This is a genomic window from Epilithonimonas bovis DSM 19482 (assembly GCF_900108115.1).
GTDB classification, from domain to species: Bacteria; Bacteroidota; Bacteroidia; order Flavobacteriales; family Weeksellaceae; genus Epilithonimonas; species Epilithonimonas bovis.
The window spans coordinates 57,672-115,342 of sequence record NZ_FTPU01000006.1 but is presented as its reverse complement, the minus strand read 5'-3'; the positions used below and the strand labels follow the sequence as shown (position 1 = coordinate 115,342).

42 protein-coding genes (2 of these 42 cut by a window edge) are annotated in these 57,671 nt (G+C 35.1%); 17 read left to right on the top strand and 25 right to left on the bottom strand.

The genetic code is table 11. The annotated features are described in order from the left end of the window. Positions 1 to 59, top strand: partial view of a ribosome small subunit-dependent GTPase A gene (rsgA, locus tag B0B05_RS04175; protein WP_076782229.1) — the 3' end only. The gene continues 868 nt to the left of window position 1, outside the view; only the last 59 of its 927 coding nucleotides appear in the window; its start codon lies beyond the left edge, outside the window; the stop codon is at positions 57 to 59. A 52-nt stretch (positions 60 to 111) separates the two neighbouring features. Here the strand turns inward: rsgA and B0B05_RS04170 are convergent, their stop codons facing one another. Next, entirely contained in the window at positions 112 to 1,527 is a 1,416-nt protein-coding gene (locus B0B05_RS04170; protein ID WP_076782228.1) for an OmpP1/FadL family transporter, read from the bottom strand. Between the two features lie 24 nt (positions 1,528 to 1,551). Continuing rightward, on the bottom strand, positions 1,552 to 2,592 hold the full coding sequence (locus tag B0B05_RS04165) for a hypothetical protein (protein WP_076782227.1): 1,041 nt from the start codon (positions 2,590 to 2,592) through the stop codon (positions 1,552 to 1,554). 148 nt (positions 2,593 to 2,740) lie between these two features. Here B0B05_RS04165 and proS point away from each other — a divergent pair, with 148 nt between their 5' ends. The 3 genes from proS to B0B05_RS04150 all read left to right on the top strand — a co-directional run bounded on the left by proS (position 2,741) and on the right by B0B05_RS04150 (position 7,136). Further along, positions 2,741 to 4,216 carry a proline--tRNA ligase gene (gene proS, locus B0B05_RS04160; protein WP_076782226.1) on the top strand — a complete coding sequence of 492 codons (1,476 nt, stop codon included), beginning with the start codon at positions 2,741 to 2,743 and terminating at the stop codon, positions 4,214 to 4,216. Positions 4,217 to 4,368: 152 nt separating this feature from the next. Further along, on the top strand, positions 4,369 to 5,676 hold the full coding sequence (locus B0B05_RS04155) for an OmpA family protein (RefSeq protein ID WP_076782225.1): 1,308 nt from the start codon (positions 4,369 to 4,371) through the stop codon (positions 5,674 to 5,676). Between the two features lie 119 nt (positions 5,677 to 5,795). Further along, positions 5,796 to 7,136 (top strand): Nramp family divalent metal transporter, encoded by a 1,341-nt coding sequence (locus B0B05_RS04150; protein ID WP_394332782.1) that lies wholly within the window; start codon positions 5,796 to 5,798, stop codon positions 7,134 to 7,136. Between the two features lie 135 nt (positions 7,137 to 7,271). Here B0B05_RS04150 and B0B05_RS04145 read toward each other — a convergent pair whose 3' ends face one another. Beyond that, a complete protein-coding gene (locus tag B0B05_RS04145; protein ID WP_076782223.1) occupies positions 7,272 to 9,746 on the bottom strand; it encodes an AsmA family protein in 2,475 nt (824 codons plus the stop codon). 20 nt (positions 9,747 to 9,766) lie between these two features. Then, positions 9,767 to 10,201, bottom strand: a complete 435-nt coding sequence (locus B0B05_RS04140) for a type I restriction enzyme HsdR N-terminal domain-containing protein (RefSeq protein WP_076782222.1) — start codon at positions 10,199 to 10,201, stop codon at positions 9,767 to 9,769. Positions 10,202 to 10,209: 8 nt separating this feature from the next. Here B0B05_RS04140 and holA point away from each other — a divergent pair, with 8 nt between their 5' ends. Continuing rightward, positions 10,210 to 11,247 (top strand): DNA polymerase III subunit delta, encoded by a 1,038-nt coding sequence (holA, locus tag B0B05_RS04135; RefSeq protein ID WP_076782221.1) that lies wholly within the window; start codon positions 10,210 to 10,212, stop codon positions 11,245 to 11,247. Positions 11,248 to 11,378: 131 nt separating this feature from the next. Beyond that, positions 11,379 to 12,347 carry a thioredoxin-disulfide reductase gene (gene trxB / locus B0B05_RS04130; RefSeq protein WP_076782220.1) on the top strand — a complete coding sequence of 323 codons (969 nt, stop codon included), beginning with the start codon at positions 11,379 to 11,381 and terminating at the stop codon, positions 12,345 to 12,347. A 110-nt stretch (positions 12,348 to 12,457) separates the two neighbouring features. Here the strand turns inward: trxB and B0B05_RS04125 are convergent, their stop codons facing one another. From B0B05_RS04125 to B0B05_RS04110, 4 genes are all read right to left on the bottom strand, one after another. Next, on the bottom strand, positions 12,458 to 13,306 hold the full coding sequence (locus B0B05_RS04125) for a YoaK family protein (protein WP_076782219.1): 849 nt from the start codon (positions 13,304 to 13,306) through the stop codon (positions 12,458 to 12,460). 38 nt (positions 13,307 to 13,344) lie between these two features. Further along, entirely contained in the window at positions 13,345 to 13,836 is a 492-nt protein-coding gene (locus B0B05_RS04120; RefSeq protein ID WP_076782218.1) for a hypothetical protein, read from the bottom strand. A 272-nt stretch (positions 13,837 to 14,108) separates the two neighbouring features. After that, complete coding sequence (locus B0B05_RS04115; RefSeq protein ID WP_076782217.1) at positions 14,109 to 15,500, bottom strand: HAMP domain-containing sensor histidine kinase; 1,392 nt, start codon at positions 15,498 to 15,500, stop codon at positions 14,109 to 14,111. A 5-nt stretch (positions 15,501 to 15,505) separates the two neighbouring features. After that, on the bottom strand, positions 15,506 to 16,207 hold the full coding sequence (locus B0B05_RS04110) for a response regulator transcription factor (RefSeq protein ID WP_076782216.1): 702 nt from the start codon (positions 16,205 to 16,207) through the stop codon (positions 15,506 to 15,508). A 184-nt stretch (positions 16,208 to 16,391) separates the two neighbouring features. On the opposite strand from B0B05_RS04110, the gene B0B05_RS04105 reads away from it, so the two are divergent. From B0B05_RS04105 to B0B05_RS04085, 5 genes are all read left to right on the top strand, one after another. Then, a complete protein-coding gene (locus B0B05_RS04105) occupies positions 16,392 to 16,610 on the top strand; it encodes a hypothetical protein (RefSeq protein ID WP_076782215.1) in 219 nt (72 codons plus the stop codon). Positions 16,611 to 16,619: 9 nt separating this feature from the next. Next, the gene (locus tag B0B05_RS04100) at positions 16,620 to 16,799 is read left to right on the top strand and encodes a hypothetical protein (RefSeq protein WP_076782214.1); all 180 of its coding nucleotides are present in this window, start codon (positions 16,620 to 16,622) and stop codon (positions 16,797 to 16,799) included. Positions 16,800 to 16,871: 72 nt separating this feature from the next. Next, positions 16,872 to 21,899, top strand: a complete 5,028-nt coding sequence (locus tag B0B05_RS04095; protein ID WP_076782213.1) for a translocation/assembly module TamB domain-containing protein — start codon at positions 16,872 to 16,874, stop codon at positions 21,897 to 21,899. Then, complete coding sequence (gene tamL, locus B0B05_RS04090) at positions 21,900 to 24,224, top strand: translocation and assembly module lipoprotein TamL (protein WP_084173875.1); 2,325 nt, start codon at positions 21,900 to 21,902, stop codon at positions 24,222 to 24,224. It abuts the gene before it with no gap. A gap of 264 nt (positions 24,225 to 24,488) precedes the next feature. Next, positions 24,489 to 26,432: a heavy metal translocating P-type ATPase gene (locus tag B0B05_RS04085; RefSeq protein WP_076782212.1), complete on the top strand. Its 1,944-nt coding sequence runs from the start codon at positions 24,489 to 24,491 to the stop codon at positions 26,430 to 26,432. Between the two features lie 65 nt (positions 26,433 to 26,497). Here the strand turns inward: B0B05_RS04085 and B0B05_RS04080 are convergent, their stop codons facing one another. Then, on the bottom strand, positions 26,498 to 27,769 hold the full coding sequence (locus B0B05_RS04080; RefSeq protein WP_076782211.1) for an aminotransferase class I/II-fold pyridoxal phosphate-dependent enzyme: 1,272 nt from the start codon (positions 27,767 to 27,769) through the stop codon (positions 26,498 to 26,500). A 77-nt stretch (positions 27,770 to 27,846) separates the two neighbouring features. Next, a complete protein-coding gene (locus B0B05_RS04075) occupies positions 27,847 to 28,884 on the bottom strand; it encodes a PLP-dependent cysteine synthase family protein (RefSeq protein ID WP_076782210.1) in 1,038 nt (345 codons plus the stop codon). A 218-nt stretch (positions 28,885 to 29,102) separates the two neighbouring features. Between B0B05_RS04075 and B0B05_RS04070 the strand changes: the two genes are divergently transcribed. From B0B05_RS04070 to B0B05_RS04045, 6 genes are all read left to right on the top strand, one after another. Next, positions 29,103 to 32,588, top strand: coding sequence for a glycosyltransferase family 117 protein (locus B0B05_RS04070; protein ID WP_076782209.1), 3,486 nt, complete (start codon positions 29,103 to 29,105; stop codon positions 32,586 to 32,588). Positions 32,589 to 32,869: 281 nt separating this feature from the next. Further along, a complete protein-coding gene (locus B0B05_RS04065; protein ID WP_076782208.1) occupies positions 32,870 to 33,400 on the top strand; it encodes a DUF1697 domain-containing protein in 531 nt (176 codons plus the stop codon). Positions 33,401 to 34,144: 744 nt separating this feature from the next. Then, on the top strand, positions 34,145 to 34,498 hold the full coding sequence (locus B0B05_RS04060; RefSeq protein WP_076782207.1) for a helix-turn-helix domain-containing protein: 354 nt from the start codon (positions 34,145 to 34,147) through the stop codon (positions 34,496 to 34,498). Continuing rightward, positions 34,461 to 36,524 (top strand): toprim domain-containing protein, encoded by a 2,064-nt coding sequence (locus B0B05_RS04055; protein WP_076782206.1) that lies wholly within the window; start codon positions 34,461 to 34,463, stop codon positions 36,522 to 36,524. Before B0B05_RS04060 ends, B0B05_RS04055 begins: the two co-directional genes overlap by 38 nt. A gap of 57 nt (positions 36,525 to 36,581) precedes the next feature. Further along, positions 36,582 to 36,836, top strand: a complete 255-nt coding sequence (locus tag B0B05_RS04050; RefSeq protein ID WP_076782205.1) for a DUF3853 family protein — start codon at positions 36,582 to 36,584, stop codon at positions 36,834 to 36,836. Next, a complete protein-coding gene (locus B0B05_RS04045) occupies positions 36,833 to 37,537 on the top strand; it encodes a hypothetical protein (RefSeq protein ID WP_076782204.1) in 705 nt (234 codons plus the stop codon). Before B0B05_RS04050 ends, B0B05_RS04045 begins: the two co-directional genes overlap by 4 nt. 9 nt (positions 37,538 to 37,546) lie before the next feature. On the opposite strand, the gene B0B05_RS04040 is transcribed toward B0B05_RS04045, so the two are convergent. The 15 genes from B0B05_RS04040 to B0B05_RS03975 form a co-directional block, all read right to left on the bottom strand. Next, positions 37,547 to 38,869 carry a TolC family protein gene (locus B0B05_RS04040; protein ID WP_076782236.1) on the bottom strand — a complete coding sequence of 441 codons (1,323 nt, stop codon included), beginning with the start codon at positions 38,867 to 38,869 and terminating at the stop codon, positions 37,547 to 37,549. Between the two features lie 28 nt (positions 38,870 to 38,897). After that, complete coding sequence (locus B0B05_RS04035; RefSeq protein ID WP_076782203.1) at positions 38,898 to 40,202, bottom strand: HlyD family secretion protein; 1,305 nt, start codon at positions 40,200 to 40,202, stop codon at positions 38,898 to 38,900. After that, positions 40,192 to 42,384: a peptidase domain-containing ABC transporter gene (locus B0B05_RS04030; RefSeq protein WP_076782202.1), complete on the bottom strand. Its 2,193-nt coding sequence runs from the start codon at positions 42,382 to 42,384 to the stop codon at positions 40,192 to 40,194. Before B0B05_RS04030 ends, B0B05_RS04035 begins: the two co-directional genes overlap by 11 nt. A gap of 8 nt (positions 42,385 to 42,392) precedes the next feature. Next, a complete protein-coding gene (locus B0B05_RS04025; protein WP_076782201.1) occupies positions 42,393 to 43,754 on the bottom strand; it encodes a DUF6734 family protein in 1,362 nt (453 codons plus the stop codon). 84 nt (positions 43,755 to 43,838) lie between these two features. Further along, on the bottom strand, positions 43,839 to 45,407 hold the full coding sequence (locus tag B0B05_RS04020) for a vitamin K epoxide reductase family protein (RefSeq protein WP_076782200.1): 1,569 nt from the start codon (positions 45,405 to 45,407) through the stop codon (positions 43,839 to 43,841). A 26-nt stretch (positions 45,408 to 45,433) separates the two neighbouring features. Next, positions 45,434 to 46,549, bottom strand: coding sequence for a TlpA family protein disulfide reductase (locus B0B05_RS04015; RefSeq protein WP_076782199.1), 1,116 nt, complete (start codon positions 46,547 to 46,549; stop codon positions 45,434 to 45,436). Between the two features lie 85 nt (positions 46,550 to 46,634). Beyond that, positions 46,635 to 46,799 (bottom strand): hypothetical protein, encoded by a 165-nt coding sequence (locus B0B05_RS16535; protein ID WP_159435826.1) that lies wholly within the window; start codon positions 46,797 to 46,799, stop codon positions 46,635 to 46,637. 467 nt (positions 46,800 to 47,266) lie between these two features. Next, entirely contained in the window at positions 47,267 to 48,850 is a 1,584-nt protein-coding gene (locus B0B05_RS04010; RefSeq protein ID WP_076782198.1) for a GLPGLI family protein, read from the bottom strand. A 40-nt stretch (positions 48,851 to 48,890) separates the two neighbouring features. Beyond that, complete coding sequence (locus B0B05_RS04005) at positions 48,891 to 50,006, bottom strand: lanthionine synthetase LanC family protein (protein WP_159435824.1); 1,116 nt, start codon at positions 50,004 to 50,006, stop codon at positions 48,891 to 48,893. Between the two features lie 88 nt (positions 50,007 to 50,094). Beyond that, positions 50,095 to 50,277 (bottom strand): TIGR04149 family rSAM-modified RiPP, encoded by a 183-nt coding sequence (locus B0B05_RS04000; protein WP_076782196.1) that lies wholly within the window; start codon positions 50,275 to 50,277, stop codon positions 50,095 to 50,097. Between the two features lie 26 nt (positions 50,278 to 50,303). Continuing rightward, the gene (locus B0B05_RS03995) at positions 50,304 to 53,342 is read right to left on the bottom strand and encodes a lantibiotic dehydratase (protein WP_076782195.1); all 3,039 of its coding nucleotides are present in this window, start codon (positions 53,340 to 53,342) and stop codon (positions 50,304 to 50,306) included. A gap of 192 nt (positions 53,343 to 53,534) precedes the next feature. Then, complete coding sequence (lanM, locus tag B0B05_RS03990; RefSeq protein ID WP_076782194.1) at positions 53,535 to 56,309, bottom strand: type 2 lanthipeptide synthetase LanM; 2,775 nt, start codon at positions 56,307 to 56,309, stop codon at positions 53,535 to 53,537. 188 nt (positions 56,310 to 56,497) lie between these two features. Beyond that, positions 56,498 to 56,689: a hypothetical protein gene (locus B0B05_RS03985; protein ID WP_076782193.1), complete on the bottom strand. Its 192-nt coding sequence runs from the start codon at positions 56,687 to 56,689 to the stop codon at positions 56,498 to 56,500. A 49-nt stretch (positions 56,690 to 56,738) separates the two neighbouring features. Next, on the bottom strand, positions 56,739 to 57,248 hold the full coding sequence (locus B0B05_RS03980) for a hypothetical protein (protein WP_076782192.1): 510 nt from the start codon (positions 57,246 to 57,248) through the stop codon (positions 56,739 to 56,741). Positions 57,249 to 57,579: 331 nt separating this feature from the next. Then, positions 57,580 to 57,671, bottom strand: partial view of a hypothetical protein gene (locus B0B05_RS03975; RefSeq protein WP_143745935.1) — the 3' end only. The gene runs 622 nt beyond the window's last position; 92 of the gene's 714 nt are visible here — the last part of the coding sequence; its start codon lies off the right edge, out of view — the gene reads right to left on this strand; its stop codon occupies positions 57,580 to 57,582.

The following is a 57,671-nucleotide window of genomic DNA, read 5'->3' as shown; positions in this document are numbered from 1 at the left end:
GCCGTTATATGACCTATCTCAAACTGATGGAAGAGGCAGAAGAGATTAACCAAAAATAAAAATTCCCACAATTTTCTGTGGGAATTTTTATTTTATACAAATCTTAAGAGTTTAGAACTTCCAGCCAAGCGTTACAAAAAAGTTATTTCTGTTGTTTTTAACTTTAGAGACCGCAAAAGCATCGCTATTCACATCAAATCCTCCGTTGAAGTAACCTGAATTATATTCAGGATTACCCTGTAAAAAAGGACTCGAATACTCAGAAGAGATATTCTGATAAGATGCGTCTATATAAAATGCCTTGAAATCATAACCTAAACCAGCACCTATAATATTTCTTTTTCCTACAAAAAGATTAGAAAAAGACTGGTTAGAAGCTGACCCGTTATCGTTATAGGCTAAAAAGGACATGTTGTCAAAATTATTCCCCTGATATGCGTAACCGCCACGCAGTCTAAGGCCTGCAACCCTATACTCTGCACCTACGCGGACTTCGGATGCATTTTTATAAGAGTCGCTGAAGAAGTCATTCAGTTCTGTTTCAGCATCTCCGTAAACATGGTATTTAGGTTTTGTAATCCCTTGTATATAATCCACATTCAAAGAAAAGTTTTTGCTTGGGACAAAAGCAGCACTCAAGGTTGCTTTCATTGGCGTGGAAAGTTTACGGTCCTCAGAGAAAACATCATACTGGTTATAATTAAAGTAGTATTGATTATAAGCCCGGTCCATAGACCACCATGTAGGCGTTTCTACAGCGGCCCCCAAACGGAACTGATTGCCAACTTTGGCTATCACACCGATATTAGCTGAGAAACCATTGGAGTGTTCCGCAAAATCTGTATACTGCTTGTTGTAAGACAGGACCGAACTTCTGTTATCTGCCAGGAAATTGGCAGAGTCATATTGCTCCAGATAAGAATTGTGGAAATTAAGCCCAAGTCCGAAATAAAGGCGGTTGTCGTAATTGGCACCTACCGTAAAATTGGTCTTGGACAGATCGCCAGTTCTTCCGTACTGATGCCCATAAAAGGTATAATTGATATTGGTTCCCGGATAGGAAAAGTCATCAAGAATCCTGATATTCTGATTGCCTGCTGACAAAGAATAATTGTCGATAGCCTGCGTAGAATAATTGAATCCAATATTCACAAATTTCCATTTGGAATTGGTGTTATTAAGATTAATTGTTAAAACACCACCTGTATTATTAAGATCCGTTTTGTTGTTTTTTGCAACAGTGGACATGCCGGCTAACGTGGTTGTGTTTTTATTGTTATTCACACCTAGTGTAAAACTAACGTCGCTGGTAATAAATACACCGATACCCGCAGGGTTAACACTGGCTGATGAAATATCACCACCTAGCGCGCCCATGGATCCGGCCATCGCATTGAATTTTGAAGTTCCGTTTATTGGATTCGCAGAATAGACATCTGCGGTATTCGTAATTACTGAAACATCCTGCGCCTTAAGATATAAAAATGAAGCTGGAATGTTAATCAGTAAAAATAATTTTTTTAGCATTATAAATTAAAGTTTTTATTAGAACTATCTTCTGCCACCACCAGAACGGAAACCACCGCCACCGCCTGTGGAACCGCCACCAGAACGGAAACCGCCATCGGAATTAAACCCACCGGAATTTCCTGACCTCATAGGTGCAGAATTGAATCCGTCATTACGGAAACCACCATTTTGATTAGTTCTTACGCCGCTGTTATTTGGGAAACTCTGTGGTGTATTTCTGTAGCCGCCGTTATTCTGATAATTTCTTACATTATTATTTGGGAAGTTTCTGGTCCCATTGTTAGGGAAATTTCTTACACCATTATTATTCTGATAATTTCGGTAATTGTTATTGCTGTTAGCGCCAGCACGAGGCATATCTCTAAAGCCCGGTGTACTGTTTATACCTCTGAAATTATTGGTTGACCTGTAAGAGTTGTTTTGAGGCGCAAATCTTCCGTTGATACCTGACCTGTTATATGAAGGCCTGTAATAATTACCCCATCCGTATCCGCCGTAAGGGTAGTATCCTCCATAATAACCTCCCCATCCATAGCCTCCATAAAATCCTGAGTAGAAAGGGTCGTAAAAGCCACCCCATCCCCAAGGCGAATAGAATGAGTTACCCCATCCCCAGCCAAAACCTAAGCCCCATCCCCAGGAATTGTAAGGGCTATTCCAACCGTAACCACCGTAAAAAGGTGAGCCCCAACCGTAGCCTCCCCAACCCCAGTTGTTAAAACTGCTGTAATTGGTCTCGGTTCCGGTATAACTGCCCCAGTCGGAATCGTTGGTAAGTGTCTGTGTATAACGGTTTTGCTGATCCTCTAGGTTTTTTTGATTATTATCATAGATGCTGGATGTATCCTGATAATTGTAATAGTCATCTACCTGATTGCCATAATTGCCGGAGTAGGTCCCTGCTGGCAAAGAGTCTTTGTTAGGATCGTAATAAACCCCGTCAGTTTCCGAATAGCCACCTGTGTAAACAGTGCAGGAAGATAAAAGAAAACTGCTGGAAATCAAAATTAAACCTTTGGATTTAATCAGATTTAGAAAGCTGTTATTGTTTATATTTTTCATTTTATGAGAAGTATTAAGTTTGCTATATTTGCATATCTTAAAGAAACCAAATTTTATACCATGTAAATTTTATAAAACACGTGTAAAATTAGGCTTTTTATTTAGATTAAAATTATTAAAAAAGTTAAATTATTATAGCAAAAAATTTATGGCAAAATTAACATCAAGAGCAGAAGATTACAGCAAATGGTATAACGAGTTGGTAGTGAAAGCAGATTTGGCTGAGAACTCCGGCGTAAGAGGGTGTATGGTAATCAAACCTTATGGTTATGCAATTTGGGAAAAGATGCGTGACGAGATGGACAGGCAGTTTAAAGAAACAGGACATCACAATGCATACTTTCCACTTTTTGTTCCCAAAAGCCTTTTTGAAGCAGAAGAAAAGAATGCAGAAGGTTTTGCCAAAGAATGCGCCGTAGTAACACATTACCGCTTAAAAAATGATCCGAATAATCCAGGGAAATTAATTGTAGATCCCGATGCAAAGTTAGAAGAAGAACTCATAGTGAGGCCAACTTCGGAAGCTATTATCTGGAATACTTATAAAAGCTGGATCCAGTCTTACCGTGATTTGCCAATACTAATTAACCAATGGGCTAATGTTGTAAGATGGGAGATGAGAACAAGATTGTTTCTACGAACGGCAGAGTTTCTTTGGCAGGAAGGCCACACCGCCCATGCCACAAAAGACGAAGCGGTTGACGAAGCAGAAAAAATGTTGGAAGTGTATGCTAAGTTTGCAGAAGATTTTATGGCGATGCCAGTTATCCGAGGCTTAAAATCACCATCGGAGAGATTTGCAGGTGCAGACGAAACCTATTGTATCGAGGCTATGATGCAGGACGGGAAAGCTTTGCAAGCCGGTACTTCACACTTCCTTGGGCAAAATTTTGGAAAAGCTTTTGATGTGAAATTCACCACAAAAGAAGGAAAGATAGAACATGCCTGGGGAACGTCCTGGGGAACATCTACAAGGCTGATGGGTGCATTAATTATGACACATTCTGATGATCTTGGTTTGGTTTTACCTCCAACGTTGGCACCGATTCAGGTGGTGATAGTCCCAATTTTTAAAGGGGAAGAGCAGTTGGCTCAGATCAGCGAAGTCGCTCTGGATATTAAGGCCAAGCTTAAAGCCAAAGGAATCTCTGTTAAATTTGATGATGATACTCAAAACAAACCCGGCTGGAAATTTGCCGAGTATGAATTAAAAGGTGTACCGGTGAGAATTGCAATGGGCCAAAGAGATCTTGAAAACAAAACAGTAGAACTCGCAAGACGAGATAATCTAACTAAAGAAACAGTAGCTTTGGACGGTTTGGATGATTATATCGAAACATTGCTGCGAACCATACAGAAGGATATCTATAATAAAGCGTTAAGTTACCGCGAAGAAAATATCACCAAAGTGGATTCTTATGAAGAATTTAAGCAGGTGCTGGAAGAAAAAGGTGGATTTATCCTGGCGCACTGGGACGGTTCAGAAGAAGAAGAAGAACAGATCAAACAGGAGACAAAAGCGACTATCAGGTGCATTCCGCTTGATAATGAGCTGGAAGAGGGTGTTTCACTTATTAGTGGCAAACCATCCAGACAGAGAGTTGTTTTTGCAAAAGCATATTAACGTAAACCGCGATTGATTCGCGGTTTTTTTAATAAGAAATTTTTTTTCTAGATGCTTTTAACGTTAAAAATTTCTTAAAATTATGGATTTTATAAAATACTGGATTGATATTTGTTAATATTACAAAACAAATCACATAAAAATAAACTATTATGTCAATCAATTTAATCGAACTTATTAAGGGTCAACTTGGTGCTTCTACAGTGTCTCAGGCCGCAACTCAACTTGGAGAAAGTGAATCCGGTGTTTCAAAAGCCATATCTGTGCTCTTACCAGCCGTGATAGGCGGATTTGCAAACAGTAATGCAAAATCTGAGTTGTTCAGCACGTTAAAAGAAGCTGCAACATCAGGTGTTACTTCTAACCTGCTTAATAGCGGTGGTGGGGATCAGTCATTGATTTCAAGAATTTTGTCGCTTGTCTTTGGAGATGGAGATAAGTTATCTGCTTTGGCAAGTTCTGTTTCTAGTTTTGCAGGCATCAAAACCGAATCTACCAATTCTTTGCTTAATCTGGTTACCGGCGCCGCCTCAGGAGGTTTAGGTAAGTATATCACTGATCATAATCTTGATTTGTCTTCATTCGAAAATCTGTTGTCAAGTCAAAAAAATTACCTTTCTGCATTATTGCCGGCAGGTTTTAGTTTTGCATCACTTGGTTTGGGTAATTGGTTTGGAAGCTCCGAGCCGGAGATCGCTAATGTTATTCCAGAAGCTCACCAAACTCCGTTGGCGGATATCAATCCAAAAGTTCCTGTGACCGAAACACCAAAAGTGGATGTTACAAGAAGTGGCACTACGCACGAGATTGCACCTGACAGCACATCCGGGGGAAGCATCTGGAAATGGTTATTACCACTCATTCTTTTACTATTATTAGCCTATTTCTTCTGGAAACAATGTGATAAAAAACCGGAAACAGCTGGCGTAGCAACTGTGGATTCTACCACAACTGTTGTTGACTCCACCAATCCGGCTGGCGATACAGTGGCTGTTGCAAGAGAAACAACTGTAGTGACTTTGCCAAGCGGCAAAACATTGCAGGCTTACAAAGGAGGAATCGAAGATCAGATTGTAACCTTCTTAAAATCCGATGAGTATAAAAATGCTACAGAAGAGCAGTTAAAAGACAAATGGTTCAACTTTGATAATCTTAATTTCGAGTTTGGAAAAGCTGTATTAACACCAGAATCTCAGGTTCAGTTAGATAATCTCAAAGCGATATTAGCTGAGTTTCCTGATGCAAAAATCAAAGTGGGTGCTTATACCGACAAAAAAGGTGACGCAGCTGCAAATCTAAAATTATCTGGTGAAAGAGCCAACACTGTAAAAACAGCATTGAATTCTGCTCAGGTAAAAGAAGCAGAAGGTTATGGGGCTAAATTTGCAAAAGTACCTGCCGATGCTACTGATAAAGAAAGAGAATCTGACAGAAAAACAGCTATTAGATTTATCAAATAATTTATAGAAAACAATTTCTTAAAAAACTGCCATACTTTGGCAGTTTTTTTTTATGCCGTTTTGATAATCAGCAAACTATTCTTATATTTGTTAGTCTAATCTAACAATTAAATTTAATATTGAAAAATAATATACGTGATAATGCATGGAGAAAAGATAAAACATCTAACTCTCTGCATGAGGTTTTTGCAAGTGTAAAAGTCCCTGAAGGTGGTAGTTTTGGAAAAAAGCTTATGGCTTATATTGGCCCGGGGCTTTTGATTGCTGTAGGCTATATGGATCCCGGTAATTGGGCGACTGATATCGCCGGCGGTGCGCAGTTTGGTTATACTTTGCTCTCGGTAATTCTTATTTCTAATCTTTTTGCGATTGTTTTACAGCATCTTTCTGTGAAATTAGGAATTGTTGCAGAACGTGATTTGGCTCAGGCATGTAAAGACCATTTTCATCCTGCTGTTAATTTTGTTTTATGGATTTTTTGTGAGATCGCCATTGCAGCGTGTGATCTGGCCGAGGTTATAGGCTCTGCCATCGCGCTTAACCTGTTATTTGGGATTCCGTTAAGTTGGGGTGTAGCGATTACTATTGTGGATGTGTTCCTGATACTATTTCTGCAATCCAAGGGGTTTCGTTATATAGAAAGTATCGTTGGTGGATTGATATTCATCATCTTTATTGCTTTTTTCTATGAGATCTTCCTCAGTAAGCCTGATATTTTTCCTTTGCTGGAAGGGCTTATTCCTAAGAAAGAGATTATCCAGAATCCATCCATGCTATACATTGCAATCGGTATTTTGGGTGCTACGGTGATGCCACATAATCTTTACCTACACAGCAGCATTGTACAAACCAGAGATTATCCCAGGACAGTAGCAGGCAAGAAGGAAGCGCTTAAATTTGCCAGCCTCGATAGCAGTATTTCATTAATGCTGGCTTTTGTTATCAATGCCGCTATTTTGATTATTGCCGCGGCTACGTTCCACACTTCGGGTAACAAAGATGTAGCTGATATTACAGATGCTTATAAGCTGCTTACGCCGCTTTTGGGTACAACAATGGCTAGTATATTCTTTGGTGTAGCACTTTTGGCCTCGGGGCAAAACTCTACTTTAACAGGAACATTGGCAGGCCAGATTGTGATGGAAGGTTTCCTGAATATCAGGCTCAAACCTTGGGTTAGAAGGCTTATTACCAGATTAATTGCTATTATTCCCGCTCTTATTATCTCGATCCTGTACGGGGAAAGAGGGACCGCAGAATTGCTGGTTTTCAGTCAGGTGATTTTGTCTATGCAGTTGAGTTTTGCTGTGGTTCCGCTGGTAATGTTTACCTGTAGTAAAAGTAAAATGGGCGAGTTTGCCAATAAACCATGGCTTACAATTCTGGCATGGGTAATCAGTGGGATTATAATAGTGCTTAATCTCTACCTGCTCAAAGAAACCATTTTTCCTCTTTTATGAGTGGAAATCAGAGCTGATTTGGTCATGAATGTTCCTCAATATTTTGATTTAGCAATATATTTTCAGATTTAGATCTCAGATCTAATCATTCTGATTTAATTAAACTGCCTGATTAAAAGTAATCAGGCAGTTTAATTAAATCAGATATTTCTTGAGGCCTTCCATAATGCCCTGCCATAGCAGGTTAAAAAAACTTCGGGACGGATCCCGCTTTTTTTTGATGTTCACATGTTCGGGTTTACCGGTAGACTCGTTTCTAATGAACCAGTTGGCAACAGTTCCTAACAGCTTACGCTCTTTTCCAGTCTTTTTATTGAGGAAATTAACGTACATATCTTTGTATTTAAAGTAAAATTTACCGGCAATATATTGATTGGTGCCATAGTAATCAAATTTTACATAATCAATTTTGCCATCCACCGTAATATTAAGATATGGCCTAACAAAAAGATTCACATTATCTGCTGAGAGTTTGTTAATATTCCCAACGATAGTAAACTGGTCTTCGGGATTTTTAACATCAAATTTCCATGTCACTTGTGTCGGAGCAGTACCATAGAACAGAAAATCTGTATCAACCGTTACAAGGGTTGGCAAGCCATTGATTTTCCCATTATTGACATTGTGGATTGTTGCATTGAATTTTTCAAAAGTCAGTTTTCCCGGGATGTTAGCATTATCTGCATTTTCTTCATATGATAATGATGAATTTTTCAGCAGCACCTGATTCACAAACAACGGGATCTTAACATTCCTCAATTTTTTGCTGAACAGATATCTGGGAGAATTATCATCTGGCGGAGCCAAGTCATGGTATATATTACAATTAACGCCATCCAGGACAACTTGCTCCAGATTAATGACCGGTTTTTTACCAAATAATACCGAACTTTTATCCGTTATGCGGATCATCTTGGTGCGGATGGTATACAGATCTTCCTCAACAGGGATCACTTTGCTGAATCCGGCTCGGGAATATTTTGGCAAAAATTCCAGCTGATGAACCGTTGTTTCTTTACCGACATTGCTAACAGAAGCCAGTTTTAAGTTATAATATTTGCCCGCATCTATTTTGATGTTTTTTACTTGGATATTATGGCTTTTACTCGTAAACGGGACGTCCTGCTTGATGATTTTGGGATCAGACTTTACCATTGCAAACTGTACATCTATTTTACCTGCCGACATTTTTTCTTTCCCATGAGACAGCTGTTTAAAATGCCCGTTGATGATATTAATCTTCCCAATCTGCGCCAAAAAGTCGGGGAACTGATTGTTCTTAGCTTTTTTCTGACTTTTACTTTTTGAGGAAAATAGGGTGACTTTGGGATTGACGATATCAATGCCTGCAAAATTGAGATTCAGTTTTTGACCAATATATTTAGATTGATTTTTATGGATAAGGATTTTATCGGTGCTAATGTCAACAATGTCTTTGTGACTGCTTTTTACCAAAGGAATCATCCTAAATTGATGCACGGAAATATCAGAATTGGCCGAATTGATCTTATTAATTTTTATAGCATGCTGTGCATCCGTTTTAAAGTAAATGTTTTCTGCCTCAATATCGTGATTGCCAAAATGAAAAGGGATTTTTTCTTTCACTGTATTTTTATCGAATACAATATCACTCAGTGTAAAATTGAACTGATCTACCGATGCTGTCTTTTGCAGGTTAGCCTGTAGCACAAGCACTTTTCCCTGCTGGAAATCCAGATTCTTAACCCCGATTTTAAGATCTAGATCTTTGGGATCTTTTTCCACGGTTTTTTTGCCTGTAGAAGTCACTTTCAAATCGGGTTTCAAAAATTGAATTTTGCTGACAATCAAAGAATCCTGGCTAACCACAAAATCAGTAGCAGAAAGCGACTGTGCAGAAAGATCAAATACATTTTTTGAATCATAATACCTGGCGATCTGCAGCGGCTTTAGATGGAATTGATCAAGAAGTAGCGTTCTATTTTTTGCTTCAATTTTTTTGGCATCAATTCTGTAGAATTCGTTGGCGGTAATAATAACATCCTGCGCATCCACTTTAAAATCTTTGAAGGCCAATGGGATTTTTGATGCGTCATCACTTTGTTTGATGTCTGTGAGTTTGATATTCACATTTTTACCGTTGAAAAGCGGCGTGCCATTATGATTATTAATGGTTACATTGCCATTTTCTACCAATATATTTTTTATGACAAGGTCTAATTTTGTACTGTTTTTGCTGCTGTCCTGTTTTTTGGGGCCAAGCGTTACAGAAACTTCGGGATGGCTGAGAAGGACAGACTCTACATTATATTTTTTATGAAATAAGGCCTTCCAGATGCTAAAATTGTTAATCCTAATTGTTTTAATTCTGGCCCGGATTTGGGCTTTTGTAGAATCTTTTGTGTTTTTATTGATCAGATAGACATTGTCAGCTTCCAGATTACCAGACAGCAGGCTCATCCCGAAGTTATCCAGCGTAAGGTTATAGTCGGTCTTTTGATTAATAAGATCCGGTAACTTTTTGTTCAGATAAAAATCCAGCGCAAAAGGAAAGGCCAATATTATAATTAGCAAAGTTCCTAAAATGGCAAGCAGTATTTTTTTTGTTTTGGTCAAGCCGGTCGTTTTCATCTCAATAATGGTATCAGTTTTTAAAAGTCATTGCTGTGGAAAATATAGCCATTATCTTTGTATTCTGCAAAAATATGATGCAGCCCATTGCTGATAATGATTTTTTCTGCGCCAATCAGGCTGTTGTATCTCGCAATCTGCTCAAAGTGCACTGGCTTTAGCTTAATATCGGGAGCTTTGCACTCTATCAGGATTTTTGGTTGCGTTTTCTCTGTTATCAGAAGATCTATTCGTTTGGTAGTACCATTCAGTTCCAGTTTTTTTTCGAGAATGAGAGATGAAAGGTTTTTCTTTTTTACAAAACGGTAATAATGCAGCCAGTGCTGTCTTACCCACTCTTCGGGGGTGAGAACGAGCCAGTTTTTCCGCACGAGGTCATAGATAAAAAATGTATCTTTGTCCTGTTTGATCTGGAAATCAAATTTAGTTTCAAAATTTAGTTTGGGAACCTGCATGCGTTAAGATGAAAGAAATAGATATTATCCTCAAAAATATTAAAAATAAAGAACTCTTACCGGTTTATTTTTTTCATGGTGAAGAGGCTTTTTATATAGATCTGGCAGTTAAGCATTTGGAGCAAGATGTTTTGGAAGAAGATGAAAAGGCTTTTAACCAGACCGTTGTCTATGGTCGGGATACCAGCTATCCCGAGATTCTTTCTCTGGCCAGGCAATATCCTATGATGGGTGACAGACAGCTCATTATTGTGAAGGAAGCGCAGGATATGAAACTTAACGAAGATGAGTCCAAAGCTCTGGAAGCTTATCTGGAAAATCCTGTCCCCTCAACGATTCTGGTGATTGCGCACAAGCATAAAAAACTGGACAGCAGAAAAAAAGTAAGCAAGATGCTGGCAAAAGCCGGAATGCTTTTTACAAGTGAAAAAATCAAAGACTATCAGTTGCCAGCATGGATCCAGGGCGAGATTACACGCCTTGGCATCAAGTCGGCTCCCAATATCAGCCATCTTTTGGCAGAATATCTTGGGAATGATCTTTCCCGCATTACCAATGAACTCAACAAACTCAAAATTGTTCTCAAAAATGATGCAGTGCTGGATGGTAAAGTCATCGAAGATAATGTTGGCATCAGCAAAGATTTTAATATTTTTGAACTTCAGCGGGCCTTGGGTAGCAAAGATATGAGCAAAGCCTTCAGTATTGCCTATTACATGGGAAAAAATAAAAAGGCAAATCCGGTGCAAATGGCTTTTGGAGTATTATATAATTTTTTCTCCAATATTGTACTATACCATACTTTATCCGGTCAGTCACCACAAAATATTGCCGCAGAGATGCGTGTAGCACCTTATGCCATCAAGGATTATGCAGAAGCAGCAAGATTTTATCCACTAAAACATGCTACCCGAGTGATTTCTATCCTTCGTGAGATGGATCTGAAATCAAAAGGATTGGGCGTCCGGCAGATGGAGGATGAGGAGATTTACAAAGAGCTGGTTTATAAGATTATCAAAGTGGATGAACTAAAAGTAAAAGTATAAAATTTGCTTGATCAGATTAATCATAAGCTGGCGATTGACAAAATTTATAAATCAAATTAGCCCAGTCCAAAAGGTTTTCCGATTTTTGAATCCCAAAACTTGAATTTTAATCATAAAAATTACATATAATAATGGAGAGTAATATCTTAGACTGCGTCATTATAGGATCCGGACCTGCAGGTTTTACAGCAGCTATCTACGCTGCAAGAGCCAACCTGAAACCCGAATTGTTTACAGGGTTGGAACCAGGCGGGCAGTTAACCACCACTACAGATGTAGAGAACTTCCCCGGATATCCCGAAGGGATTACCGGCCCGGAAATGATGTTGCAGTTGCAAAAACAAGCCGAGCGTTTTGATACAAAAGTTCATTATGAGATGATCTCCAAAGTCGAATTTTCTCATAAAAGAGGTGGCGTACACATGCTGAGTACCGGTTCCCGGGATATATTGGCGAAAAGTGTCATTATCTCCACCGGAGCAGCCGCAAAATATCTTGGCCTGCCAGACGAGAAAAAATATGCGGGTGGCGGTGTATCTGCCTGTGCGACCTGTGATGGTTTTTTCTACCGCGGTAAAGATGTAATAGTTGTAGGAGCCGGCGATACGGCAGCGGAAGAAGCCACTTATCTTTCTCAGATTTGTAACAAGGTCACGCTTTTGGTAAGGAAAGACCATTTCCGGGCGTCCAAAGTGATGGTAGACCGCGTGCTGAATACGTCCAATATCGAGGTGAAGTATAATCACGAATTAATTGGTATCGAAGGTGAAAATGCTCTGGTAGAACGTGCTAAAGTTGTTAATAACCTGACTGATGAAGTCTCAACAATTGATGTTCACGGGATTTTTATCGCGATTGGCCACAAACCGAATACGGATCTGTTCAAAGGGCAGATAGACTTAGACGGATTAGGTTATATTGTAACAGAGGGTAAATCTTCCAGAACCAATCTCCCTGGCATTTTTGCTGCGGGCGACGTTCAGGATCACCACTACAGACAGGCGATAACAGCTGCCGGCAGCGGTTGTATGGCAGCAATGGATGCGGAAAAATACCTTGGCGAATTGGCTGGTGAAAACCACACCTGGGTGGAACGCTAATTAGAGCTGAAATTTTTAACAATAAACGAAACGGCCTGAGAATTATCTCAGGCCGTTTCTAATAAAGAACTATTACAAAAAATTGATTTATATGTGTTTAAGAGGAATAATTACTTGTCGCTAAAAGCCAATTCTGTTTTAGTATTAGGTCTACTTATAGTTCTTTTTTCATCTTTATTATGGAGTTTATAATACAAAAATGCGATCAGGGTTGGTTTGTGATAGATTTTGTAATATCTGTATTGTGTATTAAAATGCCTCAGGTTAATCTTATAAAAATCATACCCAATGACGACCAGCAAACAGAGGCTGATGACATAAAATACCCTGAACTCGAGGTGATAATACGTTAATCCGGAGAAAACGGCCCCCATCACATAAGCAATCATAATGCTCATCAGTAATTTTGCTTTACCAATCAGTTCCGGGTTTTTCCTGAATTTTTTCTGAGTAAACATAGAAAAAAGAATCCCCAAATCTGTTGTGGTACCGGTAAGGTGGGTTGTTTTTACAGAGAAGTTGGATATACTGGCAGTCAGTCCATTTTGCAATCCTGTCGCGAAAAGCATCAGTGCCACAAGTGCTTCGGTTTCACCCAACGTTTTCTGATAATAAAACTGTCCGTAGATCCCTACTGCCAAGAGACAGATAATCTCCAGGATAATAGGGAAGGCGTGTGCAAAATACTTACTTTTCCTATTGAAGTTAATGACACTCATATTGGCCACAAAACTCCCGAAGAAGAATAGGAAAATCCATGCGCCAACAACGGCGACCTGTGTCCAGTTTCCCTGGCTGATCTCTGCCGCCAGAATGGCGTAATGTCCTGTGACATTGGATGTAAAGGAGAGGAATATGAGTAGGGATGCTATATTTATAGTTCCTGCCGTAAAGGCAGTCAGCGTCCCCAGTCTTATGTTGTCTCCCAACGTTCTGCTGTTACTATAATTTCTTAACATTTTAATTCTTTTTTGTTTGGTGTAAAATTCTAATTTTATTAAAGGAAAACCTCGGCGAGGCGTCCTCTTTCCGGTGCGAATTCCGGTGTCGTGGTAGTAATCTCCACCACATCCAGATGACGGCACTTTTTGATATAAGGTGTAATATCAAACTGGGCTTTCTTCAGGTTCCGTAACTTAGCGGTAGAGATATACGCTTCGTCAGCGGCAATGGCATCTGCAAATTGGTTAAAGGACCTCTGGAAGCTTCCGGTGAAAACTTCGCATGATACTTTGTTGATGAGGTCTGGATATTTGTTATAAATTATGCTGTATGCATCACAAAACTCCTGAGATCTTATCTTGCCCAGTAATGAGGTTTTGGTGGTAAACAGCAGGTCTCTGATCGAGTCGCCCATATCGTAACCGCATACAAAAACGATATTGTAACGGTTGGTGTCATTCTGTTCACTTTTATTTCTCAATACTTTTTTGAGAATATCCAATGACTCAAGTGAAAAATCGGTGGCTATTAAAATGGTTTTGGTCATGATATTTTGTTTGATTCGGTTTTGTTATTTTTTGATAATACAAAACTATCATGACCAAATTAGAATGCTTTTGGAATAGAATTAAAATGTAATTAGAGAGATTAAAATGAGATTAGAATACCTGGTAAATTATCAGTATTTACGTTTTCAGGTAATTTCTTTAAATATTTTGGGCAGCTTTTCCGCCCTCCGTTCCCGCTATTTTTTGCCCTTGCTTATTCCCAGAAAAAAAATGAGCTTCACTCAGGTCGGGCTGCGGGGCATACGGTAATTTATTCAGTCGGGACATAGATCGGGAAGCGGATCTGCACCGTTGTTCCAACATTTTCTTTGGAATTGACGATCAGTTCGCCATTATGGATTCTCACAATGTTTCTGGCCAGCGGAAGCCCAATGCCATAACCTTCGTAATTCTTGGTATTAGAAGCCCGGTAAAAAGGATCGTAAATCTTGTCCATTTCAGAATCGGGGATACCGATGCCATGGTCTTTTATGATAATATAGACATGATCGTCTGTGGCGCCCAGAGATACTTTTACCTGTTGGAAGTTGGAGTATTTGCAGCCGTTATTAATAATATTAGCCATTGCGAGGTGAAGCAATTGTTCGTTCCCCTGCACTTTCAGTTTTTTAGGATTATCCGGCAGCATGCTGATATCCAGGTAAACATTATTTTTAGAATTGATCCGTTTGGCTGTCTCGATAACATCCCACAGCAACTGATCCATCCTTACTTTATCCATCTTTTGGATTTTCCCGTCAAAACCGGTTTGGGCAATCATGAGAAGTGCCTTGATCTTTTTATCCAGTTTTTCGGCTTCATCCAGAATAATCTGCAGCGTTTCCTGATAATGTGCTTCGGAGCGTTTCTGAGACAAGGCCACATCAGCCTCGCCCATAATAGAAGTAAGTGGTGTTCTCAGCTCATGGGATACGTTTCCAATCAGGTGATTTTGGGTCTCAAAAGAGGTTTCTATCCTGTTGAGCATATCGTTGAAGGTATCAATCAGCTCATTCAGTTCTGTATTGCCCGGTTGCGGTTCCAGCCGCAGGTGGAGGTTTTCTGAACTTATTTCTTTTACTTTTCCTGTAATTTTAAGAATGGGTTTGAAGAGTGTTTTCGACAGATAAAAGGAGAAAATCATCGAAAAAAATATGGCTAATACCATGCAGGTAACCAGCGTCCTCTTGAGATAGCCGAGATAATCTACCACATAATGGTTTTTTGCCGACGCAATAGCAATATAAGTTTTGTCATCGGACTTGAAAGATTGTCCTATGTAATAAAATTCCTGATCATTATAGTTGTCTTCACCTTTTTTGATAATATTTTTAAAAAATGTATCAGGAATGTGTATCTGACTGGTAATCTGGCTGTAGTTGGAATCCCTGGGAACTTCAAAAACATAATCTTTTTCCATCGGTAATTCTTCATCATTGGTACTGTTTAGGATATGATTAGCCGGGATGTCCAGGTGTTCTTTACCCTTCTCGATCTGGACAATGGTGGTCGCACGGATTTTGAGTAATTCATAGAACCGCTGATGCGAAAAGTTAACGATAGAAAAATAAACCAAAGCGCTGAACAGCAAAATAACGACTGTAAAAACCAGCATCAGGAGCAGCATGGTTTTGGTTTGGTTGGTGGAGATTCTTTTCAGCATTTTGATTAAGGTTTTTTCAGCACATAACCCATTCCTATGACGGTATGTATCAGTTTGTCATCATCCTGTGAGTCCAGTTTTTTTCTTAGGTAGTTGACGTAGACATCCACCACATTAGTCCCCAATTCGTAATTCACACCCCACACCGCTTCCAGGATTTCTGCTCTGGAAATCACTTTTTCGGGATTATTGAGAAAGTAGAGGAGAAGCTTATATTCGGTAGAAGTGAGTGAGATATCGTTACCGGACCGGCTTACTTTTTTGGTGTAATCATTCACTTTAAGATCAGAGAATTGATAGATGTTTTCGTCATTAATCTCAACAGTGTCTGAGCCGTTGCTGTGACTGCTTCTTCTGAGGAGTGACTTGATACGCGCTACCAGCTCTATAAATTTAAACGGTTTTACCAGGTAATCATCACCGCCGCTTTCCAGCCCCAAAACAATATTTTCTGAAGAATCCAGCGCGGTAAGAAATAAGATCGGCACTGTTTTATTGTTTTTTCTAATTTCTTTACATACTTCCAGCCCGTTGATGTCCGGGAGCATAATATCCAGGATGATGAGGTCAAAATCGTTATCTTCTGCCATCTTGATCCCCGTTTTGCCGTCAAAAGCAACGGAAATATTGTAGTCCAGTTCCTGCAGTCCTTTTTTTATAAACGATACCACACTGGATTCATCTTCTATCAGAATAATTTTTTTCATAACTAATCCTACAAAAATATAAAATTAAATCGATTGCTGTTTTAGCATCAGAATTGGCTTGAGTTTGCAAATAATTTTCAGATAATGTGTTTGGATTTCGGGAAATTTCAGATTTTTTTTTAAACGATGGATTTTGGTCAATTAATTGTATAGCAAAATATAACAACTATAATAACTTACTGCTATGAATATTTCTTACTACGATTTCAAAAACCTGTCGGATTTTACGCAGTGCCAAATGGTTCTCAATCAAGGCCAATTAATGGAAGAGCGGACTGTAGATAAGCTGAAGTATGTGCTTTATCAGATATCCAGTTTTTCTGTAGAGATTATATATAATACCACAAGCGAAAAGATTGCAGCCGTTAATGTCTATCAAAACCGCGCCATCTACGCACAGTAGACTTCAGTTATGACGTTCATCAAAGTTTATCTCACACGCAAAAATTTTGTACTGGTCAACACAGCGCATATTGTGTATATCAATCCCAGCACTGAGAACAGAGGCTGCACTCTCATATTGGCAACCGGCATTAGGCTTAATTCTGTTGAGGATTATGATGTTTTGTTAGATCAGATTGGCGAGCGCTGATCCTTGACAAAAGCTTGCCCGCCCTATTTTAAAAATTAAATTTGTATTTTTCCACCGATAAAAAACTGTCTTTTGAAATTAGAACTCAACTGGAGAAAGATTCTTAAACGTACTTTGATCACCATTATCAGCATAGTGGTGTTTTTGATATTATTGATTTTCAGTCTGCGCATACCTGCGGTACAAAATTTTGTAAAAGACAAACTGATTGTATATCTGCAGGATAAAATCAAAACAAAAGTCAGTCTGGACAAGGTCTACATTGGTTTCCCCAACAGCCTTGTGATGGAAAATCTTTATTTAAAAGGTCAGGATATAGATACTTTGCTCGCTGTAAAAAAATTGGATGTCGGCCTGGATATGTGGCAGCTCATCCATTCCAAAGCAGATCTTACGTCAATAGATCTGGAAGGTGTCCGTGCCAATGTTGTGAGAAATCCACAGGGCAAGTTCAATTTCGATTATATTATTGATGCCTTTGCAACATCAGACAAAGAAGAAAGCCCGTCCAAACCATTTATTATTTCGCTGGACAAGATAAAACTGAAAGATATTGGTGTCACTTTTAACGATCAGCAGTCGCGTAATGATATCAAAGTCTATGTAAAATCATTTGACACAAGGGTAAAAACCTTTGATTTGCAGAATAATTCTTATGCCGTCAATGATATTAATATGGACGGGTTAAAGCTTAAACTGAAGCAGGATCTGATAGAAGAAGTCTCAAAAAATGTTGAGAAAAAAGTCGATTCTCTTAACCAAAAGAAGCCCATGAAGTTGGGACTAAACCGCATCAGGCTGACCAATTTTGATATTGATTATGGCGATGACAATACCAAAACGTTTGCAAAAGTTCTTTTCAGGGAACTGAGTACAAAAGTCAACAATATCGATCTGGAAAATAATGATTACAATGTTGGGAATGTCCTTTTAACAGGTGCCAAAATCAATGCTAATCTTTTTCTGCCAGCTGCTGATGCCAATACTGAAAAGGCTGAAAAACCAGAACATAAAAAAGACACTGCCAAAGAAAAAGCCATGACGGTTCTTCTTGGCAAATTGATTTTGGATGATGTAAAAGTGGCCTATAACAACACGGCTGTTGCCCCAACCAAGTCAGGAATGGATTTTAACCATCTCAATTTTGCAAAGCTCAATCTTGACCTTCGCAATTTTAAAATGGAGAATAGTACGTTCGCAGGCAGTGTGAAATTAGCAGAAATCCGTGAGGCAAGAGGTCTGGATATTCAGAAATTCAATACCGATTTTGTCTACGCACAAAAAGAGGCTTACCTCAAAAATCTATACCTGCAAACCTCCAAAACGCTATTGAGGGATGAGGTGGTGCTTAATTATAATTCAATAGAACAGTTGACAGCTAATCCCGGTGCTGTAAAAATAGCAGCCAACCTGGAGAATTCTAAAATCGGTTTTGCTGATATTCTCAATCTGGTGCCTAAACTCAAAAATACGGCGCCTTTTAACAAATATCCCAATGCTATTCTGAATGTGGATGCCAATTTAAGCGGTTTTGTTAATGATCTGTTGATTAACAGGCTCAAGGTTTCCGGCCTGGATCAGTTAAGAGTTTCCGCATCCGGACGTGTAAAAAACGCCATGAAGCCGGGTCAGTTGTATTATGACCTCAGAATAGCAGAGTTGGCATCATCAGGAAAAACAGTTTTTAACCTGGTGCCAAAAGGTACGATTCCAAGTAATATTTCGTTGCCTTCGCATTTCAGCATCAAGGGTTTTGCTAAGGGAACAACAAAAGTTGTGAATACCAATCTCAGCCTTTATTCTACCTTAGGCAATGCCGGAATTGTGGCTAAAGTGGATATGCGTAGAAAAAACAGGGAACTCTACGATGTCAAAGCCAATCTGCAAAATCTACAGATTGGGAAAATCATCCAGAATAAACAGGTGGGCGCCATTACGGCACAGATCGGGGCAAAAGGCGAAAGTTTTGATTTCAAACAGGCTAATGCCGATTTGCGGGGTAATGTACAATCGGTTACGTATAATGGCTACCGCTACCAGAACATGAACCTGGTGGGAAAAATCAGGCATGGTGCATATCATATCGAACTCAATTCCAAAGATCCGAACGCTAATCTCCATTTGACAGCTTCCGGTATTTATAATGATAAAAATCCAACAGTTAAAGTGAATGGTGATATTACCAAGCTTGATCTTCACAAATTAGGGTTTTACAGTTCGCCAATGATTATCGCAGGCGGAATTGATGGCGATTTTACCAATCTGGATCCTGATCATCTCAACGGCTATCTTAATCTGCAGCATTTTGCCATTTCGGATACCAAAGAAGTTTATCCTGTGCAGGAAATTAAATTGAATGCTGTTTCTACAGCGGATTCAACTGCTATCAGGCTGAATTCTCAGATTGCTGATGTGGAACTGAAAGGGAAGTACAAACTGACACAGATTTTTGGGGCGTTGCAGCAGACGGTTAATCACTATTATCAATTCCAAAAACCCGGGAAAGCGGCTAAAATTGATCCAGGCCAGTATTTTTTGCTGAATGCCAGCATCAAGAATGATGATCTTATCAGGAAATTTGTCCCGGATCTTAAAAGCTTCGAAACGATTAATATCACAGGGAATTACAATGCCGATTCTCAGTTGATTGAGCTGAATGCAACGATTCCTCAAGTATTATATGGTACTAATTCTTTAGAAAATACCAGCCTGAAAATAACCAATCAGAATCAGGCCTTGCAGTATAATCTGGATATGGCTGCGCTCAAAAGTGAAAGTTTTGCACTCAACAAAGTCAATGTCAACGGTGATGTGGCAAATAATGTTATCAATTATAATATTACCACCAAAGATGATAAAGATGTGACACGCTTTTTGATTGCCGGTACAGCCAAATCGATGAATGATATTACAGAAATTTCATTGAAGCCGGCCGGGTTAAAGCTCAACTATATGGATTGGACCGTGGCAGATAACAACAAAATCCAAATAGGCAGCCGCGGGATTTTTGCAGATAATTTCCGTCTGTCCAATTCGGGAAGCGAGATTCTGTTGCAGTCAGAAAGCAATGCGTCCAACAGTCCGCTCAATGTCTCGCTCAAGGATTTTAAAATAGAAACGATTACCGAGATTATCAAAAAAGATTCATTATTGGCAAAGGGAACGATCAATGGAACGGCGCAACTGAGGAATCTGAGCAAAAACATGACCTTTACCGCAGATCTGGATGTTGATGATTTGTTTGTCTATGGCAGCCCTGTGGGTAAGCTGGATGTTAAAGTAGCCAACACATCAGCCAGTGTTCTTAATGCAGATATTGCACTTTCCGGAAATAACAATGATGTTAAAATCCTGGGGAATTATAATACATCAGCCGGCAGTTTTGACCTTAATATGAATATGAATCAGCTGCAGATGGCCACGTTGCAGGGCTTTTCTATGAATGCCATAACCAATACCGAAGGTTACCTGTCCGGCGATCTCAAGATTACCGGGACTGCCGCTGCTCCTAAGATTTTGGGTGATCTGAAAATGAATAATGTTGGACTGATGATTGCCCAAACCGGAAGCGACTTCAGGAAAATTAATGATAAAATAGCATTTACCAACCGCGGAATTGAGTTTGATAACTTTAAAATTAATGACAAAGACGGCAATTCACTTAATATAGACGGGCAGGTTCTTACGCAGACTTACCGCGATTTTGCCTTTAATCTGGACCTTCGTGCAAAAGATTTCAAGGTAGTGAATTCAGAAAAGTCCAATGATGCGCTGATGTATGGTATTCTGGCAATAGATGCAGCGTTGCAGGTACGCGGCAATCTCGATTTGCCAAAGGTTGACGGCCGTCTCTCGGTGGCTGATAATACAGATTTCACATTTGTCTTACCACAATCCAATCCTTCTTTGCAGGAGCGTGATGGCATTGTAGAATTTGTAGATCAGGATCAGATTGCGCTGAACAAAACCATCAAAGCAGACTCTATAGATACAGAAAGTAAGATCAAAGGCATGGATGTTAGTGTTAATATAGAAGTCAGCAAAAAGGCCAAACTATCATTATTAATTGACAAAGCCAACGGAGATTTTGTAAAACTCCAGGGCGAAGCAGAACTCACCGGCGGCGTAGATCCTTCTGGTAAAACGACTTTGGTTGGGGTTTACGAGGTAGAGTCGGGGAGCTATGAGATGACGGTAAGTCTTCTGAAACGCAAATTCGATATTCAGAAAGGAAGTACCATCACCTGGACCGGCGAACCAACTACGGCATTGATGGATATAACCGCGATCTATAAAACCGAAACAGCGCCTATTGATCTTGTTGAGCAGCAGTTGAGCGGGGAGAGTGCGGCAACCCTTAATCAGTTTAAACAGAGAATCCCTTTTAATACATTACTGAAAATGAAAGGCGAACTGCTTAAACCGGAGATCAGTTTTGATATTACGACAGATGAGAAAAATAACTCGGTGTCATCTACAGTGACGGATATTGTGGATCAAAAATTATCACAAATCAGAAATCAGGAATCGGAGATGAACAAGCAGGTTTTAGCGCTGTTATTGCTGAACCGCTTCATTGGTGAAAACCCTTTTGAATCTAGCGCCGGACTTTCTGCAGAGGATATGGCAAGGCAGAGTGTGAGCAAAATCCTGTCGCAACAGATCAATAACCTGGCTTCCGGGCTCATCAAAGGTGTAGATCTCAATTTTGATTTGGAGTCGTCGGAAGATTACTCAACCGGGCAAAAAAATACACGAACAGACCTGAATGTTGACATTAGTAAAAAACTACTGAATGACCGGCTAAAGGTATCCGTAGGAAGCAATTTTGGATTAGAAGGTGAAGCACGCCAAAATGAAAATATGACCAATATTGCCGGTGATGTCACCGTAGATTACAGCCTCTCCAGAGATGGGCGTTACACACTGCGCGCTTACCGTAAAAATGAATATCAGGTGGCATTGCAGGGCCAGATTGTAGAAACGGGCCTTGGTTTTATCATCACTTTGGATTATGATAAATTCCGTGAGATTTTTGAAAAAGCCAAAAAAGAATCAAGGAGAGAAAGAAGAAATAACAAAGAAGTAGAGTTTAAGTAAATGAATATCAGTAATAGTTATATCAGACAGTTTTTGGTTTTTGCTTCGCTTGGCCTTGCCGTGTCCTGCAGCAATACCAAGTATCTGAAGGAAGGGCAAATGCTCTACACCGGAGCAGAAGTTAATATCAAAGGTGACAGCCTCTCCAAAAGTGATAAGAAAAACCTGAAATCTGAACTGGAGGCTAATCTTACACCCAAGCCTAATTCTACTTTCCTAGGTTTGCGCCCAAAACTTTTTTTCTATAATATTGCCAAAGAGCCCAAAAAAGAGAAAGGCTTTAATTATTGGCTTAAATATAAATTAGGAGAAAAACCGGTGTTGCTTGGCGATGTAGACCGAGAGTTTAACAAGGATATTATCGAAAATTATTCTGAGAACAAAGGCTACTTCAATGCAAAAGCAACTTACGATACGCTTTCGAAAAATAAGAAAGCGAAAGTGATTTATAATGTAAAGCCAGGCGCAAGATACCTGATTAGCCAAGTGAAGTTTCAGAAAGATTCTACTTTGATTAATTCAGAAATTCAGAAACTTACAGAGAAAACACTTCTTAAAGTTGGTGAACCTTTTGATCTGGATGTTATAAAGGCTGAGAGAGAACGCATTGATAATGGTCTTAAGCAGCGCGGGTTTTATTATTTCAGTGGTGATAATATCATTGTGCAGGCAGACAGTACGGTGGCTAAAAACCATAAAGTGGAGCTTAATGTCAAACTGAAGGATAATACACCGGACTTGGCCACAGAGCAGTTCAGTATAGATAAGGTGGTGGTTTTCCCGAGTTATAATATCCGCGATGCACGGATTGGGAAATATAGTGTCCCTATGAACAGTGATTCTTTGGGCAAATATGCGTATAACGATATTTATGTTATCGATCCGGAGCATAAATTTAAACCAAAAATATTTGACCGTGCTCTTTATTTTAAAAAGGGCGATTTGTATAACCGTGCAGACCATAACCTAACGCTCAACCGGCTGATAAGCTTAGGCGTTTTCAAATTTGTTAAGAACGAATTTATTGTTTCAGATTCTCTGCAGCATAAGTTTGATGCGTATTATCTTTTGACGCCAAGACCGATTCAGTCTTTGAGGCTGGAGGCGTTAGGAAGAACCAACTCTGCGAATTATGCGGGTAGCGAGGTTAACCTAAACTGGACACACCGTAATTTTTTCAAAGGTGCAGAACAGTTTAAGGCTTCGGTTTATGGGGCATTTGATGTGCAAATGGGCGGGCCGGAGAATGCCAAAAATCTCTTCCGTGCCGGTACCAATGTACAATTATCTATCCCCAGGATTGTAGCGCCGTTCAGATTTAATTCCTCCAGTGCGTTTGTGCCGCGTACCAATATTACGCTGGGTTATGAGTTCCAAAACAGGACAGAATATTATACACTCAATACGTTTTCCGGATCCTTTGGATATGTCTGGAAAGAGAATGCCAGGAAAGAACATGATCTCAAAGTGATTGATATTACGTATGTAACGCCGGCTAATGTCACGCCACTCTATGATTCTATCTCTGCCAAAAGTGATGCTATGCGTCGTGTGGTTCAAAAACAGTTGATTTTTGGTCCAACGTATTCTTATACCTATACCAATACCATGCTTCAGAAGCCAAGCACTATTTATTATAAAGGGACTCTGGATCTGGCGGGTAATCTTACAGGCCTGCTGACGGGTGCCAATGCTAAAGAAGGGAAGGAGAAAAGCATCTTTGGAGTACCGTTTAGCCAATACGCGAAAATCGAAAACGATTTCCGATTTTATCATAAATTTAATGAGAAGACCTCGTTGGCAACCCGTTTTATTGGAGGTATTGCTTATCCTTATGGCAATTCTGATAATATCCCTTTTTCTAAACAGTTTTTTTCCGGTGGTAGCAACAGTATCAGAGCATTTCGTGCGAGGACATTAGGCCCGGGCAGTTTTGATCCAAGGACAATTCAGGAGGGTTATTATTTTGATCAGTCCGGCGATATCAAACTGGAACTGAATGCGGAATACCGGGCAAATATTTATAAATTCCTGAATGTCGCTCTTTTTGCCGATGCAGGTAATATCTGGCTTGTCAACGAAGATTCACAAAGGCCGGGAGCCAAATTTTCAAAAGATTTTATGAAAGAAATTGCTGTGGGAGCCGGGTTTGGTTTACGTCTTGATTTTTCAATCTTAATCCTGAGACTTGACTTGGCAATGCCGCTGCGTGTGCCTTATTATCCAAAAAATGACCGGTGGATGTTCGATAAAATCAATTTTGGTGACCCGAGCTGGCGAAAAGATAATCTGATTCTCAATATTGCGATTGGCTATCCTTTCTAACTATAATCAATTTATAACCATCCAATAGCGGACTTGTTTGATATATAAACTTCTCAAAAAAACTCAACAAGTAATAAATTTCATACTCTAATTGATTTAGTATTAACTTACTAGCAATTAATCACTAAAGTATATTTTAAACTTCAAAATAATCGATATTGCTTTTTCCAGGATAAAGTATTTCTTTGTTTTAAATAATAACTGCTTACGATTTTTTAGGTTTTACATACTTTATACCTTAAATTTGTCTATAAACATAATATTATGGCAAATTGTAGTAGCGGATGTTGTGGTACAGATGATAATGAGTTGAACTGCCATCAGCACGAACATAGCGATCACGACCATCATCATAGCAATATCAACATAGGATTAATCATCAGCCTGGTTATATTTTTTGCCGGATTGATTCTTGATTTTTGGATTCAGGCAGATTGGTTTACGAATAATTTTTGGCTAAGGCTGGGTTGGTATCTTGTATCCTATATTCTTGTAGCTTCTTCAGTATTCAAAGAAGCTTTTGTAATGGCCAGAAAGTTGGATTTTTTTAATGAATTTTCTTTGATGGCTATCGCCACAATAGGTGCGTTTGCCATTGGTGATTTTCCGGAAGCTGTAGCCGTTATGTTGTTCTATACCATTGGTGAGATGTTTCAGGAATCAGCTGTTAACAAAGCCAGGGATAATATCAAGGCACTCGTGGATGTCCGCCCAAAGGAAGCAACTGTTTTCCGTAATGGGAGTTGGCAGAGTATTTCACCTGCAGAAGTAGCAGTTGGTGAAAAACTTCAGGTTAAAGTGGGTGAAAAAATCCCTCTGGATGCCTTTTTGCTCTCGGAAAAAGCAAGCCTTGACACATCAGCACTTACTGGTGAAAGCAGGCCTTCTGTCTTCCGGCAATCTGAGGTGGTCTTAGCTGGTATGCTAAATCTGGATCAGGTTATTGAGATAGAAGCAACAAGACTTTTCGAAAACAGCTCTGTTGTTAAGATTTTGGAGATGGTGCAGGAAGCCAGTTCCAGAAAAGCCAAAACGGAATTATTCATTAGGAGATTTGCCAAGATTTATACCCCCATCGTATTTCTCTTAGCTGTTTTTATCACATTGGTTCCGGCACTTTTGGTCCCGGATTATAATTTTCGTCATTGGTTATACAGAGGGTTAGTTTTTCTGGTGATATCATGTCCATGTGCATTGGTTATCTCAATCCCATTGGGGTATTTTGGCGGTATTGGCGCGGCATCCAGAAACGGGATTTTATTCAAGGGTTCTAATTTTCTGGATATTATCGCAAAGGTGACAACAGTAGTGATGGATAAAACCGGAACATTGACCAAAGCCGTTTTCAAAGTTCAGAAAGTTGTCACAGAAAACATTTCGGAACCCGAATTTCTGACCATTTTGTCGTCTATAGAAAGCCAGTCTAATCATCCCATTGCTAAAGCCATTGCCCAATATCATCCTACAATCATTATTCCCGAGAGCGTGGAGGAGATTTCCGGAAAAGGCCTTAGAGCCGTTATCAATCAAAAAATAGTTCTGGCAGGTAACCTGCAGTTGCTTAACAGCTACAATATTATTTACCCGGCAGAACTGGAAAATATCAGGGAGACCAGTGTTATGCTGGCGGTGGACAATGTGTATTATGGTTATGTGATAATTGCTGATGAACTGAAGGACGATGCCTTATCAGCCATTCATAAACTGAAAGCGCAACAGATAAAAACCGTGATGCTAAGTGGTGACAAAAGCAGCCTAACAAAATCTGTGGCTCAAAACCTAGGGATTGATCAGGCTTTTGGCGATCTGTTACCCGAGAATAAAGTTGAAAAGCTGGAAAGTATTATGAAAAATCCCAAAGAAACTGTCGCATTTGTAGGTGATGGTATCAATGATGCACCGGTTTTGGCGCTGAGCGATGTTGGGATTGCGATGGGTGGCCTTGGGTCTGACGCTGCTATAGAGACAGCCGATGTCATTATCCAGACAGATCAGCCATCTAAGATAGCTACGGCCATCAGTATTGGTAAAGCGACCAAAAAAATAGTCTATCAGAATATCGCTTTAGCCTTTGGTGTCAAGGTTATTGTATTGATATTGGGCGCCGGCGGACTTGCCAATATGTGGGAAGCTGTTTTTGCTGACGTAGGTGTGGCAATGCTGGCTATTCTCAATGCAGTCCGAATTCAAAATATGAAGTTTGCTTAAATATCAGAGCAAAAAAAAGTTCAAACAGCAATGTTTGAACTTTTTTTAATTCATTTTTAATACAATTAAATTGGCTTGAACTCTAGATTTTGTTCTTTCAGTAACCTGGCTTCAGCTTCTTTATAGTAACCGCTTGATAATTTGGTGAAAATAGAATCAAAGGCGGCCAATGTTTCATTAATTTCTGCATCAGTGTGGGAAGCTGTTGGAATTAATCTTAAAAGAATCATGCCTTTTGGGATTACAGGATAGGCCACTACGGAAGTGAAAATACCGTAATCTTCTCTCAATTCTTTTACAAGCAATGTAGCCTCTACTGGTGAACCTTCAATAAAAACCGGTGTAACGCAAGTGTTGGTATTACCCAGATTGTACCCGATTTTTCTAAGGCCATTTTGCAGCTTGTCTACATTTTCCCAAAGCTTAGCTTTGATTTCAGGTCTTGTTCTTAGAAGTTCGAGTCTTTTTAATCCACCAATGACCATTGGCATTGTAAGGGATTTAGCAAAAATCTGAGATCTCAGGTTGAATTTCAGGTAACGGATAATATCTTTATCTCCTGCTAAGAAAGCTCCAAAACCCGCCATCGATTTGGCGAAGGTAGAAAAGTAGACATCTATCTGATCCTGGCAGCCTTGTTCTTCGCCGGCTCCTGCTCCGGTCTCACCAAGGGTCCCGAATCCGTGGGCATCATCAACCAATAGTCGAAAGCTGTATTTCCCTTTCAGTGCACAGATTTCTTTCAGTTTTCCCTGTTGTCCTCTCATGCCAAAAACCCCTTCGGTAATTACTAAAATCCCGCCGCCAGTTTCTTCTGTAACTTTTTGGGCGCGTTTCAGGTTTTTTTCAAGGCTTTCTATATCATTATGTCTGTATGTAAAACGTTTTCCGGCATGTAACCTTACACCATCCACAATACAGGCATGAGAATCTACATCGTAAACAATAACATCATTTCTGGAAACCAGCGCATCTATCGTAGAAACCATACCCTGATAACCAAAGTTAAGGAGGTAAGCAGCATCTTTTTTTACAAATTCTGCCAGTTCTTTTTCCAGCTGAAGATGTTGCTCGGTCTCTCCGGACATGGCTCTGGCACCCATTGGATAAAACATTCCGTATTCTGCAGCCGCATCGGCATCCGCTTTTTTAACATCGGGGTGGTTACATAGTCCGAGGTAATCATTGGCACTCCAGAAGATAACTTCTTTACCCTGAAACTTCATCCTTGGGCCAATTGGTCCTTCTAATCTTGGAAAAATATAATAGCCTTCACCATAATCTGCAAATTGGCCTAATGGGCCCGGGTTGTGTTTTATTCTTTCAAAAATGTCCATTTTTCTAACTGATATTTTGATTGTAATTAAAAAACCTTTTGTATTTACAAAAGGCTTATAAATATTGTGTTTTAGAATTAGTTGATGTACTCTGTTTTGAAAATTTCATCATAATTGTGAAAACAGTTATTGATAAAACCTTGTTCTTCCATCCATTTGTCGCTATACACCTTGGTGATGTAACGGGAACCGTGATCCGGGTAGATCAGGACGATAAGATCATCTTTTTTGAACTCGTGGGAATTGGCATACTGTATCAGTGCCTGTGTTACGGCACCAGTGGTATAGCCGCCCAGGATAGCTTCTTTCAGGGCAATTTCGCGGGTTCTGTACGCTGACATTTCATCATTCACTCTTACATATTCGTCGATCTCATCAAAAAGCAAAGCACCAGGAATCAGGTTTTTCCCCAATCCCTCAATCTGATAAGGATGAATCTCTGATTTATTGATTTTTCCGGTGTCGTGGTATGTTTTCAGGATAGATCCGTCTGCATCTACGCCAATCACTTTGATATCCGGATTTTGCTCTTTCAGGTATTTTGCTGTTCCGGAAAGTGTTCCACCTGTACCGGTACAGGCAAAAATGTGGGTGATTTTGCCTTCGGTTTGTTTCCAGATTTCCGGTCCGGTCGTCTGGTAGTGTGCATCAATATTGAGTGCATTAAAATACTGATTGATGTAAACAGAATTAGGTGTTTCTTTAGCAATTCTCTTGGCTACTTCATAATAAGATCTGGGATCATCTGCAGGAACCGAAGCGGGGCAGACATATACGGTTGCGCCCAATGCTTTCAGATAAGCAATTTTTTCCGGTTTGGTTTTATCGCTCACTGCAAGGATACACTTGTAACCCTTTACAATACAAACCATTGCGATAGAAAATCCTGTGTTGCCCGAGGTTGTTTCTACAATAACAGAGTCGGGCTTTATCAGTCCTTGTTTTTCTGCATTTTCTATAATATGTAAGGCTATTCTATCTTTTGTAGAATGCCCTGGATTATAGGATTCCAACTTAGCGTATACTGTCGCAGGAATGTCCTTGGTTACTCGATTTAATCTGATTAACGGTGTGTTACCGATTAACTCAAGAATGTTATCGTATACATTCGTCATTTTTATATCATTTTTCTCTCAAAAACTGTCTGCAAAAATAAAAAAAATATTGCAATGTTTTTAGTTTTATATATTGAATATGATTTTAATCAAATAATCTACCTAAGAATTAAGGTGATTTTCTGCCTAATTTTTAAAATCACGGATTATTTAATTTTTGTTAAAAACCTAAAAAACTGGTACAAAAACATTAATTTCGCCGATATTTCGTTTTTTATATGAAGAATTGGACTTTTAAGCAATGGAACACCATCTTGGGATGGGTCGTTTTTGTAATCGCATTTTTCACCTATTTATCAACAATTGAGCCTAATTTCAGTTTTTGGGATTGTGGTGAATATATTTCTTCCGCTGTCAAGCTTGAAGTAACGCATGCGCCTGGTGCTGCACTATTCCAGCTCGTGGGAGCAGTTGTCGCATTATTCGCTTTTGGCGACGGTCAGCATTATTCGCTGGTCATTAATGCGATGTCAGCTTTGTTCAGCGCGTTTACAATCCTGTTTTTGTTTTGGACAATTACCCATCTTGTCAGAAGGTTATTGAATAAAGAATTTGAAAATATAACAGTTGCAGAAGAGATTGCAACATTATTTGCTGGCGCTGTAGGGGCTTTATGTTTTACTTTTTCTGATACCTTCTGGTTCTCTGCGGTAGAAGGGGAAGTTTACGCCATGGCAAGTATGTTTATTGCGCTTATAGTATGGCTGATTACCAAATGGGAAAACGAATATCTTGAGAAAGACAACGAGAGATGGATTATTCTTCTGTTCTTTGTGATTGGTTTATCTGTAGGTGTACATATGATGTGTATGTTGGCGTTGCCTGCGGTTTGCCTGATTTATTATACCAGAAACTACAAATTTAGCTGGAAATCATTTTTATGGGCCAATGCCATAACATTGGTTATTCTGGCGATTGTTTTCAAGATCATTTTCCCGGTTGTCATGACCCTATTTGGCAAATCAGAAATTTTCTTTGTCAACGGACTTGGCCTGCCATTCCATTCAGGGACTATCTTTGCGTTTGTGATCCTGGTTGTATTATGCTATCTTTTCATTAATTATACAAGGAAAACAGGCAAATCATTATATCAGACGATAGCACTTTCTGTCGTGTATATGATGATAGGATTCTCCTGCTGGCTGGTCATCCCAATCCGTGCCAATGCCAATCCGCCAATGAACCTTAATGATCCGGATAATGCCATTGGCATGCTGGATTATTACAACCGTGAGCAATATGGTGACTGGCCAACTTTTTACGGCCAAAATTATACGGCTTATCTGGACCCTAATGGCATCGAAAAGAACGAAGATGGCAGTTATAAAACTGAAAAAACTGGCGATACATACGAGAGAGATCCGCAAACCGGTAGATACCGCGTAGTTGGCGAAAAGTTCAATTATGTTTACAGTAAAGATCAGGTTGGGTTTTTCCCAAGGATGTTCAGTGAGGATAAGTCAGTCATGCCGAATTATATCTCGATGTATGGCGCACCGGATTTTACCTTCAATTATGGTAATGAGCAGGTTTCGGAAAGTCCTGAAGCTAAACAGTTTTTTGATGAACTTCGCCAGAAATATGAGAACGGTACCATCAAAATGGATGATTACCTGAAGGCCAAACAGTTTGGTATTATCAACGTCCAAAAACCGACTTTTGCTCAGAATCTGGATTATTTTATCACCTTCCAGAACTATTTTTACTTTGTAAGATACCTGCTTTGGAACTATTCCGGCAGGCAAAATGATGTAGAAGGGCATATGGAAAATACCAACGGCAACTTCATCACAGGCATCCCATTCATCGACAATAATCTTTGGGGTGACCAGAGTGCTATGCCAGAGAAATTCCAAAACGATAGTACAGTGAAATTCTTTATGTTGCCATTAATTCTTGGTTTGATAGGGTTTTTCTTTCAACTCAACAGAGATTTTGGAAGGTTCTATGCAATATTATCTTTATTTATACTAACCAGTGTCGGGATTGTTTTCTATACCGGAGTAAAACCCTTTGAACCAAGAGAACGGGATTATGCGATGGTAGGATCTTTTTATGCCTTTGCCATCTGGATAGGTCTCGGCGTTGCCGCAGTCTACTGGCTGTTGCAGAAGAAAGTTAAAACCAAGTCTGCACAAGTGGTTGCCGGTGTGGTTCTGCTGGGGATTCCGTTGATGATGGGTTTCCAAAATTATAATGTTCACGACAGAAGCCACCGTTATGCGGCCTATGATTATGCCTATTCCAGCCTCAAGTCGCTGCCGAAGAATGATATCATGTTTGTTTATGGTGATAATGATACTTATCCGGTTTGGGCGATTCAGGAGACCGAAGAGTTCCGTCCGGATGTGAAAGTGGTCAACTTTACATTATTATCCACACCTTGGAATATCGATCAGGTGAAGAGAAGAACCTATAATGCGATGCCGGTTCCGTCGACACTTAATCATGAAGATTACAGAGAAGGTTCTAACGATCAGGTGTATATGATGTCCAAAGATGACTGGTCTAATATTTTTGCCAATCTGAAAGATCAGGGCGCACCGGATACAGAGCTGGCCCAGTTCAGAAAATATCTGACACAGGATTCTATGACGCTGAAAGAGGCTGTTAACTTCCTGAAAATGAAGTCTCCTGAAAAAGATGAGATTGTAAAAATGATTTTTGGGGAAGAGCGGTATGAGAAATTTAATTTCTTACCTGTATCCAAATTTATCCTGCCTGTGAATGTCAATAATGCTGTTAAATCAGGAATAATAACACCAGAAGAAGCTAAGAATGCTGAAAAACAGATAGTTATCAATTATAAAGGATCCAGCATGTTCAAGAATAATATGATGATGATGGACATCCTGGCCAATTTTGACTGGAAGAGGCCAATCAATTTCTCAAGCGGTGGGATCTACGATCCAAGTAATCTGTTCTTCCTGTCCAACTATCTTAAATTTGATGGCTTCAGTTACAGGTTAGTGCCTATCAAAACCGAAGAATCTCCGGATGGCGAATTGGGAATGGTGAATGCCGACCAGCTTTACAACATTGTGAAGAATTACAGATGGGGTAATTTCAAAGACCTTAAAACCCATTTCGATGAAACCTGTACACAGAATATTGTTAGCTACAGATCCTCTGCAAGCCGCGCCGCAGAAGCACTTACATTGAAAGGTGAGAAACAAAAAGCCATCGAATTGCTGGATTTGGCAAACCGTGAAATACCGGTTGTGAAGTACAACGACCCACGGTCGCTCAGCTCTATTGTGTACGCTTACATCGTAGCAGGACAGGAGCAAAAAGGCCTCAAACTGGCAGAAGACCTCAAAAAAGGGATTTTCCAGGAATATGATTATTACACGAGACTTTCACCAAAATTCCAGGCTTATGCAGCAAGACAGATGAAAACCAAACCGATGGAGTACTCTCTGGTTGTGGGCGCTGTTTCTGATGCTTATAATAAAATAGGACAAAAGGAAAAAGGTTATCAGTACCTGGTCAATTCGCTCAATGTGATTGATAAAAGATTCGATACCTTTATCAAAGATCTGCAGGAGATGGGTAAAGAAAAAGCCTATAGGAAAGCAGATGATGTGCAAAAAATAACATCGTTCTACACCTACCTTTTTGATGTGATGAAGGACTACGATACCACTTACGAAGCCGAAAAGATGGATCAGATCACAAAACAGCTGATGAAAGTGACACAATAATTTTAAAAACGGACAGATCAATTTGTCCGTTTTTATTTTGTAGTTTTAATCATTAATTTTTTAATTATTTTATTTTCCGATTGTCATTAGAAGCAATTGATTTTGTCGGGCAGTTCTGGTTAAGGTTAGGAGCTGTTTCCCGCTGTCCACTATATCTTTTGCTTTGCCGCTCGGTCGGCTCCGCTACGCTCCGCCGCCTCGCGCCAAGCAAAAGGATGCCGTTCCCATCGGGGCTAGTTGGTGATTCGTTTTAAAAATACTTTCAAAAACCTTTTTAGATTATGAAAAATTATTGTGCGTTTCTGCGAGGCGTTAATGTCAACGGAACCAATATGAAAATGGCGGAGGTTTGTCAGGTATTTACCGATGCCGGTATGCAAAATGTCACATCTGTATTGGCCAGTGGTAACGTCATTTTCAGTTCGGGTAAAGATGCTACCCAGTTAAAAGAAGTACTGGAAAAAGCAATGTCGCAGCATTTCGGTTATGAAGCATTCCTGTTCATCAGAGAAGAGAAAGATGTCCTTGCGATGTTGCAGAACGACCCTTTTCCGGTAGCAGAACATTGTCACAATTATGTTTTTATCGGAAGTCAAAAAATAGAAGAACTATTGTCGGACGCTTTTCAGAAGGCCATAAAAGCTGACAACGAAAAAGGAAAAACCGTCAACAGTATTTTTTACTGGCAAATACAGAAAGGGCAGACTTTAGGTTCTGAATTTAGCAAAATCCTCGGCAAAAAAAGCCTGAAAGATCAATTGACAAGCAGGAACATCAATACTCTGGAGAAAATCATTAAGAAGTTTAGTTAAAATAAATAGCGTAGTTCATATATATTCATATCCCCAAATATTTTTATTAAAAGGATTTCTGACTATTTCTAATTCTCACAGATTATTCCGGTTACGCAGATGCTAAAATTAAATTATGTAAAATCAGCCTCATCAGCGAGAAAATTATACTTTTCAATATGCAAGTTATAACCTCTAAAAAATAAATTATAAAAATCTGTAGAATAAAAATACTCAAGATTTAATCATAATTTATTAAATAAAACCGGGAAAAATATTCAGGCATTAATTCCTTATATTTGTCCATAATTTATTAAATATCCCCTAATCAATTAATAATCAACACCAAATATTAACATTTTCAATTAAGGGGTACGATTTAGAGCGTTTTCTGTGCTGTTTTGACTTATTGGGTGTCCACCTTTTGTCTGCAAATCACTCATAGTGCAAATTTAACTAAAAATTTTCAAAACTACAATCCTTTATTCATCAGCATTTGGGACTGGTGCAAGGTGCAAGTATTATATATACTTGCACCTATGCACCTGCCCTGATGGGCCTGAATCTAATTCTTTCAAAAAATTCTTTCTTTTTCATTTCAAAATATTCCACTTAATTATCCTTTTTTCGTTTATACCACTCTGATAAGAACAAAAATCAGGGGTTTGTCTGTTATTGTCTTCTTTCTGTCTGTTATTGACCGCCTTTAATCGGGTATTTCCCGATTTCTACCCCTAATTTTGGGCTTTGAACCTAAAAAAAATTATGGAAGTAATCACTATTGAATCACAAGCCTATAAAAACTTGATGTCAAAAGTGGACACAATTTTCGACTATGTTGTTTCTCAACAAAACACAAATGATGATGAAGACAGTTGGGTGGACAGCTATGAGGTATGTACCTTTCTGAAGATAAGTGACCGCACGTTGCAAAGACTACGCAGCGATAACAAAATCAACTATTCTCGTATAAGAGGAAAAAATTACTACAGGATTAGCGAAATCAAAAGAATGTTACAAGAGAATCTAATCCGCCGAAGTGAAGAAAACTTACAAGACCTTATTCTAAACCATCAAAAGAATGTTAGACAAAAACAAAGTGCTGAATTGCACCCGTGACGGACTGGATATTTTCAAACACTATCTTCCGGAAGATTGGCGTGTAGGCAGAAATTTTAAAAATCCTTTTTATGATGATACCAGAGCATCTTGCAACATCTACTTTGACCGCCGAAGCGGAATGTATCGTTTGAAAGACTTCGGGAATCCTGATTATGACGGAGATTGTTTTTCAATTGTAGGAAGAATTAAAAATCTGGACTGCTCGAAAGATTTTACGGAAATACTGAAACTGATTAATGGCGAGATGAATTTGGGATTAGAAAACGGATATTCTTTGCCTCAAAACAGATACTCTTCACGAGCAAAAACAGAAAGTAATAACAGAAGGGAAAACGCCGTAATTAAGAAAGAAAATAGCATAAAGGAACAATCCTACAATCCCAAACCTTACTCCGTATTTGAGCGTGGTTTTACCCTGAAAGAAATCGAATTTTGGAAACAATACGGCATTACTCGTGAAATTCTGAAATTATACAAAGTGCTTTCATTAGACGAGTTCACGAGTGAAAATAAAGAATTAAAATCTTTTACGATTCGATCTTCAACAGAAAAACCGATGTTTGGCTATTTCGGTAAAAAATATGTGAAAATTTACCGTCCGTTTTCCCAAATCCGATTTCTGTACGGTGGAAATCTGCCCGAATCATACTGTTTTGGATTGGAACAATTACCCGCAAAAGGAAATACTTTGTTTATAACGGGTGGAGAAAAAGATGTGTTATCACTGGCTTCAAAAGGGTTTTATGCCATTTGCTTTAATAGTGAAACCAGTTCGATACCCGAAAGTCTGATAAAAAAATTGTCCTACCGTTTCAAACACATTCTGATTTTGTATGATGTGGACAAAACAGGATTGGAAGCATCAATCAAACATCAAAAACAATTATCCGGATTTGGAGTCAATCGTTTGATTCTCCCTCTTTCGGGAGCGAAACAGGAAAAAGATATTTCCGATTTTTTCAGAATGGGAAATACCAAAAATGACTTTAACCAATTATTTCTTGAATTTTTAGACCAATTATACAACGAAACTATGGCTATATTAAAACCTTGCGAAATCGACTATACCCGACCTCCCATAGAATCACAAACGCTGATTTCCATTAATGATGTTCCATTGGGAACACAAGGCAATTTAATGGGACTTACCGGAGGAGAAGGCACCGGAAAAAGTAATTATGTAGGAAGTTTGATTGCCGGAACATTATGTCAGGACGATTTTATAGACACTTTAGGAACTCACATCCACCAAAATACCGAAGGAAAAGCAGTTTTGCTTTACGACACGGAACAATCTGAAACCCAACTCTACAAAAATATTTCGGGCATTCTGAAACGTTCGGGAAGAGAAAATATGCCGGAATATTTCAAAGCTTATTGTTTGGCAGGTATGTCGAGAAAAGAGCGGATGCAGGCGATATTGCAAAGTATGGATAAATTTTATTATCAATTTTCAGGGATTCATTTGGTAGTAATAGACGGAATTGCCGATTTAATACGTTGTGCCAATGATGAAGGAGAAAGTGTTGCATTGATTGATGAACTCTACCGAATGGCTGGAATTTACAAAACCTGTATTGTCGGAGTGTTGCATTTTACACCCAACGGATTAAAACTTCGGGGACATCTCGGTAGTGAACTTCAAAGGAAAGCGGCTGCGATTTTATCCATTGAGAAAGATGATAATCCTCAAATTTCTGTCGTAAAAGCACTGAAAGTAAGAGACGGAAGTCCTTTGGATGTTCCGCTTATCCAGTTTTCTTGGGACAAAGAAAAAGGAATGCACGTTTTTGTCGGAGAGAAAACCAAAGAAGAAAAGGAAAAACGAAAAGAGATAGAACTCGCCAATATTGCCCGTACTGTTTTTTCTCAGCAAAAGCGTTATACTTATGCCGGATTGTGTGAAAAACTCCAAAGTATGATGGCGGTAAAAGACCGAACAGCAAAGAGTTACATTAAATTTATGCGTGAAAAAGGATTGATTGTCAAAGATTCTGAAAACAATTATGAACTCAAAAAATAAAAGTTCAGAAATGTTGAAATTATCTGAAAATCTCTTTTATAAAAAACGAAAAATAATATGAATATCAATCCGAAAAAACCGCTACTTGAACTGACTGTTGAGGAATTTCTGGAATTACAAGAACTTAATGCTTTAGAAAAAAAGTATGAATATGGGCTTATCGGTTTAGCCAAAGTGCTTGGTTGCTCTCGCTCGAAAGCTGCGAAATTAAAGTCCACCGGAATTTTGGATAATGCCATCATTCAGAACGGGCATCATATTATCATTGATAAAGAGAAAGCAATGGAACTTATGGCTTTGCATAAAAAATGAATTATTCGGAATTAATCAGTCGATTTTGGGAACACAACGAAAAACAGCCGTTGGGAGCGGTTGCCGTTTCCCTCTATCTTTTTTTGCTGGAAATATGGGCAAAAAATGATGAACACGATTTCAAACTTTCGGACACCGAAATTTGCGAACGGCTGAAAATCACAAGACCTACTATTATTAGTTCACGTCAAAAACTGTGCAGTATTGGAATGATTCAATATCAATCACAAAACGGACTTCCGGGGCAATACAAAATTCTTCGGGAATATTCGCCTGTGTTGTCTGTTTTTGAAAATCCCAAAAAGACAATTCCGAAAAAAAAGAAAACCGCCGGAAAACCTTTACAGAAAAGTAAAAATCTTCTGAATGAAAATTTGCCAACGGACAATCTTCCGAAAATTTTTCCATCAACTCTCATTCCGATTTCCGGTAATATTCCGTCTTTGAAAGAATTTATGCAGTATGTGAAAACATTGGAAAATTACGTTCCCGAATTGGAGAATCTTATTGAAGCAAAATACAACAGTTGGCTCGGAAACGAATGGAAAAACGGCTACGACAAACCGATAACGAACTGGAAATCTTCGATAAAAAACGCAATTCCCTTTCTACAATCAGAATTGGAGTCCCAAAATACGACTCCTGAAAAGAAAATTGCTTTACAAACTATAAAACGTCCGAGATCTATTTTTGATGGGTAGGAAAAATTTTTAGTTCTCCTTAAAAGACTTACCTGTATAGAAATCCAGCAATTTTACACTAAAGATGTAATTGTATTTAGCCTGTTGAAGCTGGCTTTCTGCCGTTATTGCGTTGTTTCTTGCATTATTCAAATCGTAGATCGAAATCTTTCCTGCCGTATAACTTTTTTCTGCAAGATTTAATGAAAGTTTTGAATTTTTTTCAACTTCCACCGCTGCTGCATAGTTTTGATAATTGGCATTGGAATCGAAAACGGCTTTTTTGACGCTTTGCTTCAATGCTAATTTTTGCCGGGACAAATTATTCTCCGCAAGAGTTTCCTGTATTTTGGATTGCTCTATTTGCAAACGGGTAATCCCTTTATTGAAAATCGGAATAATGGCACTAACGCTGATTTGCTGACCAAAATTCTCATAATATTGTTTGAAAAATGAAGAACTCTTGGTATAAGTATCATTAAAATAATTGAAGTAATAAGTTCCCAAACCAACGTTGCCGGACAAAGTAGGATACAGATTCGATTTTATCACTTCTGTCTGCATTTTCGCAGATTTTATCTGGGTTTCGGCGGATTTTATAATCGGTTGATTTTCAAATGCTGTTTCTATGTAAAACGCTGTTGATTCCGGGATTTGAGGTTGTACCTCCGAAACGGTAACGTCTTCAATATCAAAATTTTCGTCATCTTCCAACTGTAACAAAACCGATAAATCAAACAATGCTCTTTTGACTTCATTTTCAGCATTCAGCATTGCCTGTTGCTTCCGAGAAACTTCTGCCAATGCCTCACTTTCAACTGAAAATGGGGTTAATCCGGCTTTGGTTGTCAATTTGGATTTTTGGTATAATTTATCCGCATTTTCATAACTGCTAAGGTCTATTTTATAAACTTCTTTGTTTAGTAACACTTGAAGATAACCTTGAATAATTTGAAGACTAATATTATTCTCAATGTTTTGCCTGTTGAAGTCTTCGGTTGCCACATCATACTGTGCTTTTTCAATGGATTTTTTCAGCTTTCCGTTTCCATAAAGTTGGATACTTGCGGAAAAGTTGGTGTTGTTTGAAAGATTATCATTTCTCTGTAACGTTCCCAATATTACATTTTGTCCAAAATTCACGCTGTTATTGATGGATCCGGAAATATTAGGAAGTTTGTCTTTTTTAGCGATAAGAACATTATTTCTTTGGCTTTCGAGATTAATTTTTTCCGCCGAAATTTGAAGATTGTGTTCCAACGCATAATCGACACAATGCTGTAATGACCATTTTTCCTGTGAAAACGATAATATCGGAATAAAAAGCATTATGCACGGTAAATATTTTTTCATATCTCTAAAACAATCGTACTCGGATATTTTAAGATTGATACCCCAATAATTTCCTAATCTGAAAAAAGAATCTCTCAATAAGTCGCAAATCCTCCGTTACGATTTCGCCATTACCTTTTAGTTCCTTATCAAACGGAAGTGTTTTATTATAAGATGTTTTCAATCCTTTTGGAAGAATTACATCAACGTAATAATTTCCATTTTCATCAGGTGTAAGTGAAATATTCTGAACTTTTCCCTCAATAATTCCGTATTCCTGAAAGCGATAATTATCTAATTTTATCAAAACTTTTTGCCCTGTTTGCACTTTCCCCGAATTTGCAGAAGGAATTTGCATTCTTCCAATTAGAGATTCTGTATTTTCAGGAAGTATTGACATTACCACATCTCCCTGCTTTACAAATTGATTTTCACCCCAAAACTGCTGAAAACTTACAACTCCGTTTGTTGAAGAAATGAATAAATAGCTTTGTTCCCATTGTCGTAAAGATTTTCTTAGCTGTTCATATAATTGCAGCGTTTGGGAAGAATAATTAATCTTATCTTTTTCCGTATTGATAGAAGCTCCGCTTTTTGTTTTATTCAGACCGGAAATGGCTTCCTGCATTTGAGAAAGAGAAATATTGATATTTTTAAGATTTTGCTCCGCCTGAAGGAATTTTATCTTTTCATTTTCCAATTCTACTGCTGCAATAACGCCTTGATTAAATAGTTCCTGCGAACGCTGGAAATTCTTTTTTGTTAGTTCGTATTTGGCGACTTCGATACTTCTTTGTTGTTGAAGATTGGCGATTCTTCCTCTGTATTCGGAAAGGCTTTGGTTTGCAGCAAGGTTTTCCGGAGCATAAGGTTGTAATCTTGTAAATAATCTTTCATCTTGAAAAGCTTTTGCAAAACTATTGTAATCGCTTTGTATTTCTCCCAATTTAAAAGTCGATACTTTTTGAAGTGGAAAAGACTGTAACTGATTGGTTGATAATGAATCTACAATATCTTTCAATTCCAAAATGTCGTGATAATTTGCCGTAGATTGAAGCACCATCATTACCTGTCCTGCTTTTACTTTTTGGTGGTCTTTGATTAAAATTTTCTCAATTTTAGAATTGGTTCTGGCTTCTAATTTTTCGGGTGGATTTTCGGAAGTGATGATAACACTTGCCGGAACAAATTCCGGATATTTGATGATATAACTCATCACGAGAATCAATAGTAAAATGATGAAAATAACCGTATTTCCCCACCGAATCATCCAATGTGGAGGTTGTGTAAGAATATCCTGAACACTTTCCGAGCGTAGTTCTATATTATCTAATATGTCTTTTTTAGTTTCCAAGTTCCAATTGATTTTTTACAAGTCTGTAATATTCGCCTTTCAAAGCGACTAATTCTTTGTGATTGCCTTCTTCTACCACTTTTCCTTTATCCAAAACTATAATTTTGTCAGCGTGTTTCACGGTGGAAAGTCGGTGTGCAATTACGATTGCCGTTTTCCCTTTGAAGAATTGCTCCAGATTTTCCATAATAATTTTTTCGTTGTTTGCATCGAGAGCAGAAGTGGCTTCATCGAAAAAAATATATTCCGGAGATTTATAAACAGCTCTTGCGATGAATAATCTTTGTTTTTGTCCGCCACTCACACCAAGTCCTTCATTACCAATTTTGGTATTGTAACTCAAAGGAAGAGTTTCTATAAAATCTTTGATATTGGCAATTTCTACTGCTTTTCGTAGTTTTTGTTTATCAATAAAACCTTCGCCGATTGCGATATTTCCGGCAATCGTATCATTGAAAACATAACCTTCCTGCATCACAACTCCGCAATGATCCCGCCACGTTTTAGGAGAAATATTTTTCAGATTGGTATTTGCTATTTTAATTTCACCGTTGTTGGGTTCATAAAATTTCATCAATAATTTGAGGAGTGTGGTTTTTCCACTTCCGCTGGCTCCGACAATAGCAGTAGTTTTTTGATAAGGAATTGAAAGATTGAGATTTTCAAAAACGAATTGGTCGGAACCGATGTATCTAAAAGACATATTACTAACCTCTATATCATTTTGCGGAATTTCTGAAACATATTGTTCATCTTTGTTCTCCTCATCTTCCTTATCGTGAATTTCGCCCAATCTTTCCAGCGATATTTTTGCATCCTGTGTTTGTCTTATAAATTCAACTAATTGCAATAATGGACTGTTTAGCTGTCCGATGATATATTGTACGGAAAGCATCATTCCCAAAGTAAGGTTTCCGCTTAACACCAATTTAGCAGAAAGAAAACTCACCAAAATATCTTTCATTTGGTTAATGAAATTTCCGCCAACAGACTGCCATTGCTCCAATGACAAAGATTTTATTCTCAGTTTAAATAATTTGACCTGCAAAAATTCCCAACCCCAACGTTTTTGCTTTTCGGCGTTGTGCATTTTGATTTCCTGCATTCCGTTTACCAGTTCAATGACTTTACTTTGCTCTTGGGATATTTGGGAAAATCTTTTATAATCCAGTTCTTTCCGTTTTTTGAGGAAAAAACTAATCCAACCTATGTAAAGAATCGCTCCAACCAAATACACCAAAAATAATCTGTAATCGTAAAACAGAAGCACAATGCTGAAAATAATCAGATTAACCAATGAAAATAATGTATTGAGTGAAGAACTTGTAAGCAGTTGTTCTATTCTCGTATGGTCGTTGATACGCTGCATAATATCTCCCGTCATTCTCGTATCAAAAAATGAAATCGGGAGTTTCATTAATTTGATAAAAAAATCGGAGATAATAGAAATATTAATTCTTGTGGAAAGGTGAAGTAAAATCCAACTGCGTATCACTTCAATGCCCATTCTGCCAAGAAAAAGCATTATTTGTGCTATCAGAACAAGATAGATAAAATTCAAATCCTGATTTTGTATGCCGACATCTACAATACTTTGAGTAAGAAAGGGAAGAATAAGCGAAAGTAAACTTCCGGCTAATAATCCCACTGCAAGTTGGACAACTAATGATTTGTATTTTAGTAGGTATTTTGAAAGAAAAGAAAAAGTCATTTTTTTCTCATCTTCATCAAATTCATTTTTATAGAAAACAGGTGTAGTTTCTAATAATAGGGCAATTCCTTCCTCTGTGGTTTCATCAGCATTTGCACCAATCCAATGTTTTATGAATTCGTCTTTGGTATAAGTTATCAACCCGTAGCTTGGGTCGGAAATGTAAACTTTTCCTGTTTTATCTATTTTATAAACAACCACAAAATGCTGTTTGTTCCAATGCACAATACACGGAAACGGAACTTCTTCGCACAGAGTTTTAAAATCTATCTGAACGCCAAGACTTCTGAATCCCAAATTTTCTGCCGCTTCGCTTAAACCCAAAAGTGAACTTCCTTCTCTTGTGGTTTCCGAAAGATTACGGATTTGTTGCAACGGAATGGTTTTGCCATAGAATTTTGCGATAATTCTAAGGCAAGTTGGTCCGCAGTCTTTGAAGTCGGGCTGGATGTAATTAGGAAAAAGTTTCAATTTTCAATTTAGTTTTCAAATATTAAAAGGATTTTACTTTCTAAAAAATATTTCAATCTATTTATTAGCAATGAATTAAAATCATTCAATTCATTTTCAGAAGCATTATCTTCCAAATAACTTTTCATATTTTGTAAGAATAAAGATAATAATATTGGCTTCTGTAATTCTTCTAGCATCAATTTATCTATATTATCAAAATCGTAAGCAATATAGGTATAATCATATTCTCTTACTTTCAGATTTTGATTGCCGAAATTTTCTATATCTTCTTCATTCTCAATTTCAAAACAATTTAATAGCACAAGCATAACATCTTCATTATTTTCGATTGCGGTATCATACTTTTCAAAAAGTGTTGTGATGAGCAAGTTTCGAGCTAATAAATTTTTACTATTTATTTGCAGTCTGTTTTCTGATATTTCAGTTTTAAAGTTTTCAATTAATTCTTCATTGCTTTTTTTTGAAAAAGAAAATGTTGCAATTTGGGCATCAAAAAAACTATATTTTTCAGGGTAAAGATTTTTTAACCTTTCAAAAGTTTTGGGATAATCCCTTATTACATAAGTTTCAAGAAATTTACAAATATTCAAACGCCTTTTAAAATTGCCTAATAAATGCAGATAAAATCTTTTATGCGGAATGTCTTGGAAATTACCAAATCCTAAATAAGAATTATCGCCCCAAACTTCGTCAAACAAATAAGATATTTGCTTGTGTTGCAAATCAACCATTTCATAAAACAGTTGTTGCTCGAAGAAAATATTGAAATTGAATAAATTAAATTCGTTCCAATTCTCTTTATTCCTGTTTACAAATTCAAAAGATTTCTTTGTGTATTCTTGAAAAAATACAACGTCATTTCCTCCGATGATTCCCATATTGCATCCTAAATTAGAATGTTCATTGTGGTAATTCAGAATTTCATCGGGAATAAAATTGAGATGAGGTGTAATTTTATTCCACATTTCCCGATAATAATCAGTGGTATTTTCTAAATTCTGAGCGATTAAATTGCCGGAAACAAAATCATCGGGAAATTTATCCCAAATAAATACATCGCCATCAACGTGAAGAAAAGGTTTATCCTGAAGTTGATACGCTTTTATTTTGGCGATTGCCCATAAATCTTTTGGATATTCATTCATTTCGTCCAAGACAACGTGGACTTTTGTATAGGGAAGTTGCAATTTTTCAATTAAAACTTCATACCCGAAAGAATCTGTATAAAGTTCAACTTCGTCATAAAATTTCCGAATTTGGTTACAACTTAATATCCAACCAAGCCAATGATATTCATAAGATAACCAACCTCGATTATCTCTGATGTCATTATTTTTTCCTGACCAAAATGACTGTATTATTTTCACAAGCAGATTCTTATTGTTTTTAATGGTCTTGTGTAATCGCCTATACTTGCTGATATATTTATTTCAATATTTGTCATAGCGATTTCATATTTCTTCGTCCTCTATCCAATCTGCAATAAAATATTCCAAATGTTCTTTATCGTATTGTTTTGGGAAATTATATTGGTTCAAGAAAATGTTGGGAGTGAAATTCAATTCTTTTTCAGAATTTTCAACAGCAATTTCTTTTAGTTTACTTTCAATTTCAGTAGTATTTTCGGAAGTTCCAAATTGAAAAAACCAGGTGTCAAGATTTTTGTTCTCAAACCAATTTTTTAGAGATTGCATAAAATGTTCACTCCCTTTTTCTACATAAATTTCTGTTAATCTCAAAAAGAAATCCTTTGTTTTTGTATCAGAGTTTTCATCATAATTAAACCTTATACTTACTGCCATACTCTCCCCGAAACGAGAAATAATATCATCTAATAAGTGATGAGCATCTTTACAAAATCCACAAAAAGGACTTGTTACGATAGAAATTCTCTTTTTGCTTTCACGATTCCCCAATACAATAAATTCTTTCTCAAAAAACTGAGTATCAGATTTCTGTAAAGTATTTTTGAAAACTTCATAATTTCTTACGAATCGTAATTGTTTTATGTATTTATCTTTAAATTCCTTTTTCTCAACAAAAACAGGTTTCAGCAAATAAACCAATCCTGCAACAATAGAAAAAATTGCAAAAAACAATACCAATGATTCTGCATTCAACTGAAAATCATATTTTATGAAAAATAAAAATAGTATTTCCAAATACACGATACCAATGATAGAAAGACAAATTGGACACCATTTTTTCTCAACTTTAAACTGAAAATAAATAGAATATAAAGTCATCGGAACAGACAAAACCAAACTTATGAAAATATATCCTAAAAGTTGGTTGTGCAATCCTGCAACAGAAAAAAGGAAAAAAGCAAATAATTGAGAAGCAAAAAACCAAATACTGATGTCGCTTATTTTAACTTTTTCTATCCATTGATTTTTTGTAGAATTAATGACTTGTCCACAATCAGCATTGGAAACGATATTGCAAAAGCCATTGGATATTTTGGATTCTATACCCAATTCTGTTTTTATGGCTTCAATGGATAAGAATAAACCAATTGAAATTAAACCTCCGAATATTACCAAAATAAGAGATTGAGAAAAAAACCAAACAACGCTCAAAATTAAAATGGTGAGAACAGCAATAAAAAAACTTGTAGAAAAAACATTTGATTTTTTATTTTCAGTGTGTTCCTCTAGTTTTTCTACAAGTAAAACCACACTTTTCCATAATGTTTTTAATTCTTCTTTTGTTACTTTTACTGGTTTCTTTTCTTCTTGGTATGAATAATGATTTCTTTGCTTTGTAATATGATATAAATTCGGCTCTTGATATTCTTTGCCAAGAAATGCAATAAATGAATCGGGTAAATTATCTATCTCGTCAAAAGAAAGATTAAAGGCAATATTAGGTATATTGAAAAAATGTAAGGCATCTGAAAATGCCAATAAACTGGGATAATCTGCATGAGTCTCAACTTGGAATTGAAATTCTTCTTTGTTAATAGAAATTTTTTCCGAATGGAGGTAAGAAAAAACTGCTTCTAAATCTTTAGATGCCATAAGTTAAAATCTGTAACATTGTTTGTTTAGTTTTTTAGATTTTCTTCTAAAAATTTATCTAATTCCTCTGGTGAAATATCTTTTTTAACAATTTTCCCTTCAGAATCTAATAAAAATGTAGTGGGAAATTTGTTGATATTATATTTTTTTGATTCTAAACCGTTCTCGTCAAGCAAATTTTGCCAAACCAAACCATTTTTTTCTATTACTTTTTTCCAATTGTTAATATCTTGGGATCTGTCAGTTGAAATTCCAATATATTCAAATCCTTTTACTTTGTATTTTTCATATATTAATTTATATTTTGGCATTTCTTCAATACAAGGTTTGCAATATGAAAACCAGAAATCTACAAGTGTATATTTTTTGGATATTTTGATTTTTGAATTTTTAATATAAAAATTGAAATAATTACCGATAGTTATTTTTTTTATCTGTGTGAATAATTTACTTAATTCTTTGCCAGGAGATGAATTTTTAATTCTTTTAGATAGATTCGTAAATGCTGTTTCATAAACAAGATTATAACCTTCATTTTCTGTTTTATTTACAATTTCCCAAAACAATATTATAGAATTAGGATTTAGTTTTGAATACTTTAATAATCGCTTTTCTTCCTCTTCTTTTAATTTTTCATAAGTTGGTTTAAGACTATCTCCAATTTTTTCAAAATCGGTAGATGTATATTTTATACTATCTATTTTCCCTTTTTGCAAGAAAACATCTTTCATATATTCAATATATGAATTTTTATCTTTTTTCAGTTCATTGTATTCATTTTCATCCGTAATTTTAGCGTTTTCTGAATCAAAGACTACATTTTTTGATTTATTTAAAATATAAAAATCTTGTGTAATCAAATAAGATTTATTTTTTTCAAACTCCATAATAAAAAAATAAGGTCTAGGAAAATCATCCGAAAATCCTTGAATGTTAAACTCAAACTTATTATTTTTTATTGATGTTGAGTCCAATTTGTTACTTTGGTTATAGTATTTCAAATCAAACTTTGGGGCAAGAAAAAGATGTTTTTTGTAAAGGTTTTTCTTATCTATTGCTGTAACTTTAACATTGTCTTTTTGAGAAAATATAAAACTGCAATAAAACAGAAAAAAAATATTTAAAATATTTTTTATTAACATATTCTTTTTGTAATAAATAAAACCATTAAAAAATAAAATTTGGTATTGTAAAATACCAAATTTTACATTAATTTGAAATCAATCATTATTGACAACAGTTGATGTGTCCACCACCCCCTGGCCAATTATTGATAAAACCCCCTCTAGGACACGTGGCCATAGTACCACATACTCCACTTCCACCTTTAATAGTTCTCATTTCATTTCTTGACATACCTTTTTTCATGTCTTTTAAAGTAATTTTTTTCATAATTTAAAATTTTTTAATCTATGTCATTATTGACAGTTCAAAAATATTTTTTTTTTATTGATTAAAAATAAATTTAACAAATTTTAACTTTATTTGTTTTTTTTAATTATGATAATTATAGATAGTTTTCACAAAATAATGCTATTATTAATTAGCTGAGATTATAAAATTTGTTTGAAAAAAGATAAAACTCCTCCGGAGTTCTATCTTAAAAAAATAATCGAATTCAGGTTAATTATGAATAAATATTTAAAAATTAGTATCATTTGATTATTCGCTAAAGTGAGAATAAATCATACCAAATCCGTAAATAAGTAAAAATCACCTAAAAAATATTTCGCATTATAAGTATTGGTATTTATTTTATATTTTTTAGGAAATTAATTTGAATTTGTCTATATATACTTCTTATTATATTGGAAGAATTCTTATTAAGATTAGGGCAGAATTTACCAAGCTAATTTTTATCATTTTAATATTGAAACATCAACATTTATACTTGGATTAATGGTCGTTTCTACAAATTTAGACTGACTTGTCTTTCGCACTAAACCTTTTGAAAATATGGAACCGCTAAAATACAGTTCTCCATTTTCTTTATTGTCTAACAATTCCAATGTAATTAAAAAATCGCCTTCTAATATTAATTTATACTCGGACAAATCCAAACTTTTGGTCTTAAAATTATCGTTATTGCTTATGTTCAAAAGGATATTGTCTTCTAATATATTTTGATAATTTCCGTCTGAATTGACTTTATAAATGTTTACTCTAAATGGAGTATTTGTAAATGACGATTCTAATATATTAACATTCAGTTTTTGCAACTTGATTTTGTTTTTATTCTTGATTAATGTGCCTATTTCCTGACCTAAAACACCATTTTTAAAACCAATCCGAATATTATGACTGTTGGATTTTATTCCTAAAACTTTTGCTTTCGGTTTACGATTTTCAAGGACTACTTCTTCAATATTTACAGTTTTTGCAACACGAGAAAGACGATATATTTCTTTATGCTGATTGATAAAATCATTCACAGAAATCTCTAAATCCTCATATCCAATCGAAGAAATCTTAATAATATCATTTTCCAGATATGAAGAAATTGTTAAACTGTAAGCTCCGTCAATATCTGTAACAGTGCCTTCCGTTCCGTCTAAAATACCAATATTTGCATATTTTACAGGTTTGTTGTTTTCATCATAAATATGCCCTTTTAATAAAATATTTTGACGAGAATTTCCATTAATTTCTATTGGATTGTTGTTTTTGGCATACCAATCTCTTATGTTATTTCTCTGTTTTTCTATTGATTGTCGAACTTCAACATCTTTTGTAGGAATGGAACTGTACATTTGTCCGTAAGGGTCTTTCATAAATGCTTTTTCCGATTCATAAAATCTATCCTTACTCACTTTGATATAGTTTTTCCCCATTATTTCATCACTGAGATAATTTTGAGAATCTATTTTATGATTGCCAATGAAAGTAAATTGATATTCTTTATTTTCATCGTATATTTCTAAAATTAATCCCGGCAAATTACAGAACTTATAAGGGCCATCTTGAATTGGAATATCGGAAGTAAACCAAGCTGTCCAAATTCTTCCTCCGTAAGAAACTTCGGCTTTTTGACAAGAAAAACCAGAAATTAATTTTTTATCGCTCAATATTGTCCAATTAAAGTTCTTTTCTTCGGAATATTCATAGTTGTCTGTTCCGATTTTGTCTTTATATTCAATATTTTTTGGCGTTTTTTTAATGATAAAAGAAAAATCGGGTTCTGTAACTCCAATATCCTCCATTTTATTTACGCCCTGCGTTTTCATAAATTGCATTCCCTTTTTTAACAGAGAATCTTGCGATACGGTTTTGAAATCTCTGAAAATTGAAAATCCATTATCTATATCCAAAACAAAATGAGCCTTTTCCCGAATTGTATCAGTCTGGTTTGGTTTATATTTCAGTTCATAATAAAATCTTGAAATTTGAGCATTAGCAAAAATTGACAAAAAAATTAATAAGAATAGTAATTTACTTTTATACATATAAAAAAATTAAGTGAGAAATTTTGTAATAAAAATTAGATTATACTAAAAGAGGATTTGACCAACTAAGATTTTTATTTCTAGTAATATAATCAATTAAAACCATGCCGATTCCACAGTACCCATTCAATAAACCATAGTTCTCTACAAACTCTATATTATCATCTTGTGGCTCATAAGAAAGCAACTTATTTGTTTCCATCATTTCAATGGTCATTTTAATCCAATAATCATATAAGGGATTTAATTCTGGGATGTTATATTCATATAACAATTTATTTAAAATGTGTGCTACCCCTGATGCACCATGACAAAATGATGCATCATAAATTAAATTTTGTTTTAAATCTTTTCTTTCGTTTATTTTTTTTATGATTTCTTTTCCTTGTTCAAGATAAAAATCATTAGAAAGATTCTTGCCCGCCAAGAAAAAAAGTAATGAAATACCTAAATCCCCATAACACCATGCTAATCGTGATGATTTATTAGTTTTTAATCCATCATTATTAACAAAATTTGGAAAACAAGAATTAGCATCTTTGTTGTTTTTAAATGCAAGTGTCATATCTAAGGTATTTGTTAACAATTCTTCAATTTTCTTTTCCGGAAAAAAATTATGAATTTTTAAAAGTACAATAACAATACTAATATATCCGTGAGAAAGTCCTAAATTAATTTTTTTCGTATCTTTTTTTGATAACCATATACCGTTAGTTTGCTTTTCAACTAGGGCACTTAAAACTTTATCTATTGCATTACTATCCAAAAATTCAATATGATTATCAATTAGAAAATTCAAAATGCCAATACCTCCAGTTAATAAATCAAAATTATTCTCATATAACATATTGGTACATTCTAAAATTAGAAAATCACAGAAATCTTTGTCTAATTCAATTTCTGAATTATCACCAATTAAATCATAAGAATACTCCAAAGAGAATAATACTCCACTTAATCCATAAGATAATGTTAGGTTTGGTATAGAATTATTCTCAATTGCCGTGAGTAAATTCTTTCTAATACTGTATATTTCTTTTAAAACCTTCTCATTAGACTCAAAATTTTTGTAATAATTAGATAAAAAAATCAATTTTGAAGAAGAACCATTTATATATCCAGCAGCATCAAAATCATGTTTTAATGTTTTGTCCAATATATAGTCAATTATTTTGTAAATATTTCCCATAAGAAAAAAAATGGATATCCTTATGAGATATCCATTAATCATGCATTATTAAAGATTAAAAATTGTCACAGTAAACACCTTTACAAGAGTCTGTTTCGCAATGACCAAAAACTGACCAGCATAAAAAATGAGAAGGCTTTTCTGCTTCTAAATTTCCTCCTTTAACAGTTTCCATTTTTTTCTTTGATAGCTCAACAACTGTTTTTTTGTTAAGCGTTAATTTAGCATTCTTTTTCATAATGTTAATTTTTATTTGGATTAATATTACAAAACTAATTTTTTATTTACAATTATACAAGTGGTTAACGATTTTTTTAAGAAAAAATACATTAACATTTCATAAAATCTATTTTGTGAATTAACAGTTCGGATTATATGCATGTGGATAATACTATCTAAGAAATAAAACTTCTCCTCGTTTGATAGTTTTTTTAAATAAAGAAAAGTATCATTTTTTATAAATGCCATATTTTTTTTTAAGAATGATTTATATTTATTTTTTTCATCTTTAATAATCTCAATTACATCTTTTTCAATATTTTTATATCTCAAATTATATTCTTTATTTGTATTTGAATTGTGATAAAATTCATTAGAAAGATTTTTATACATTTTTGTGCTAAAATCTAATAACTGCTCATCTACTATACCTAAAAGTTTACAGTAACCAAGAATTGAACTGATCGTATACTTCCAAAGTGAACTTTCATCTGAAATGGTTTTTTTTAATATTTCTTTACAAAGAATACTATCTACTTGAAAAATATCCTCAAATAAAATAATTTTTTCATAACCATATCTTGCCAATTCCCGACAATATGTATCAATTTGAACTTTGGATATTATTTTTTTTGATATGTATTTTTTTAATATCTTATCAATATTGTTATATACTTGTTGCTGAAGAGTGTTTTTTGATCGAATTCTTAATCGAATGTGAAAATCTGGAGAAAAATATTTAATGTAAAAAAAAGTATCTATAATATTTTCTGATTTTAATTTTTCGCAAGAGTTAATAAGTTTTATTATTAGTTCATTTGAAAAATTTTGTGCGACTATTATTTTGTAATAAATCCATTCTGAGTTTGGAAAAAATTCTTGTTTAATTTTTGTTAATTTAAAATTATTTATGTGACTACCACTTTCACTGGAATTCAATTTAACTGGTACAATTATTTCGTTACTGAACGATTTACTTAAATCATTATTTTTAAAAACGGAAGAAAAACTCTCATCAAGGAATTCTGTGATTATTAACTCTTTTTTCTTTTTTAACTCTGAAAGTAATATTTCTCTCATTTCATTATTATCTGAATCGATCAATAAGGTATTATCACCCTCTACTATATAGAAAAAATGAGGTAATTTTAATAATTTGATATACTCATCTATATCGCTATTACAATTTATAAAATCGTCGAGGGTTAATCTCCACATTTCTAAACTTAATATAATGCTATCTAAATATTGAAATCTAGGGATATGATTATAAAACTTTAAATACTTTTCAACATTCAAATAGGCATTATTTTTAACATTATATTGGTCTTGTAAATCAAGTAAAAAATCTATTATTGGAAGATTACTAGGATACTGAGAGTTAAAAGCATTAGAAAAAACAGGAATGATATTTTTCTTAGTTATTTTATCAAATATATTTAATGTTCCATTTATATATTGTAAATATAGATTATCTACAAAAATTGAATTACTATTTGTTGGATTAGAAAGGTATGGTATTTCAGCTTCTCGTTTAATATTTCTTTGTACAATATTTCCTATTTTATTTTCAGGAATATGAATTATTTCTGCAAGAGTGTGATTCTTAAAAAAAACTTGTTCGTATTCGGTAATCTCTTTAGCTAACACTTTAATATCTTCATTGTTAGTAAACCTTCCAATGATTTTAGATGCACTACCGTTTACGGATATCATATGGATTACATCTTTATTATTATCATTTTTATAAATGCTACATTTTAATGTTGTCGTTGGAGTATTTAGTATTTCTTTTTTGTTTTCATCTTTCTCAAAAAAAATTAGGTCATCTTGGCTTAGGACAACTATTTTATCATCGGTAGACTTAATCTTATTAATAAAAAAATTATCTCGATTATTCCATTTTAAAGTACTAGAATCCCGATTTATGTTGTAAATATAAAGACCTTCAATAAGCGGATTTCTTCCTATATTAGAGTTTTTTAGTAAGTCGCCATAACCGATACCAATCTCTACATCTAAGGCTTCGGTTAATAAAACTGGGTTGTTTTCATATTTTTCGTAAAATGCCTGTATAAAAGTTTGTAATCTTGTATTTATCGATATGTCATTGTCTTTAAGCAACTGTATGACATCATAACCTTTTTGTATTAACTTTTTGTGTTTATTATTCAGACTAAATGCTTGCTTTGTCTTAAAATAAACGTCATGATGGAAGTAACTTTTACTTTTAAAATTATTTTCTAAGTTATTTATTAAATTAGTGTAATCAGATAGTTTCAATCTATAATCTTTTATTGTGGAAATTGCACTAATTTGACTTAGGATGTTTTTGATAAAAATATACTCCTGTTGCTTTGATTTATGTTTAAAAAAATCAGCTAAAGCTTCTTCTGTAGTTCTGTCCCCAATTGAAAAATAGTCAATTTCACTACGAAGAAAGTTAGCCTCTATTAATTCAACTAAATAAGATTCTATTTCTTCATTGGAAAAAGTAGGATATACTTTTAAAATGATATCTATGTACTCTTGAATAGTCCTTGCCGACCTTCCTTGTTTAATGATTTCTTTTAATATAGGGTTTGCAGTAATAGCACTTAGCTTATAAATTCTATAACCATTTTCATTTAATGCATAGTCTATATATCTAATTTGTCCAACTATTTCATAAGCACTGGTATTAGAAAAATAACGGCAATCATTCCTTATCGAATTATCAAAAAAATGTAAAAGTTTATATACTAAAGCAGAATCAAGACGTATTATTTCATAGTACTCATCTATAATAGCTGTTTCATGATTATTATCGGAATTTGTATTAATAATCAAATTTCCAGCAAATACTCCAAAAGGTGTACACCTATTACATGCTCGTGAATAATACTTTAAAACAGCATAATGGCTTTTAATTTTGTTTTTATTATTTATTTCATTATAAAAATGTGGAGAAGAAACTGCTATCTGATATAAAAAAAAATCATTTTCGAGAATTTCTTTTAAAAAATTTTCTTGATTGATTTTATTAAATTCATTATAGGGATACATGGGTATACGTACGACCGCAGAAGTAAAAAACTGTAACATATTTTTTGTTTAATTCTAGGAGGAAGAGAGATAGTGAAAACAATAATAGTAAATATTTCTTTTAATTTCAAATAATATGGCTATAAATTGCAAATGTTTAAAAAATAACAAAAAAAGCATTGTTTTGGTTGTTACTGTTTTTCAGGAGATTATCTACTCATAAAATGGAAATTAGAAAATCATTTGATAATACTAATTACATTCAAAAGTTAGTATAGAGTTTTTAATGTAATCATTAAAAAATAGTAGTTGATATCCACAACCGGAGATTCCATTAAAGAGTCCAGGAATAATTAACCCTTTATTATTTCTAATGAAATATAGATCATTGAAAGAATTTAGAGTGTTTTGTATTTTACCTAAAAACTCAGGATTATTAACGTACTTAGAAAAACGAACAAGAAGTTCTGCATTTCCATACTTTCCAAAAATAATGGAATCATTTCCGTTCAAACCACTTTTGTAGGTAGATTCAACACAATTTTTCAAATCCCTTTCTATAATATTTAAAAATTCTTCAGAAGTAAATATTTTTGATTCAATTAATTCCAATCTTACCAATCCGATGCCAGGAGCGCCATGCGACCAACCAAGAGAAGAATATTTTAACTCTTTGGTAACAAACCCCCTATTATCCTTCCAATTTTTATAATTATTACTATAAAATGTATTTTCAAATAATATTGCTTGTTTAATTATATTTTTACATTCTAAATCATTAAATAACTTGAAATATCTTAATAATGCTAAAATTATCCCAGAAGACCCATGTGCAACTCCGCACAGAGGTTTTTTATGGAATTCAGAAAGCCAATAAATACCTTTTTTACTTATTACCGCAGATGAAATTAACCGATTATAAGTAAGATGTGTTAGTTTGTTTATAGTTGGTGAATTACTTATTTTTTCTAGTTCAATTAAGGCAATTAATAAACCCGCTCTTCCATAAATAACCCCATTATTTTGGGAGTTTTCAATAAGGTTTGTTAAATCTAAAGAATCAATATATTTTAATGCATCATTTACATACTTAATATCATCATATATCTTGTACATTCTTAATAAAAAATAAATTGTTCCTCCAATACCTGCTATTCCTAAATATTTAGAATTATGTAATTGTCTGATGTTTTTCTCGTAAAGTCGAAATATAGTTTTACTTATGAAAGTATTTTTAAATATTTTATTTGCTTCTGCAAGGAACAATAAATCTCCAAATTTACCATTAATTAAATCATTGTTGCTATATTCTATATTATATTGATTAGGTTTCTTATATGATTCTTGAAGAGTAAAGTATGTATTGCTTTTTCCTACTATATTTTTAAAAAACTCATAGGCGAAATTTATGTTATTCGAAATGTATTTTTTTGTGAATATTTTTTTTAAATTTTCTGTATTACTTTGTGCGAAATTATACTTAATTAAAAATAATTGCTTTTCTAAATCTCTCTTAGATATTTTATTATTTAGTTTGTATAAAAGAGAATTTAATGGACTTCTTTCAAAAAAATTTCTTTTTGTAAAACCATTAGAACTCCTAAGGGTAGTTGATTTTATATTACAATAATAATAAGGAATATCGTTGTTATATATATCTGAAATTTCAGATTCTAAAATATTAGTACTTCCACTATATGGTTCCTTTAATTGTTTTATAAAATTAATTCTATCATTTTTATTTGTTAATAGAATTGGTGATAAAGATTCATATAACACATGAAAGTATGTGTAAGTATTCCGTATTAAAAACCTTATGGGGAATTCTGAAGTTCCCCCAGAAAAAAAAGATATAATCTTTTTTTTTCTATTCATTAAGAATGTGTAAGATTTTTTAAAACCGCTCAATATTTCTTCTATATATTCATTAATGTTTTCATGCTCATAGAGTAAAAAATAATTTGATTTAATCAACTTACTTTTTTCTTCGAATGATATAAGTTTTCCATTTACAATACCGATTATTTCCTTTAATAATGGAAATTCTTGAGTTGTATCATTAATATTATTTAAGTTAAGTCCTCCAAAATCAATTTGTTTGTCTCCTATTTCAATTTTATTTGATAAAAGCCCAGTTGAAAGAACATTATGCTCGTTTATTTCAGAATCTTTAATTGGATATAAAATTGATTCGCAATCTATTAGGACTAATCCTTTTTCATTATTTATAATTATATTTTCATAATGAAAATCTGTGCCATTTAAAAAATACAAAATGCAAAGTATATGTCCGATTTCTTCTAATAAATTCGCCTTAATATCTTTTTGATTAGATTGCTCAATAAATTCTGACCAAGAATAATTTTTTCTATATAGAATTTTAGGTAAGTATATATTAGTATTGCAAGATTTATTGTAATCGCCAAGAAAATTAGAAAAACAAACTTCAATAGCTAAATCTCGATGTTTTAATATTATAGGAGGTTCTTTTATAATTTTTAATAGGGTAGTGCTCTTATTCTTATTATGTCTATCACCCAGCCCCATTCTTATGTATTCTATCTCAGAATTTGTAATTTTAAACACCTCTTTTATTTCTTCAAAATCATTGATATAATTAGAAATAATGTTATTAATATTGTCAATAAAGAAATTAATATTTTCAAAAATTAGCCTAAAAAATTCTGGATATTCATATAGCAAATATTTTCTGAAGTTTACAGTTAAAAGTTTCTTTTCAAATGCATGTAATTTTTCTACATCCGATTTTTCATTTTGAGTGATATCTTCTATGAACACATTATATTCAACAAATAAAACTCTCTCGGATATTTCTATTATTATGTCAAATAGGGAATTAAATGAAAGTGTTATTGCTTCTTCAGAAATAATACTATCTACAACTATAATGTTTTTTTTTGCTTCAAGTAACCAGTCAGAAAATAAATTTAAAAAAAACATCTTTTGGTTGTTTGTATTCGTGATTTTTTTTCTTTTTTTATTGATAAAGAGTGAATTGTATTCCATACAAATAATTAAACAGGTTTTTTTTGAAAAATATAAATTGATAAACTCCCATAGTTTTATGAAGTTCTAAATTTTAGAAAAGTTAAAAATAGTTAATTTTTAATAAACAGAGCATAATATTGAGTAAACCCAAAAGGGGCTGCCTCAATAAGTATGAGACAGCCCCCTTTCTGATTTTTTTAGTAAAATTAAAAAGGCCAACAACTGCTACCGTCAGCTCTACATTCTCCACTTATAGTATAAAAATGTCCACATTTTGATGATATTGGAGCTACTAAAGCTTCTGATTCTGATGAACCACCTTTAACATTACCCATCAAATCCTTATTTATTAAAGGTTTTTTTGAGAATTTTTCAAATTTTGTTTTTTTTGTTTTCATATATAAAATATTTATTCAAAAATAATAAAATAATTTTAATATTGTGTTTTTAAATTATTTTTGTTTCATAAAATTTTAAAATTAATGCTATAATTAAAGCAATTACTATCACAAAAATATTTATTTTACTTTTACCGGCACTCGAAAATAAACTCTTCATTATCTTTTTGACCTCAGAATAATCGAATATTAATATTATAATTATTAATATTTGGTAGTAAATAGCGGATGATAATGCAACAATATTGAATATATAATCTTGAATAATAATATTTATAAGGATTGTTGTTAAAATTAAACATCCAAAAATTCTTGTTTTTCTAAATAAAATTGTTAATGCTCCCAAAATTTCGAATAAACCGATAATTATAGGGTATGTTTTTGAATACCCATAGAAAATCCACATTAATTGTTGACCTGATAATGTACTAATATTTGCAAAATTTCCAGTATTTTCAAATTGGGTTGGTTTACTTAAACCATATATAAACATCGAACTTGATATTATAAAAATAGAAACCCAGTAGATTACCTCCTTTAAATATTTTTTTTTAAACATTTTATTTAGTTTTTTAAAAACTTTTGATTATTTATTTTTTATGATTGTCCGTTTAAAGACCTAAATGGCATTTTTCAAGAAGTTTTCAAGTTTTTTTGAAATTGCCAAAGCGTAACTTTTTGATTATTAATATTATTTAAAATTTTAACTGTGTGATTTTTAGCGAGAAATTAACTTTAGGTAATTAAAAGGACAATCATTTTATTTTTAGTCAAAATCATATTTTTAATGATTAGTCCAGGTTTAACTTTTTTCTAATATTTTAAACTGTTAGACTTCTCGGAAAATCTACATAATTAAATAGTTCAAAGTACAAATAAAAAAAATATTATTATTTTCGTAGTCTTTTCAAGTAAATAGTTAGCGCATCTTCTAATCTGAAGTTTACTGCAGAAATATTATTCGCTTTTATATAAGACGTTA

Excerpts from the sequence above, each read along its gene's own strand:
- lanM (WP_076782194.1), bottom strand. The coding sequence starts at position 56,309 with ATGGAATACAATTCACTCTTTATCAATAAAAAAAGAAAAAAAATCACG.
- B0B05_RS04115 (WP_076782217.1), bottom strand. The coding sequence starts at position 15,500 with ATGCTGAAAAGAATCTCCACCAACCAAACCAAAACCATGCTGCTCCTG.
- B0B05_RS04050 (WP_076782205.1), top strand. The coding sequence starts at position 36,582 with ATGAATATCAATCCGAAAAAACCGCTACTTGAACTGACTGTTGAGGAA.
- B0B05_RS04065 (WP_076782208.1), top strand. The coding sequence starts at position 32,870 with ATGAAAAATTATTGTGCGTTTCTGCGAGGCGTTAATGTCAACGGAACC.
- B0B05_RS04085 (WP_076782212.1), top strand. The coding sequence starts at position 24,489 with ATGGCAAATTGTAGTAGCGGATGTTGTGGTACAGATGATAATGAGTTG.
- B0B05_RS04165 (WP_076782227.1), bottom strand. The coding sequence starts at position 2,592 with ATGAAAAATATAAACAATAACAGCTTTCTAAATCTGATTAAATCCAAA.
- B0B05_RS04125 (WP_076782219.1), bottom strand. The coding sequence starts at position 13,306 with ATGTTAAGAAATTATAGTAACAGCAGAACGTTGGGAGACAACATAAGA.
- B0B05_RS04100 (WP_076782214.1), top strand. The coding sequence starts at position 16,620 with ATGACGTTCATCAAAGTTTATCTCACACGCAAAAATTTTGTACTGGTC.
- B0B05_RS03995 (WP_076782195.1), bottom strand. The coding sequence starts at position 53,342 with ATGTTACAGTTTTTTACTTCTGCGGTCGTACGTATACCCATGTATCCC.
- B0B05_RS04155 (WP_076782225.1), top strand. The coding sequence starts at position 4,369 with ATGTCAATCAATTTAATCGAACTTATTAAGGGTCAACTTGGTGCTTCT.
- holA (WP_076782221.1), top strand. The coding sequence starts at position 10,210 with ATGAAAGAAATAGATATTATCCTCAAAAATATTAAAAATAAAGAACTC.
- B0B05_RS04000 (WP_076782196.1), bottom strand. The coding sequence starts at position 50,277 with ATGAAAAAGAATGCTAAATTAACGCTTAACAAAAAAACAGTTGTTGAG.
- proS (WP_076782226.1), top strand. The coding sequence starts at position 2,741 with ATGGCAAAATTAACATCAAGAGCAGAAGATTACAGCAAATGGTATAAC.
- B0B05_RS03980 (WP_076782192.1), bottom strand. The coding sequence starts at position 57,248 with ATGTTTAAAAAAAAATATTTAAAGGAGGTAATCTACTGGGTTTCTATT.
- B0B05_RS04010 (WP_076782198.1), bottom strand. The coding sequence starts at position 48,850 with ATGTATAAAAGTAAATTACTATTCTTATTAATTTTTTTGTCAATTTTT.
- B0B05_RS04015 (WP_076782199.1), bottom strand. The coding sequence starts at position 46,549 with ATGTTAATAAAAAATATTTTAAATATTTTTTTTCTGTTTTATTGCAGT.
- B0B05_RS04070 (WP_076782209.1), top strand. The coding sequence starts at position 29,103 with ATGAAGAATTGGACTTTTAAGCAATGGAACACCATCTTGGGATGGGTC.
- B0B05_RS04120 (WP_076782218.1), bottom strand. The coding sequence starts at position 13,836 with ATGACCAAAACCATTTTAATAGCCACCGATTTTTCACTTGAGTCATTG.
- B0B05_RS04040 (WP_076782236.1), bottom strand. The coding sequence starts at position 38,869 with ATGAAAAAATATTTACCGTGCATAATGCTTTTTATTCCGATATTATCG.
- B0B05_RS04170 (WP_076782228.1), bottom strand. The coding sequence starts at position 1,527 with ATGCTAAAAAAATTATTTTTACTGATTAACATTCCAGCTTCATTTTTA.
- B0B05_RS04145 (WP_076782223.1), bottom strand. The coding sequence starts at position 9,746 with ATGAAAACGACCGGCTTGACCAAAACAAAAAAAATACTGCTTGCCATT.
- B0B05_RS04075 (WP_076782210.1), bottom strand. The coding sequence starts at position 28,884 with ATGACGAATGTATACGATAACATTCTTGAGTTAATCGGTAACACACCG.
- B0B05_RS04045 (WP_076782204.1), top strand. The coding sequence starts at position 36,833 with ATGAATTATTCGGAATTAATCAGTCGATTTTGGGAACACAACGAAAAA.
- B0B05_RS04060 (WP_076782207.1), top strand. The coding sequence starts at position 34,145 with ATGGAAGTAATCACTATTGAATCACAAGCCTATAAAAACTTGATGTCA.
- B0B05_RS03985 (WP_076782193.1), bottom strand. The coding sequence starts at position 56,689 with ATGAAAACAAAAAAAACAAAATTTGAAAAATTCTCAAAAAAACCTTTA.
- B0B05_RS04110 (WP_076782216.1), bottom strand. The coding sequence starts at position 16,207 with ATGAAAAAAATTATTCTGATAGAAGATGAATCCAGTGTGGTATCGTTT.
- B0B05_RS04105 (WP_076782215.1), top strand. The coding sequence starts at position 16,392 with ATGAATATTTCTTACTACGATTTCAAAAACCTGTCGGATTTTACGCAG.
- B0B05_RS16535 (WP_159435826.1), bottom strand. The coding sequence starts at position 46,799 with ATGAAAAAAATTACTTTAAAAGACATGAAAAAAGGTATGTCAAGAAAT.
- B0B05_RS04140 (WP_076782222.1), bottom strand. The coding sequence starts at position 10,201 with ATGCAGGTTCCCAAACTAAATTTTGAAACTAAATTTGATTTCCAGATC.
- trxB (WP_076782220.1), top strand. The coding sequence starts at position 11,379 with ATGGAGAGTAATATCTTAGACTGCGTCATTATAGGATCCGGACCTGCA.
- B0B05_RS04020 (WP_076782200.1), bottom strand. The coding sequence starts at position 45,407 with ATGGCATCTAAAGATTTAGAAGCAGTTTTTTCTTACCTCCATTCGGAA.
- B0B05_RS04055 (WP_076782206.1), top strand. The coding sequence starts at position 34,461 with ATGTTAGACAAAAACAAAGTGCTGAATTGCACCCGTGACGGACTGGAT.
- B0B05_RS04080 (WP_076782211.1), bottom strand. The coding sequence starts at position 27,769 with ATGGACATTTTTGAAAGAATAAAACACAACCCGGGCCCATTAGGCCAA.
- tamL (WP_084173875.1), top strand. The coding sequence starts at position 21,900 with ATGAATATCAGTAATAGTTATATCAGACAGTTTTTGGTTTTTGCTTCG.